This window comes from Hydrogenophaga sp. 2FB, assembly GCF_005503365.1.
In the GTDB taxonomy this organism is placed as follows: domain Bacteria; phylum Pseudomonadota; class Gammaproteobacteria; order Burkholderiales; family Burkholderiaceae_C; genus Hydrogenophaga.
Genome location: NZ_SCML01000024.1, coordinates 1 through 54,949, shown reverse-complemented (window position 1 = coordinate 54,949; position 54,949 = coordinate 1). Strand labels below are relative to the sequence as shown.

Annotated in this window: 56 protein-coding genes (1 of these 56 cut by a window edge); 40 read left to right on the top strand and 16 right to left on the bottom strand. The window is 66.2% G+C overall.

Annotated elements, in window-relative coordinates:
* From FFS09_RS15510 to FFS09_RS15490, 5 genes are all read right to left on the bottom strand, one after another.
* Positions 1-767, bottom strand: the 5' portion of a protein-coding gene (locus tag FFS09_RS15510) for a Rieske 2Fe-2S domain-containing protein (protein ID WP_252374385.1). 430 nt of this gene lie to the left of the window's left edge; the window shows 767 of its 1,197 coding nt (coding positions 1-767); its start codon is at positions 765-767; the stop codon falls past the left edge of the window.
* Between the two features lie 110 nt (positions 768-877).
* On the bottom strand, positions 878-2,515 hold the full coding sequence (locus FFS09_RS15505) for an AMP-binding protein (RefSeq protein WP_137919796.1): 1,638 nt from the start codon (positions 2,513-2,515) through the stop codon (positions 878-880).
* A gap of 94 nt (positions 2,516-2,609) precedes the next feature.
* Positions 2,610-3,596 (bottom strand): NAD(P)H-quinone oxidoreductase, encoded by a 987-nt coding sequence (locus tag FFS09_RS15500; protein WP_212745110.1) that lies wholly within the window; start codon positions 3,594-3,596, stop codon positions 2,610-2,612.
* 83 nt (positions 3,597-3,679) lie between these two features.
* The gene (locus FFS09_RS15495; RefSeq protein ID WP_137919795.1) at positions 3,680-4,636 is read right to left on the bottom strand and encodes a Bug family tripartite tricarboxylate transporter substrate binding protein; all 957 of its coding nucleotides are present in this window, start codon (positions 4,634-4,636) and stop codon (positions 3,680-3,682) included.
* A 12-nt stretch (positions 4,637-4,648) separates the two neighbouring features.
* Positions 4,649-5,737 carry a TauD/TfdA family dioxygenase gene (locus FFS09_RS15490; RefSeq protein WP_252374384.1) on the bottom strand — a complete coding sequence of 363 codons (1,089 nt, stop codon included), beginning with the start codon at positions 5,735-5,737 and terminating at the stop codon, positions 4,649-4,651.
* A gap of 258 nt (positions 5,738-5,995) precedes the next feature.
* On the opposite strand from FFS09_RS15490, the gene FFS09_RS15485 reads away from it, so the two are divergent.
* The gene (locus tag FFS09_RS15485) at positions 5,996-6,751 is read left to right on the top strand and encodes a GntR family transcriptional regulator (RefSeq protein ID WP_137919794.1); all 756 of its coding nucleotides are present in this window, start codon (positions 5,996-5,998) and stop codon (positions 6,749-6,751) included.
* 49 nt (positions 6,752-6,800) lie between these two features.
* On the opposite strand, the gene FFS09_RS15480 is transcribed toward FFS09_RS15485, so the two are convergent.
* Positions 6,801-7,598: a GntR family transcriptional regulator gene (locus tag FFS09_RS15480; RefSeq protein WP_212745109.1), complete on the bottom strand. Its 798-nt coding sequence runs from the start codon at positions 7,596-7,598 to the stop codon at positions 6,801-6,803.
* 149 nt (positions 7,599-7,747) lie between these two features.
* Between FFS09_RS15480 and FFS09_RS15475 the strand changes: the two genes are divergently transcribed.
* From FFS09_RS15475 to FFS09_RS15465, 3 genes are read left to right on the top strand one after another with little or no spacing between them, the layout of a single operon-like run.
* Positions 7,748-8,590 carry a TauD/TfdA dioxygenase family protein gene (locus tag FFS09_RS15475; protein ID WP_137919792.1) on the top strand — a complete coding sequence of 281 codons (843 nt, stop codon included), beginning with the start codon at positions 7,748-7,750 and terminating at the stop codon, positions 8,588-8,590.
* Positions 8,590-9,672, top strand: coding sequence for a phosphotransferase (locus tag FFS09_RS15470; RefSeq protein WP_137919791.1), 1,083 nt, complete (start codon positions 8,590-8,592; stop codon positions 9,670-9,672). The genes FFS09_RS15475 and FFS09_RS15470 overlap by 1 nt, the downstream gene beginning before the upstream one ends.
* A 49-nt stretch (positions 9,673-9,721) precedes the next feature.
* Positions 9,722-10,423, top strand: coding sequence for a histidine phosphatase family protein (locus FFS09_RS15465; RefSeq protein ID WP_137919790.1), 702 nt, complete (start codon positions 9,722-9,724; stop codon positions 10,421-10,423).
* A 4-nt stretch (positions 10,424-10,427) separates the two neighbouring features.
* On the opposite strand, the gene FFS09_RS15460 is transcribed toward FFS09_RS15465, so the two are convergent.
* The gene (locus FFS09_RS15460; protein ID WP_137919789.1) at positions 10,428-11,252 is read right to left on the bottom strand and encodes a GntR family transcriptional regulator; all 825 of its coding nucleotides are present in this window, start codon (positions 11,250-11,252) and stop codon (positions 10,428-10,430) included.
* Positions 11,253-11,375: 123 nt separating this feature from the next.
* Between FFS09_RS15460 and FFS09_RS15455 the strand changes: the two genes are divergently transcribed.
* Complete coding sequence (locus tag FFS09_RS15455; RefSeq protein WP_137919788.1) at positions 11,376-12,179, top strand: TauD/TfdA dioxygenase family protein; 804 nt, start codon at positions 11,376-11,378, stop codon at positions 12,177-12,179.
* Positions 12,180-12,194: 15 nt separating this feature from the next.
* On the opposite strand, the gene FFS09_RS15450 is transcribed toward FFS09_RS15455, so the two are convergent.
* Entirely contained in the window at positions 12,195-13,118 is a 924-nt protein-coding gene (locus FFS09_RS15450) for a LysR substrate-binding domain-containing protein (protein ID WP_137919787.1), read from the bottom strand.
* A 132-nt stretch (positions 13,119-13,250) separates the two neighbouring features.
* On the opposite strand from FFS09_RS15450, the gene FFS09_RS15445 reads away from it, so the two are divergent.
* Both FFS09_RS15445 and FFS09_RS15440 read left to right on the top strand, forming a co-directional pair.
* Entirely contained in the window at positions 13,251-14,639 is a 1,389-nt protein-coding gene (locus FFS09_RS15445) for an MmgE/PrpD family protein (protein ID WP_137919786.1), read from the top strand.
* Between the two features lie 88 nt (positions 14,640-14,727).
* On the top strand, positions 14,728-15,720 hold the full coding sequence (locus FFS09_RS15440) for a tripartite tricarboxylate transporter substrate binding protein (protein ID WP_171020042.1): 993 nt from the start codon (positions 14,728-14,730) through the stop codon (positions 15,718-15,720).
* An 18-nt stretch (positions 15,721-15,738) separates the two neighbouring features.
* Here the strand turns inward: FFS09_RS15440 and FFS09_RS15435 are convergent, their stop codons facing one another.
* Positions 15,739-16,518 carry an SDR family NAD(P)-dependent oxidoreductase gene (locus FFS09_RS15435; protein WP_137919784.1) on the bottom strand — a complete coding sequence of 260 codons (780 nt, stop codon included), beginning with the start codon at positions 16,516-16,518 and terminating at the stop codon, positions 15,739-15,741.
* Between the two features lie 135 nt (positions 16,519-16,653).
* Here FFS09_RS15435 and FFS09_RS15430 point away from each other — a divergent pair, with 135 nt between their 5' ends.
* The 9 genes from FFS09_RS15430 (at position 16,654) to FFS09_RS15390 (ending at position 25,573) form a co-directional block, all read left to right on the top strand.
* Positions 16,654-17,589 (top strand): amidohydrolase family protein, encoded by a 936-nt coding sequence (locus tag FFS09_RS15430; protein WP_137919783.1) that lies wholly within the window; start codon positions 16,654-16,656, stop codon positions 17,587-17,589.
* A complete protein-coding gene (locus tag FFS09_RS15425; RefSeq protein WP_137919782.1) occupies positions 17,586-18,578 on the top strand; it encodes an NADP-dependent oxidoreductase in 993 nt (330 codons plus the stop codon). The genes FFS09_RS15430 and FFS09_RS15425 overlap by 4 nt, the downstream gene beginning before the upstream one ends.
* 2 nt (positions 18,579-18,580) lie before the next feature.
* A complete protein-coding gene (locus tag FFS09_RS15420; protein WP_252374383.1) occupies positions 18,581-19,588 on the top strand; it encodes an NADPH:quinone reductase in 1,008 nt (335 codons plus the stop codon).
* 11 nt (positions 19,589-19,599) lie between these two features.
* Entirely contained in the window at positions 19,600-20,733 is a 1,134-nt protein-coding gene (locus FFS09_RS15415; protein WP_137919781.1) for a Re/Si-specific NAD(P)(+) transhydrogenase subunit alpha, read from the top strand.
* Positions 20,730-21,092: an aspartate 1-decarboxylase gene (panD, locus tag FFS09_RS15410; protein ID WP_137919780.1), complete on the top strand. Its 363-nt coding sequence runs from the start codon at positions 20,730-20,732 to the stop codon at positions 21,090-21,092. The genes FFS09_RS15415 and panD overlap by 4 nt, the downstream gene beginning before the upstream one ends.
* Positions 21,093-21,107: 15 nt before the next feature.
* On the top strand, positions 21,108-21,434 hold the full coding sequence (locus FFS09_RS15405) for an NAD(P) transhydrogenase subunit alpha part 2 (protein ID WP_137919779.1): 327 nt from the start codon (positions 21,108-21,110) through the stop codon (positions 21,432-21,434).
* Positions 21,431-22,855, top strand: coding sequence for an NAD(P)(+) transhydrogenase (Re/Si-specific) subunit beta (locus tag FFS09_RS15400; protein ID WP_137919778.1), 1,425 nt, complete (start codon positions 21,431-21,433; stop codon positions 22,853-22,855). Before FFS09_RS15405 ends, FFS09_RS15400 begins: the two co-directional genes overlap by 4 nt.
* Positions 22,856-23,062: 207 nt before the next feature.
* A complete protein-coding gene (locus FFS09_RS15395; RefSeq protein WP_137919777.1) occupies positions 23,063-24,742 on the top strand; it encodes a long-chain-fatty-acid--CoA ligase in 1,680 nt (559 codons plus the stop codon).
* 138 nt (positions 24,743-24,880) lie between these two features.
* Positions 24,881-25,573 carry a 5'-methylthioadenosine/adenosylhomocysteine nucleosidase gene (locus FFS09_RS15390; protein ID WP_252374389.1) on the top strand — a complete coding sequence of 231 codons (693 nt, stop codon included), beginning with the start codon at positions 24,881-24,883 and terminating at the stop codon, positions 25,571-25,573.
* Between the two features lie 6 nt (positions 25,574-25,579).
* On the opposite strand, the gene corA is transcribed toward FFS09_RS15390, so the two are convergent.
* Together corA and FFS09_RS15380 are read right to left on the bottom strand one after the other, a co-directional pair.
* Positions 25,580-26,566, bottom strand: coding sequence for a magnesium/cobalt transporter CorA (gene corA, locus FFS09_RS15385; RefSeq protein ID WP_137919775.1), 987 nt, complete (start codon positions 26,564-26,566; stop codon positions 25,580-25,582).
* Positions 26,567-26,774: 208 nt separating this feature from the next.
* Positions 26,775-28,043, bottom strand: coding sequence for a patatin-like phospholipase family protein (locus FFS09_RS15380; protein WP_252374382.1), 1,269 nt, complete (start codon positions 28,041-28,043; stop codon positions 26,775-26,777).
* A 244-nt stretch (positions 28,044-28,287) separates the two neighbouring features.
* Between FFS09_RS15380 and hpf the strand changes: the two genes are divergently transcribed.
* From hpf to hprK, 3 genes are all read left to right on the top strand, one after another.
* Positions 28,288-28,617, top strand: a complete 330-nt coding sequence (gene hpf / locus FFS09_RS15375) for a ribosome hibernation-promoting factor, HPF/YfiA family (protein ID WP_137919774.1) — start codon at positions 28,288-28,290, stop codon at positions 28,615-28,617.
* 144 nt (positions 28,618-28,761) lie between these two features.
* Positions 28,762-29,232 carry a PTS sugar transporter subunit IIA gene (locus FFS09_RS15370; protein WP_137919773.1) on the top strand — a complete coding sequence of 157 codons (471 nt, stop codon included), beginning with the start codon at positions 28,762-28,764 and terminating at the stop codon, positions 29,230-29,232.
* Positions 29,229-30,179 (top strand): HPr(Ser) kinase/phosphatase, encoded by a 951-nt coding sequence (gene hprK / locus FFS09_RS15365; protein WP_137919772.1) that lies wholly within the window; start codon positions 29,229-29,231, stop codon positions 30,177-30,179. Before FFS09_RS15370 ends, hprK begins: the two co-directional genes overlap by 4 nt.
* Before the next feature lie 36 nt (positions 30,180-30,215).
* Here the strand turns inward: hprK and fur are convergent, their stop codons facing one another.
* A complete protein-coding gene (gene fur / locus FFS09_RS15360; RefSeq protein WP_137919771.1) occupies positions 30,216-30,659 on the bottom strand; it encodes a ferric iron uptake transcriptional regulator in 444 nt (147 codons plus the stop codon).
* A gap of 227 nt (positions 30,660-30,886) precedes the next feature.
* Here fur and FFS09_RS15355 point away from each other — a divergent pair, with 227 nt between their 5' ends.
* The 7 genes from FFS09_RS15355 to holA all read left to right on the top strand — a co-directional run bounded on the left by FFS09_RS15355 (position 30,887) and on the right by holA (position 38,040).
* On the top strand, positions 30,887-31,423 hold the full coding sequence (locus FFS09_RS15355) for an outer membrane protein assembly factor BamE (RefSeq protein ID WP_252374381.1): 537 nt from the start codon (positions 30,887-30,889) through the stop codon (positions 31,421-31,423).
* Positions 31,420-32,238, top strand: coding sequence for a 4-hydroxy-tetrahydrodipicolinate reductase (dapB, locus tag FFS09_RS15350; protein WP_137919769.1), 819 nt, complete (start codon positions 31,420-31,422; stop codon positions 32,236-32,238). Before FFS09_RS15355 ends, dapB begins: the two co-directional genes overlap by 4 nt.
* Positions 32,239-32,391: 153 nt before the next feature.
* Complete coding sequence (locus tag FFS09_RS15345; protein WP_137919768.1) at positions 32,392-33,069, top strand: MotA/TolQ/ExbB proton channel family protein; 678 nt, start codon at positions 32,392-32,394, stop codon at positions 33,067-33,069.
* Positions 33,070-33,148: 79 nt separating this feature from the next.
* On the top strand, positions 33,149-33,586 hold the full coding sequence (locus tag FFS09_RS15340; protein WP_137919767.1) for an ExbD/TolR family protein: 438 nt from the start codon (positions 33,149-33,151) through the stop codon (positions 33,584-33,586).
* Between the two features lie 112 nt (positions 33,587-33,698).
* Positions 33,699-36,413: a leucine--tRNA ligase gene (gene leuS / locus FFS09_RS15335; protein ID WP_137919766.1), complete on the top strand. Its 2,715-nt coding sequence runs from the start codon at positions 33,699-33,701 to the stop codon at positions 36,411-36,413.
* Positions 36,414-36,428: 15 nt separating this feature from the next.
* Complete coding sequence (locus FFS09_RS15330; RefSeq protein ID WP_137919765.1) at positions 36,429-36,974, top strand: LPS-assembly lipoprotein LptE; 546 nt, start codon at positions 36,429-36,431, stop codon at positions 36,972-36,974.
* Positions 36,975-36,987: 13 nt separating this feature from the next.
* Positions 36,988-38,040: a DNA polymerase III subunit delta gene (holA, locus tag FFS09_RS15325; protein WP_137919764.1), complete on the top strand. Its 1,053-nt coding sequence runs from the start codon at positions 36,988-36,990 to the stop codon at positions 38,038-38,040.
* Between the two features lie 302 nt (positions 38,041-38,342).
* On the opposite strand, the gene FFS09_RS15320 is transcribed toward holA, so the two are convergent.
* Positions 38,343-39,311, bottom strand: coding sequence for a helix-turn-helix domain-containing protein (locus FFS09_RS15320; RefSeq protein WP_137919763.1), 969 nt, complete (start codon positions 39,309-39,311; stop codon positions 38,343-38,345).
* A gap of 169 nt (positions 39,312-39,480) precedes the next feature.
* On the opposite strand from FFS09_RS15320, the gene FFS09_RS15315 reads away from it, so the two are divergent.
* The 6 genes from FFS09_RS15315 to FFS09_RS15290 are packed head-to-tail and all read left to right on the top strand — an operon-like array spanning position 39,481 to position 45,681.
* Positions 39,481-40,677: an amino acid ABC transporter substrate-binding protein gene (locus FFS09_RS15315; protein WP_137919762.1), complete on the top strand. Its 1,197-nt coding sequence runs from the start codon at positions 39,481-39,483 to the stop codon at positions 40,675-40,677.
* A 1-nt stretch (position 40,678) separates the two neighbouring features.
* Positions 40,679-41,581, top strand: coding sequence for a branched-chain amino acid ABC transporter permease (locus tag FFS09_RS15310; protein WP_137919761.1), 903 nt, complete (start codon positions 40,679-40,681; stop codon positions 41,579-41,581).
* Complete coding sequence (locus FFS09_RS15305; RefSeq protein ID WP_137919760.1) at positions 41,578-42,606, top strand: branched-chain amino acid ABC transporter permease; 1,029 nt, start codon at positions 41,578-41,580, stop codon at positions 42,604-42,606. Before FFS09_RS15310 ends, FFS09_RS15305 begins: the two co-directional genes overlap by 4 nt.
* A complete protein-coding gene (locus tag FFS09_RS15300) occupies positions 42,596-43,387 on the top strand; it encodes an ABC transporter ATP-binding protein (RefSeq protein WP_137919759.1) in 792 nt (263 codons plus the stop codon). Before FFS09_RS15305 ends, FFS09_RS15300 begins: the two co-directional genes overlap by 11 nt.
* Complete coding sequence (locus tag FFS09_RS15295; RefSeq protein ID WP_137919758.1) at positions 43,384-44,202, top strand: ABC transporter ATP-binding protein; 819 nt, start codon at positions 43,384-43,386, stop codon at positions 44,200-44,202. The genes FFS09_RS15300 and FFS09_RS15295 overlap by 4 nt, the downstream gene beginning before the upstream one ends.
* A gap of 24 nt (positions 44,203-44,226) precedes the next feature.
* On the top strand, positions 44,227-45,681 hold the full coding sequence (locus tag FFS09_RS15290; protein ID WP_137919757.1) for an aldehyde dehydrogenase: 1,455 nt from the start codon (positions 44,227-44,229) through the stop codon (positions 45,679-45,681).
* Positions 45,682-45,721: 40 nt separating this feature from the next.
* Here FFS09_RS15290 and FFS09_RS15285 read toward each other — a convergent pair whose 3' ends face one another.
* Positions 45,722-46,405 (bottom strand): winged helix-turn-helix transcriptional regulator, encoded by a 684-nt coding sequence (locus tag FFS09_RS15285; RefSeq protein WP_137919756.1) that lies wholly within the window; start codon positions 46,403-46,405, stop codon positions 45,722-45,724.
* A gap of 128 nt (positions 46,406-46,533) precedes the next feature.
* On the opposite strand from FFS09_RS15285, the gene FFS09_RS15280 reads away from it, so the two are divergent.
* From FFS09_RS15280 to katG, 3 genes are all read left to right on the top strand, one after another.
* Positions 46,534-47,424 carry a class I SAM-dependent methyltransferase gene (locus FFS09_RS15280; protein WP_137919755.1) on the top strand — a complete coding sequence of 297 codons (891 nt, stop codon included), beginning with the start codon at positions 46,534-46,536 and terminating at the stop codon, positions 47,422-47,424.
* A 67-nt stretch (positions 47,425-47,491) separates the two neighbouring features.
* A complete protein-coding gene (locus FFS09_RS15275) occupies positions 47,492-47,956 on the top strand; it encodes a CreA family protein (protein WP_137919754.1) in 465 nt (154 codons plus the stop codon).
* A 333-nt stretch (positions 47,957-48,289) separates the two neighbouring features.
* On the top strand, positions 48,290-50,464 hold the full coding sequence (katG, locus tag FFS09_RS15270; RefSeq protein WP_137919753.1) for a catalase/peroxidase HPI: 2,175 nt from the start codon (positions 48,290-48,292) through the stop codon (positions 50,462-50,464).
* 47 nt (positions 50,465-50,511) lie between these two features.
* On the opposite strand, the gene FFS09_RS15265 is transcribed toward katG, so the two are convergent.
* Complete coding sequence (locus tag FFS09_RS15265; RefSeq protein ID WP_137919752.1) at positions 50,512-51,174, bottom strand: glutathione S-transferase; 663 nt, start codon at positions 51,172-51,174, stop codon at positions 50,512-50,514.
* A gap of 49 nt (positions 51,175-51,223) precedes the next feature.
* Here FFS09_RS15265 and FFS09_RS15260 point away from each other — a divergent pair, with 49 nt between their 5' ends.
* The 5 genes from FFS09_RS15260 to FFS09_RS15240 all read left to right on the top strand — a co-directional run bounded on the left by FFS09_RS15260 (position 51,224) and on the right by FFS09_RS15240 (position 54,525).
* Complete coding sequence (locus FFS09_RS15260) at positions 51,224-51,700, top strand: hypothetical protein (protein ID WP_137919751.1); 477 nt, start codon at positions 51,224-51,226, stop codon at positions 51,698-51,700.
* Positions 51,697-52,017 (top strand): single stranded DNA-binding domain-containing protein, encoded by a 321-nt coding sequence (locus FFS09_RS15255; protein ID WP_137919750.1) that lies wholly within the window; start codon positions 51,697-51,699, stop codon positions 52,015-52,017. Before FFS09_RS15260 ends, FFS09_RS15255 begins: the two co-directional genes overlap by 4 nt.
* Before the next feature lie 53 nt (positions 52,018-52,070).
* Positions 52,071-53,351 carry a glutamate-5-semialdehyde dehydrogenase gene (locus FFS09_RS15250; RefSeq protein ID WP_137919749.1) on the top strand — a complete coding sequence of 427 codons (1,281 nt, stop codon included), beginning with the start codon at positions 52,071-52,073 and terminating at the stop codon, positions 53,349-53,351.
* Positions 53,352-53,402: 51 nt separating this feature from the next.
* Positions 53,403-53,678 (top strand): DUF2277 domain-containing protein, encoded by a 276-nt coding sequence (locus FFS09_RS15245; protein ID WP_137919748.1) that lies wholly within the window; start codon positions 53,403-53,405, stop codon positions 53,676-53,678.
* A gap of 76 nt (positions 53,679-53,754) precedes the next feature.
* Positions 53,755-54,525 (top strand): hypothetical protein, encoded by a 771-nt coding sequence (locus FFS09_RS15240; RefSeq protein ID WP_137919747.1) that lies wholly within the window; start codon positions 53,755-53,757, stop codon positions 54,523-54,525.
* A gap of 10 nt (positions 54,526-54,535) precedes the next feature.
* Here FFS09_RS15240 and FFS09_RS15235 read toward each other — a convergent pair whose 3' ends face one another.
* On the bottom strand, positions 54,536-54,823 hold the full coding sequence (locus FFS09_RS15235) for a hypothetical protein (RefSeq protein ID WP_137919746.1): 288 nt from the start codon (positions 54,821-54,823) through the stop codon (positions 54,536-54,538).
* Positions 54,824-54,949: the final 126 nt, after the last annotated feature.

The following is a 54,949-nucleotide window of genomic DNA, read 5'->3' as shown; positions in this document are numbered from 1 at the left end:
GCACCGGCCGTGAGCGGCGGGAGCGCCACGTGGTTGGCGTAGGGAAAGGTCCACTCGCTGATGCGGACATGCGAGGTCTCGCCTTCCGCGCGAATCGCGGTCTGGCGCACGCCGGCCAGCGTTTCCTCGTACCGCAGCTCCGGAACCGTGGTCGAGACCGCTTCGCCGAACACACCCACGATGCCGGTCTGGTGGGCGAAGCTCACATGCAAGGCATCGAGCGAGTTCTCCGCGTGCTGCAGCCAGTTGCAGGGCCAGACTTCATGGCGCTGGAACAGCATGACGTCCTTGCGCTCGAACACGGGCTTGCGCGGCAGATCGAAGACCGGTGGCTCGCCTTCCCCGAGGTAGGCGAAGATCAGACCGGCGTACTCGTGCACGGCGTAGGTGGTGACGCGAATGCCTGTCTCGCTGCCAGGCCGCTCCGCCGGCCGTTCCACGCATTGGCCGCTGGCATCGTATTTCCAGCCGTGGTACATGCAGCGCAGCGACTCGCCTTCGATCCAGCCGGTGTGCAGCTTCGTCAACCGGTGTGCGCATCGGTTGACCATCAGGTGCGGCGTGCCGCTCTCGCCCCGGTACAGCGCGAGGTCTTCGCCCAGCAGGCGCACTTCCTTGGAGGTGCCGGGCGCGATGGCGCTGGAGAGCTCGATGGGGTGCCAGAACTTGCGCAGCACTTTGCCCATCGGGGTGTGGGCCGACGTTTCGGCCAATGCCATCATCCGGTTGGCTACCCGCGCGGGGTCATGTTGGGTCACAGCATTCATGGTCAATCCTTCTTGTGGCACAGGGTGTCCAGGCGATTCACCTGGGCTTCGGAGTGACAGCCGCCATTTGGGCGACCGTCGATGAAAAAGGCGTTCACGCTGACGTCGGGTCAGGCGGCTGTCGGAACCGGGGCGGCGTGGAGAGCGCGCCGCAAGATCTTTCCGACGGTGGACTTCGGCAGTTCGGCAATGAACTCGACGTGCTTCGGCACTTTGTACGGCGCGAGGTTGTTCCTGCAATGCGCCACCACCTCTTCTTGCGTCAGGGTGCCGTCGGACGGGCGAACAATGAAGGCCTTGACCACTTCACCACTGCGCGCGTCCGGCATGCCCACCACCGCGCACTCCGCCACACCGGGCAGCCGGGCGATGACCTCTTCGATTTCGTTCGGATACACGTTGAAGCCCGACACGAGCACCATGTCTTTCTTCCGGTCCAGGAGCCGCACGAATCCCTGCGCATCCAGGGTGCCGATGTCGCCGGTGCGAAAGTAGCCGTCGGGCGTGAACGCGGTGGTGTTCGCTTCCGGCTGGTTCCAGTACCCCCGCATCACCTGCGGGCCCTTGACGCAGAGCTCGCCTTCCGAGCCGATCGGCAACGCGAGGCCTTGCTCGTCGGCAACGATGAGATTGGTGGAGGGGACTGGAAAGCCAATGGAGGCGGTGAACGCGGGGTTGGCCCACGAATTGATGGAGACCACCGGCGCGGTCTCGCTCAGCCCATAGCCTTCCAGAATGTGCCTGCCGCTACGGGCATGCCAGCCGTCCGAGACCGCACCCTGGATGGCACTGCCGCCACCGATGGCCAGCTTGATCCGGCGCAAGTCGATGTCGTCCAGCTGGGGCAGCGCGAGCAAGTTGCCGAACAAGGTGTTGACGCCGGTCACGACGGTGATCGCCTCGCCGGTGAAGGCGGCCACCAGTTGAGCGGGGTCGCGCGGATTGGCCACCAGCACGTTGCGTGCGCCGAAGGTGAGGAAGGTGAGGAAGTTCACCGTCAGCGCGAAGATGTGATACAGCGGCAGCGCCGTGACGATGGTCTCGCGGCCTTGCTCGACCGTGCCGCCCAGCATCGCGCGCATTTGCAGGACATTGGCGATCAGGTTGCCGTGCGTGAGCTCGGCGCCTTTGGAAACGCCGGTCGTGCCACCCGTGTATTGCAGCAGTGCCAGGTGGTCGCGGCTCAGCGTGGGTGCCTCGACGCGTGGCAGGGCAGCGCCCTGTTCCAGCGCCACCACAAATGGCGTCGCATGCAGGCCGGTCTCCAGGACCGGTGCGTCGCCACCGACGACCACCAGACGCTCGACGGACGTGCCATCGAGCGCGGCGCGTGCCACCGGCAGCGCCGTATGCGACACCACCAGCACGCGGGCGCCCGAATCCAGCAACTGGTGCCGCAGTTCCCGCGTGGTGTACATCGGATTGATGCCGACCTGCACGGCGCCCGCACCCAGGGTGCCGAGCAGCGTGATCGGGAAAGCCGATGCGTTCGGCAGCATGACCCCCACGCGATCACCCGGATGCACACCGGCGTCCATCAGCCAGGCGGTCCATGCACGCGAGCGCGTCAGCAGTTCGGCAAAGGTCAGGGATCCGTCGGTGGCGGCGATCGCGATGCGATCGGCGTGCGCGGCCGTCGTGCGTTCCACCAGCTCGATGACGTTGGTGTAGGCGCTGGTGTCAACCGTGGCCGGCGCACCGGGCGGGTAGCCCGCGAGCCACGGGCGGTCTGTGGAGGTGATGCGCATGTCGTCGTCCTCTTCTTCCATTGGATGGGGAGTGCGTCCACCAGCGACCACCAGCCGCAGGGTCCGCTTCAACGGTGGTTCAACATGGCGACGTTCAATCGCCCACACGGAGAACAATTTTTCCGACATGCGAACCGCTCTCCATCAGGCGATGCGCATCGGCAGCGCGCTCCAGTGGAAACACGGCATGCACGTTCGGAATGCAACGGCCGGCTGCCAGCGCGGGCCAGACCCGTGTCTTGAGATCGCTGGCAATAGAGGCCTTTTCCGCCGCACTGCGCGAGCGCATCGTCGAGCCTGTGATCGTCAGACGCTTCAATGCAATCGTCAGCAGGTTGACTTTCTCGGCGATCTCGCCGCCGAGGAATCCGATCAGGATCAAGCGGCCACCCTTGCCAAGCGCCGCGATGTTGCGCTCGTAGTAGGGGCCACCGACGATGTCCACCACCGCGTTGACGCCTGTACCGCCAGACCATTCCTTGACGACGTCGGCGAAGTCTTCGGTTCGAAAATCGATGGCCCGTTCTGCACCGTGGGCCTGCGCGGCTTTGCATTTGTCGGCGCCATCATCCGTGGCGAGCACGCGGATGCCGAACTCCCGGCAAAGCGCGACGGCGGTCGATCCAATCCCGCTCGTTCCGCCATGCACAAGGATGGACTCGCCGGAGGCGATGCCGCCCAGCTGAAACACGTTGGCCCAGACGGTGAAGTAGGTCTCCGGAATCGCCGCCGCACGCACCGGGTCGAGGCCGGCCGGCAGCGCCAAGGCCTGCGTGGCCGGCACGGCGCAGTACTCGGCGTAGCCGCCGCCTTCCGTCAGCGCGCAGATGGAATCGCCCAGGGAAAATCCGGACGCGCCGGCGCCGATCGCGACCACATCACCCGCGATTTCCAGGCCCGGTATCGGCGTGACGCCGGGTGGCATGGGGTACAGCCCCTGGCGCTGCAGCACATCGGGCCGGTTGATGCCGGCAGCTGCCACACGGATCAGGATCTCGCCGGGCCTCGGGTGTGGCACGGGCGCGCGCCGCGGGACAAGAACCTCCGGGCCGCCGGGCTCGCTGATCTCGATGTGAACCATGTCGTCGGGAATCAAGTGCTGCTTCTTTTGCATTTTTTTCTCTGGTGCATCTGTCATGGGGTGGGGAAGGTCATGCCTTCGACTCACTTCGCGTCCAGGAGCTTGAGGAACAACTCCGCTCTGCCCGTGTCCTCGCGAAGGAAAGATCCGAATGCCGCCGTGTCGAGGTAAGCGCTGGTGGCCCCCAGACTCTCGAACTTGGTTTTGACGTCCTCGTGGGCTGAGGCTGCCTTCACGGCGTCTGCCAGCCGCTCGACGGTTTCGGGTGCGGTGCCGGCCGGAACGTGGAACCCTACCCAGCTGTCGACACCGGCTTCGGCAAATCCGGACTCGGCCAAGGTCGGCACATCCGGCAGCGCATGCGAGCGGCGGACACCCGTTGTCGCGAGCACGCGCAGTTGACCGCCCCTGTGCAGGCTCAACGCGACGTTGAGCGGAATGACGCCCATGGCCAATTTGCCCGTGATCAGATCAGGAACGTAGGAGGTGCCGCCCTTGTACTGGACCGCCGTGAAGCTCACATTGCTGGCATGCTGCAGCAGCTTGGTGACCATGGTCTGGGGTGTGCCGAGGCCACCATCGACAACCGGCATGTCCGGCTTTTCCTTTGCGGCGGCGATGAAGTCCTTCATCGTCAGGCTCGGCGAAGAGGCGGGCACCGCCACAACATTGTGCGAGACAGCGAAGCGCGCCACAGCCGCGAAGTTGCGTGCGCTCCACGGGAGATTCTTCTCGACCACCGGATTGATGGTGAAGAATGACGCACTCGCCAGCAACGTCAACCCATCCGGCGGCGCCCGCATCACGACCGTGCTGCCGATGTTCGCGTTGGCGCCAGGGCGGTTCTCCACGATCACCGGTTGACCCAACGTCAGCGCCATTCGAGCGCCAACGATTCGGCTCATCACATCAATACCCCCTCCCGCGGCGTAGGGGACGATGATGCGGATGGGCTTGCTGGCGTCTACCGGTTGGGCGGAGGTGGCCAGGGCTGTCAGCGAGAAAGCCGCTGTCAGGAGGATGCGGGGCAGATAGATCATTCTGTTGTCTCCTTATGCGGGTTCGAGCGGTGCCGTGAGCGGTACGCCTGGCACGCGGATGCCATCCGGCCGACCGCGGGCCGTCAGGCCGTGGCGCTCGTTCATGAACGGCGGCACGCTGGGACCGTCGTCGCACGCGAGCCAGAGCCGCAGCAGATGGCGCCTGCGTTCGACTTCAGGCCAATCCTCGAACGACGTGCGCGAATGAAACACCGTGTAGTTGCTCACCAGCTGGACGTCGCCGGGTTGGAACGCCATGTCCAGATGCAGCTTGGGGTCCGCCGCCAGTGCGTCCAGGAAATCCATCGCTTCGATTTGCGCGGCGGTGAGTTGAGGGACGCCGGGGAGTGCCTGCGCCTTGATGACCGCACTGCGCACGTAGGTGGTGATCAACCGGCCTTCGTAGGGCGCAAAGATCGGCACGCAGTCGTACACCGTTTTGCCACTAGGCACTTCGCCCCAGCGGGTGTAGTGAAGGGGTTCGAGCAGCGTGAGGGCGAGATCGGGCCGGCGCCGGACCATTTCATTCCAGCACGTGGTCGAGCTCACCACCGATGACAGGCCGCCCGACCGTGACGTGCGCAGGCAGAGCAGGGCGACGATGTCGGAGGCATCGCAGTGGTAGTTGAGTCGCGCGCTGGTCTGGTATCCGCGAACTTCCGGGTCGACGTAGTTCAGACCGAGATTGGCGACGTGGCCCAGCACGTGCCCTTTGCCGTTTTGCGACACGGCCTCGCCGATGTGCAGGCCGATGCCCCAGTACGCAATCGCCGCCTCGCGCAGCGTGTAGCGCTCCACGGGCAGGCCGCGGATCAGGTGGAAGCCGCAGCCGTGCAGCACCTCGCGGCGGAAGTCGGCCAGCTTGTGAGACAGGGAGGGGAGCGCAAAGTCGTCGATGCCGATATCCAGGATATCGACCGCCGGGTCGATGCGTGCAACGGCGGCATCGATCTCGGCGATCTCGTCCGCCGACATCGTGTAGATCCAGTCCAAGCTCTTGGCCATGCTGGGCCCCGTCCAGGCTTGTGCGTTGTTGAAGAGCGGAAGCGTGTCCATGGTCCACATGGCGCCATCCGGTGTTGGGGTGTGTTGTCTCGTCACTTTGTGCTCCATGGGTGTCTTCAGGGCATTCCAGTATGGAAGGCGCAGATACCGAGGTCCAATTCAAAGTGGCGCATTCTTCATAACATCGCCGGTATGTGAAAACGGTCTTCGTCAGCCGGGTTTATCGCGGCTGCCACCTGTGTCGGTGCGTGGTCCGTGCGGGGCCACCCGCAAGTTTGATGTTGTCGACATGGAGAGAATTTGAACCTAGCATGCGCTGCAACGCTGAAAAAGCTTCGGGAGAAAGACCCACCCATGAACACATTCCACCTTGCCGATGTCCGGTCGCTGCTGGATGCGAGTGAGCCCGTGGTGGCGGCGGTCGAGCAGACGCTCGCGCGTGGTCACGGATGGTCGCGCACGGTCACGACGGTGACCGACAGGATCGCGATCACCATCGCCCGCGGCATCGTCTGCGGCCACCTGGCGCCCGGGAAACGCCTGCTCGAGAAGGATCTCTCAGAGGCCCTGGGCGTGAGCCGCGCGCCGATCCGCGAGGCGCTGCGCATCCTCGAGCGCGAGCGCCTGGTCGACTGCCAGGCGCGTCGCGGCTGCGTCGTGATCGAGCTGGATGAAAAAGAGGTGGTGGAGCTTTTTGCCGTGCGCAGTGCTTTGCACGAGATCCTCTTCACGCAGCTGATGGCCGAGCAACGAGGCCCACTGGCAAGCTTGATCGCGCAACGGCTCGGGCGACTCGATGAGGCGCTGCATGGCCCCACGGACCACTACACGGTATGCGGCTATTTGCTGCACATGTCGATCATTGACCTGAGCGGCAACCGGCTCGTGGCCGACCTGCTCCCCTCGATCGCGTTGCGCACACTGCGGCACCTGCGGCGCGGCCATGCCAGCCACCCGGCGTCGGTCGCACGCTCTATCCGCAACTGGCGGGCGATCCACCGCGCCGTACTGCTCGGCGACACGGCGCACGTACTGGCGCGGATACAGGAAAGGACGGAGGTGGCCATGGCCATGTCGCTCGACGCCGTGCGGCCACCGCGGCCGCGATGAGCAGTGCCCGATCCGTGACGCGCTGACCGGTGCGCCAGTGGGAGCGGGGTCAGCGATCGATGGGGTTCAACACCGAGACGCTGGGTCTGGCGGCCAACAACTGTGACCTCCGCACCGCGTTGAGCGATGCGGTCCTCGCATCGTCCGTGCGCTCCTGAATCAGCGACAGCACGCGCGCCGTGTCGCCGAGCATCACGGCGCGGTGGATCGCCCGCCAGCTGTGGAGGGAGCGCGCGACCGACGCCGGGTCGGTGGCATGGCCGCGCCGCAGGTGCCGCAGCGTGCGCAGCGCGATCGAGGTGAGCAGGTCGGCCACGAGTCGGTTGCCGCACAGGTTGACGATCGACAGGTTCAGCAGGTAGCTGCCCACTGCGTAGTGGTCGGACGGGCCGTGCTGCAACGTGTCGAGCTGCGCCAGCCGTTGCGCGATCGTGCTGGCGAGCTGTTCCCGTTGCTCGGCCATCAGTTGCGTGAAGAGGATCTCGTGCAGGGTGCTGCGCACGGTGAAGAGTTCCACCACCTCTTGTTCATCCGCCTCCACGACGACGCAGCCGCGGCGCGCCTGGAAGTCGACCAGGCGTTCGCGCTCGAGGATGCGCAAGGCCTCGCGGGTTGGTGCGCGGCTCACCCCCAGGGCGGCGGAGAGGTCCTTCTCGGGCAGGCGCTGGCCGGGCGTCAGGTGGTTGCAGACGATGGCACCGGCGATGGAGATCGCGATCCGTTCGGCCACCGGCGCGGCCGCGCGCGACCACCCGTGGCCGTGCGCGAGCGTCTGTTCGACCGCCACCACGAAGGGCTCGTCCGGGCCGAGCAGCGAGCGGACATCGGCAAGGTGGAACGGGTTCATGGGTCGGTCTTTCTCCCGAAACTTTTCGGCGGTGGTCTGCATGTTGAACTCAAATGTTTGTCATGTCGACAAAAATAAAATGTTCTGATATTCTCGCACCAACGGAACACCAACACCCTCTTTGTCGAGGGATCAACAGGAGACATGTGATGAAAGTCGAACAGCTGACGGCTTGTATCGGGGCCGAGATATCTGGCGTGAACCTGGGCGATGCGTCGCGCGATGCAGGCCTGTTCGCCGAAATGAAGGCGCTGCTGCTGAAGCACCGTGTCCTGTTCCTGCGGGACCAGGAGATCACACGCGCCGAACACGTGGCCTTCGCCCACCGCCTGGGTGATCTGGAGGACCACCCCGTGCTCAGCCGCGACCCGGAACACCCCGGCCTGGCGCGGATCTACCGCAGCGAAGAGAAGAACCCCTACGAAAACAACTGGCACACCGACGGCCTGTGGCGGCCGAACCCGCCGATGGGCGCTGTGCTGCGTTGCATCGAGTGCCCGCCGGTCGGTGGCGACACGATCTGGGTGAACATGGTCCAGGCCTTCACCATGCTGCCCGACGAGATGAAGAAGAAGATCGCGAACCTGCGCGCGATCTCGAGCATCGAGCACTCTTTCGGCTCCGTCATGGACGTGGAGGCCCGCCGCAAACTCGGTCGGGAGAACCCGCCCGTCGAACATCCGGTCGTGCGCACGCACCCCGAAACCGACGAGAAGATCCTGTACGTGGGCAGCTTCACGACCCACTTCGTCAACTTCCACACGCCCGAAAACGTGCGCTACGGCATCGACAAGAACCCGGGCGCGGGCCAGCTGCTGCAGTACCTGCAGAGCCAGGCCACGATCCCGGAATACCAGGTGCGCTTCAAGTGGCGCCCGAACAGCGTGGCGATCTGGGACAACCGCGCCACCCAGCACTACGCCGTGATGGACTACTGGCCGCAGCCGCGCAAGATGGAGCGGGCCGGCATCGTCGGTGACGTGCCGTACTGATGGACGCGTCCACACAAGAACGGCCAGCCGCAGCCCACCAGGACATCGACGCGGCGGCGCTCGAGCGCTACCTGGGTGAGCGGATGGCGGGGTTTCGGGGACCGCTGCGCGTGGAGCGCTTCAGCGGAGGCCAGTCCAATCCCACCTACCTGCTGGTGACCGATGGCGCCCGCTACGTCATGCGGACCAAGCCGGCGCCCGTTGCGTTGTTGCTGCCGTCCGCGCACGCCATCGAACGCGAGTTCCGCGTCATGCAGGCACTGGCCACCACCGATGTGCCCGTGGCCCGCGTGCACCTGCTGTGCGAGGACGAGTCGGTGATCGGCCGGGCGTTCTACATCATGGCGCACGTCGAAGGCCGTGTGTTGTGGGACCAGTCGCTGGCGGGAATGACGCCCGCCGAACGCACCGCGATCTACGACGAGATGCACCGGGTGATCGCCGCGCTGCACCGCGTTGATCCGGCGGCGATCGGCCTGGCCGACTACGGTCGCCCAGGCAACTACTTCGAGCGGCAGATCGCGCGCTGGACGCGCCAGTACCAGGCCAGCGCGATGGAGCCGATCCGCGAGATGGACGGGCTGATCGCCTGGCTGCCGGGGAACATCCCCGAGGGCGCGCGCGACCAGGCCCGGCCCGCGATCGTGCATGGTGACTACCGCCTCGACAACCTGATGTTCCACCCCACCGAACCGCGCGTTCTGGCGGTGCTCGACTGGGAGCTGTCCACGCTGGGCCATCCGCTGGCCGACTTCAGCTACCTCTGCATGTACGGGCACATTCAGCACGCGACCGAGCGCGGCATCGGCGGGCTGGACCTGGCGGCGCTGGGCATTCCCGACGAAGCCGACTGCCTGCGCCGCTACTGCGAACGCACGGGTCGCGCGGACGTGCAGGCCATCAGCGGCGACTGGAATTTCTACCTCGCCTACAACCTGTTCCGCCTGGCCGCGATCCTGCAAGGCGTGGCCCGCCGCGCCGTCGACGGCGTGGCGGCCAACGCCCAGGCGCGCGAAGCCGGTGCGCTGGCGCGGCCGCTGGCCGAGCTGGCCTGGACGTTTGCGTCGCGCCACCGCACATGACCCGACCCCTTCAGGAGACCCTTATGCACCACGACAACCGGAGATATCCATGACCCGACGGCGAATCGTGTTGATGCGCCACGGCGCGGTGGACTACTTCCGCGCCGATGGCACACCGGTGGAGAGCCACGGCGTGCCGCTCAACGCGCAGGGTCGCCTGCAGGCCGATGCGGCCGGCGCCGCGTTCGCGAAAGAGGGCGTGGTCATCGACCGTGTCGTGGTGAGCGGCCTGCCGCGCACGGTGGAGACGGCGCAGCGCGTGCTGGCCGCGGCCGGGCAGGGCGGTGTGCCGATGGACGTGGTGCCCGCTCTGGCGGAAATCAAGGGTGGCGCGCTGGCCGACATCACGGACGACCGGATCGAGGCCGTCTTCACCCAGCCCTTCACGACGACCCAGGACGTGGAGGCCCAGCGCTTCCTCGACGGGGAGTCGATCGGCGAGATGCTGGACCGCGTGCTGCCGGCCTTCGACGCGCTGCTGGCCCGCGACGACTGGGACTGCCTGTTGCTCGTGCTGCACGGCGGGGTGAACCGCGCGCTGCTGTCGCGTGCCCTGGCGGGCGGGCGCGCCTTCTTCGGTCGGCTGGAGCAGTCAACCGCGTGCATCAACATCGTGGACGTGGGCCCCAAGGACATGATCGTTCGGGCCACCAACCTGGCCCCGACGCAATGGTTGCACGCCCAGGAGCGGCACACGTCGATGGAGCGCCTCTTCGCGCAGTACGCGCGCACGCGCGAGCTGGCGGTCTAGCGAGTTAGCGCTTGCGGCCCTTGCTGGCCGCGGGCTGCGACTGCCGGATCGCCATGACGGTCAGGTCGAGAACGGCGCCGATCCGCTTGGTGGACATCTCGATGCTGAGCGCCACGTCCCGCTTCAACACCGCGGCGTGCAGCGCACGCCAGCGTTTGACCGAGCGCGGCACCAGCTCGGGCGAGGTCGCCAGGCCCAGGCGGACGTAGCGCAGGGTGCGCAGCGAGATCGCCTTGAGCTGATCGACCACGAGGTGGTTGCTGCACAGGTCGGCGACGGCCAGGTTGAACAGAAAACTCTGCACGGCGTAGGCCTCGGGCGTTTCGGTGGAGGCCTGCACGAGCAGCGGCAGGAACTGTTCGAACACGGCATCGAGGTCCTTGGGCCGGTCCGTGATCACCTGTTCCAGGAGGATGGCATACAGGGCCGTGCGCACCTCGAAGATGTCCTGAAGATCGCGCTCGTCGGGCGCCGTCACCGTGGCGCCGCGCCGCGCGCTCAGTTCCACCAGCCGATCGCGCTCAAGAATGCGGATCGCCTCGCGCACCGGGCTGCGGCTCACGTGAAGCACGTCGCTGATGTCGGTTTCGAACAGCCGCTGGCCCGGCTGGAGCAGATCCAGCGCGATCAGGCCGGCCAGGCGGGCGGCAATCTGTTCGGCAATCGGGGGTGATGCGTGCGCGCCGTCGCCCCGCAGCAGGGCCTGCTCGACGGCCATCATCAGGCCGTTCTTGGGCATCAGCAAGGCCGACAGCGCATGCGAACGGCTCTCGGCCGTCTCATCGGGTTGCGGCTTGGCGGCGGGCGAGGAAGGAGTTTTGGCGGGCATGCGGCTCGCATTATCGCAGTGCCCGATGGCCCGGATTTCCAGCGATGACGCGGTTTATAAATTAATGTCGACAATGATAAAATAAACGGATATCCTTCGCACGCATACATGAAGGAGACCAACATGAGCTTGCGTATCACGCCCCTCACGGGAAACGTCGGTGCCTCGGTCGAAGGCATCAACCTCAACGAACCCATTTCACCCGAGGTGTTCAGTGAACTGAGCGCCGCGTTCCTGAAGTACTGCACCCTGGTGTTCCGGGACCAGTTCATCGGTCCCGCCGCGCAGGTCGCCTTCGCGCGCCACTGGGGCGAACCGGTGGTCACTGCAGGGCTCAGCAAGCTGCAGATGGCCGAGCACCCGGAGGTCATCCAGATCACGAAGATCCCGAAGGCGACCTCGTCCACCGAAGCCTGGCACTACGACAGCCCCTTCACCGCCGTGCCGCCCAAGCTGTCGATCCTCTCGGCGCAGGTGGTGCCGAACGGCGGCGACACGATGTGGACCAACCAGTACGTGGCGTACGACCGCCTTTCCGAAGGCATGAAACGCATGCTCGCCGGCGTGCGGGTGCGCTTCCGTGGCGTGCGCCTGGCGCGCATGCAGGGCATTCCGGACAAGGACATCGCCTGCGCCGTCCACCCGCTCGTGCGCACCCACCCCGAAACCGGTGGCAAGGTGCTCTACATCGCGCAAAGCGACAACATCGAGAGCTTTGACGGCATGACGCCGGAGGAGACCCGGCCTTTGCTGGACTACCTGTACGCGCACTGCACCCAGCCCGACAACATCTACCGCCACATGTGGCGCGCGGGCGATGTGGTGATGTGGGACAACCGCTGCACCATGCACTACGCGGTGCACGACTACGGCGAACAGGAGCGCGTGCTCAACCGCGTCACGCTCAAGGGCGAAGTGCCGGTCTGAAAACCGCCGGGTCCTTCACGCCGTCCCGGCTGCGACCGCGTCCCTGACGACCTGTTCGGTGAGATGGGGTGCGATCAATTGAATGAAGTCGTAGGTGAAGTTGCGCAGGTAGCTGTGGGCGCGTACCGCCAGACCGGTGGTGGAAGAAGGGAAAAGGTGGCTGGCATCGCGCGCCCGTAGCCCCTTGTCGTCGCGGGACGAGAAAGCCAGCGTGGTGACGATGGCAATGCCCATGCCCAGCTTGACGTAGGTCTTGCTCACATCGGCGTCCAGCGCGCCAAATACCACGTGGGGCTCTATGCCGGCCTTGCGGAATTCACCCAGCACCGCGCCATTGCCGCTGTGACCGTGGGTGATGAGCGGGTAGCGCGCCACGGCTTCCAGCGTCAACTTCTTCAGACGCAACACGGGATGCCCGGTCGGCGCGACCAGGCTGCGCCCCAGGTTGAAGCAGGGCAAGACCACCAGATCGGAAAACCGCTTGCCCGAATCGGTGCCGATCCCGATGTCGGCGCCCCCTGCATCGACCATCTCTCGGACACCCATCGGGCTTTCTTGCCGCAACTCCAGCCGCACCTGCGGGTGCAGTTTGGAGAACCGGGTGATCACGTCGGGCAGCACATAACGCGCATGGGTGTGGGTCGTGGCCACCGCCAGCGTGCCGCCCGAGGACTGCGAAAAGGCATCGCCCAGACGACGCAGCCGCTCCGCGTCGGCCAGCATGCGCTGCGCGATGGCCACCACTTCGCGACCGGGCTCGGTCACGCTGACGATGCGGTTGCGCTGCCGATTGAAGACCTCAAAGCCCAGTTCCGCCTCCAGCAGCTGGATCTGGCGGCTCATGCCCGGCTGTGACGTGTGCAGCATTTCTGCCGCGGCCGTGATGCGATTCCCGTTGCGGTAGGTCTCCAGGACGTATTGCAGCTGTCTGATCTTCATCGTCGTCTTTCTCCATCACCAACAGGTCTGACGCCATGCCGCACAGGTCTTTTACGTTTCAGTGGCCCGCACCTAGAGTTCGATCGCAAGGGGCCGGTGGCGGTCCCCGACTTTCAAACAAGGAGACTCTTAGTGCAAGCGAAAAGTATCACCGAGCAGTTGGCTCACCATATCCACGGCGCCATGGCGGGACCCGCTCCGGCACCCGAGGTCGTTCACGCGGTGGAACGCCTGCTGCTGGACAGCCTGGCCTGTGCACTGGGCGCCCACCGGTCGCCCGCGGTGCAGGCCGGTCGGCGCTGGGCCAGCAAGATCGCCGGTTCGCCTGCCTGCACGATCCTGGGCAGCGGGGCGAAGTCTTCGGTGCTGGGTGCGGCCATGGTGAACTGCATGATGGTGCGGGACCTCGACATGAGCGACACCTACTTCTCCGTCAATCCCGCTCATTCCAGTGACAACATCGGTACGTGCCTGGCCGTGGCGGAAGCGGAGAACAGCGCTCCGATGGACGTGATCAAGTCCATCCTGATCGCTTTTGAAGTCCAGATGCGGTGCTGCGAATTCACCAGCAGCTCCTTCTTCAAGACCCTGGGGTGGGACCAGACAACGCTGGTCACCATCGCCAGCGCGGCCGCAGCCGGCGCGCTGTTGCATCTGGACGAGGCACAGTTGGCACAGGCCTTGGCCATCGCGGGCTGCTATCCCACGATTGGCGAAGTGCGCGTGGGGCAGATGTCCATGCTCAAGGGGGCCAGCGCGGGGCTTGCCGCGTCCCGCGGCATCGAGGCGGCCTACCTGGCCCAGGCCGGGATGACGGGTCCGCGTGAGGTCTTCGAAGGAAAACGGGGTCTGTCCCGGCAGGTCTTCGGGCCTTGCGACTGGAGCGTGCTGACGGCGCCTTTCGATCGCTGGCGCCTGCCAATCACCTGCCTCAAGCGCTACCCGGCGGCCTACATCATCCACAGTTCCATCGATGCCACCTTGTCGCTGGTCAAGGAATTCGCCATCGATCCCGCGCACGTGCGCCGCGTGCAGGTGGACGCTTTCGAATGGCTGATGGAGGACATGGTGCATGGCATGGGCGGGACCTCGCGCTACGAGATCGACGAGCGCGAGACGGCCGACCACAGCTTGCCGTATGCCGTGGCGGTTTCCCTGGTCGACGGCACCTACGAGATCGGCCAGTTGATGGCCAAACGCTGGGATGCGCCCGAGGTGCAGGCCATGATGGCCAAGGTCGAATGCGTGCACGACAAGGCGATGGACGCCCGCTTTCCGCCGGACAGGCCCACCCGCGTCACGATCGAGCTGCAGGACGGCCGCAGTCTGGTGCGGGAGTTCGCCTATCCCAAGGGCGACTACCGCGACCCCTTCAGTGACGAAGACATCACGCAGAAGTTCATGACGCTTTCGGCCGGCGTTCTGAACGAGGCCCAGCAACGCAAGGCCATTGCCGCCGCGCTCGGGTTCTCCCGGTCCAGCCTGGGCGAATTGCTGGCCGCCTGCGTGGCGCGCGACTGACAACGGCCCCACCGCCGCGTCCTGCAAGACCGGTGGCGCGATGCCGCCGGCGCGGGCGCAAGCCCACATCAACAGAACGGAGACAGACATGAACCATCGTTTCGAGACCCGGCGCGGCCTGCTGGCCGGGGGTGCCGCCTTGGCCACCGCGTCGTGGCTTCCCCTTGAGGCGCTTGCTCAGCAGGCCAGCTTCCCGAACCGACCTCTGCGCCTGGTCTCCGGCTTTGCGCCTGGGGGCGCCACGGATGTGGTGGCTCGGGTGATTGCACAGAGCCTCACGGATGCCTTCGGGCAGTCCGTCGTGGTGGAGAACCGCCCCGGCGCGGCCGGCAACATCGCCGCGGAGTATGTGGCGCGCTCGGCCCCGGACGGGCACGTGCTGTACCTCAACAATGCCACCATCGCGATGCCGTCGATGTTCCCCAAGCTGACCTTCGACGTGAAGAAGGATCTGGCGCCGGTGGTGCTCATCGCGTATGGCCCCTCGATCCTGGCGGTGAACCCCAAGCTGCCCGTGCGCTCGGTGCGCGAACTGATCGACTATGCGCGGCGCAATCCCGGCAAGCTCGACTATGCCTCCGGCGGCATTGGCAACATCACGCACATGGCGATGGAGCTGTTCCTGTCCATGGCAAAGGTGCAGATCAAACATGTGCCCTACAAAGGCGGCGCGCCCTCCACCACCGCGGTCGTCGGCGGCGAAGTGCCCATCCTCATGTCGGCCATTACCTCCACGCTGGGTCATATCAAGCAAGGGACGCTGGTGCCGCTGGCGGTCACCGGCAGCGAGCGCACCAAAGCGCTGCCGGACGTGCCCACCATCGCCGAGGCAGGCCTGCCGGGCTACCAGGCCAGTTCCTGGTACGGGGCGCTGGCGCCAGCCGGGACGCCCCAGCCCATCATCGACAAGCTCAACAAGGCCATCGTCGAGGGCATGCAACGCGCCGAACAGCGCGAGCGCCTGATCGCACAGGGCATGGACCCGGCCGGAGGCCCACCGGAGGCTTACACACGCCTGATCCACAGCGAGATCGACAAGTGGGCGGCGATCATCGCCAGTGCCGGCATCACGGCAGAGTGAATCCGCCGCCGTTGTTGTCTATTGCGCCGTCCACCCCCCATCGACGAAGATGGTGCTGCCCGTCACCAGCGAGGCCGCTGGCGAAGCGGCGAACAGCACCGCGGCCGCCACCTCGTCGGGCTGTCCGACGCGGCCGATGGGAATGCGCGAGACCACGCGCTCGGCGAAGTCGGGGCTGGCCATGCGGTCGGCGATCATGGGCGTCTCGATGATCGTGGGCGCGATCGACACCACGCGAATCCCCAGCGGGGTGAGTTCCAGCGCCGTGGCCTTGGTCAGGCCCTCCAGCGCATGCTTGGCCATGACGTAGACGCTGCGCAGCGTCTGCCCCACGTGGCCCATCTGTGACGTCATGTTGATGATCGCGCCGCCGCGCGCGGCACGGTCCGGGTGTTCGAGCATCTTGCGAGCCGCCGCCTGCGCGACCAGGAACATCGCCCGCACATTCAGGTTGAGCAGAAAGTCCAGCCGTTCCTCGCTCACGTCGAGGAACGGCTCGGGGGTGTTGGTGCCGGCGTTGTTCACCAGCACATCGAGCACCGGCATGCTGGCCACCACCAGGCGCACCGCCGCCGAGTCCGTCACGTCGCAGGCCACGGCGTGAGCGCTGCCACCCTCGGCGCGGATGCGGGCGGCCACCTCGTCGATCTCGTCAACGCTGCGCGCCATCAGCCACACGTCGGCACCGGCGCGCGCCAGCGCCACGGCGCAACTGCTGCCGATGCCACGGCCGGCACCGGTGACGAGTGCGGTTCGGCCTTCGAGCGAGAAAGGATCTGCAAAGCGGGAGGAGGTCATGGGAGGGCGGTTGTCCGGGTGGTGGAGGAAAGTTCAATTTATCACGCGACATGTTGCATGTCGACATTAATCGTGTATAGTGACTTCACACGACGTGATTTCCACCCCCAACCCAGCTCTTCAGGAGACAACCCCATGAGCGACTTCCAAGCCCGCTTCGACCGCCTGGCCGGCAAGATCATCGACTTCCGCCTGCGCCCACCCACTGGCCCGTACCGCACCTTCTTCACGCCCAACGTGGTGGGCAACGTCAACCGCATCATGGGTCACGCCGTGCCCCGCTCGTACGCCATCTCCACCGAGCCATGGCCGCATTCGGAAGACCGCGCGCTGGACGCGCTGGTCTCCGAGATGGACTCCGTGGGCGTGCGCCTGGGTTTGATGAACGGTCGCCACAACGTCAACCGGCCCGTGCCGGTGCACATCGAAGACACCGACCTGCAGGCGCTGACCGCGCGGACCAACCGCCGCCTGCTGGGCCTGGCCGGCATCGACTTCGACAAGCCGATGAAGGAGATCCTGGCCGGTATCGAGGTCGCGGTGAAGGAAATGGGCCTGGTGGGCGTGTGCCTGGAGCCGGGCCTGGCGCGCACACCGATGTACGCCGACGACGAAAAACTGTTCCCGCTGTACGAGCGCGTGGCCGAGCTGAACATCCCGCTGTTGTTCATGACCGGCCCGCTGGCCGGCCCCGACATCAGCCACACCGACCCGGTGCGCTTCGACCGCGTGGCGCGTCGCTACTCGACCATGCCGGTGATCCTGGGCCATGGCTGCTACCCATATGTGAACGAAGCCGTGGCGCTGGCGTTCAAGAGCGACGTGACCGGTCTGATGAACGTGTTCGTCTCGCCCGACGTGTACGCCTTCGCCCCTGGCGGCCAGGCCTATGTGGACGGCATCAACTGGTTGCCCAAGCGCTTCATCTACGCATCGGCGTATTCCTTCTTCGGCGTGGACGACTCGGTGCGCGACACGCTGAACCTGCCGATCAAGGACGAAGCCCTGGACGACTACATGTACCGCAACGCCGAAGCCATTCTTCGCAAAGTCCCGGGAGCACTCGCATGAACACGCAGATCCGCATGAAGCGCCATCCCAAGGGGATGGTCACGCCCGAGGACTTCGAGATCACGAAGTCCGATCTGCCCGAACTCAAGGAAGGCGAGGCGCTGGTGCGCAACCAGTACCTGTCGCTCGACCCGTACATGCGTCCCCGCATGGACCCGATCCGCTCGTACGCCGAGCCGCTCAAGCCCGGCGAACTGATGCCCGGCGGCACGGTGGGTGAGGTGATCGAGAGCCGTGAGCCCGCGCTGCCCAAGGGCACGCTGGTGGCCGCCGGCCTGGGTTGGCAGCACTATGGCGTCATCAACAAGACGACGGCGCGCGTGCTCGACCCCGCCATGGGTTCGACCTCGGCCGCGCTCGGCGTGCTGGGCATGACCGGCGTGACGGCGCACTACGGCCTGCTGGAACTGGCCAAGCCGAAGGCGGGCGAAACCGTGGTGGTGACCGCCGCTTCGGGTGCCGTGGGCGGCGTGGTCGGCCAGATCGCCAAGCTCAAGGGTTGCCGCGTCGTCGGCATTGCGGGCGGCGCCGAGAAGTGCCGCTACGTCGTCGAGGAACTGGGCTTCGATGTATGTGTGGACTACCGCGCACCCGACTTCGAAGAACAACTGGCCGCGGCCACGCCCAACTACGTGGACGTGCTGTTCGAAAACGTCGGCGGTCCCATCCTGGATGCGGTGCTGCAGCGCATTGCCGACCATGCGCGCATCGCGCTGTGCGGCAACGTCAGCCAGTACAACGCCAAGGAGCCCTACGGCGTCAAGGGTCTGCGCCAGTTGCTGATGCACCGCGTGACGGTCTACGCCTTCGTGATCGCCGACCACCGCGAGTACTGGCCCAAGGCCCTCGGCGAGCTGTCGGTCTGGCTGAAGGAAGGCAAGATCAAGTTCAAGGAAGACGTCGCCGACGACCTCCTCAACGCGCCGGATGCGTTCATCCGGATGTTGACGGGCAAGAACTTCGGCAAGCAACTCGTCAAGGTGGGCTGAACATGATGAAGGCGGTCTGGTACGAAAAGCAGGGTTCGGCGCAAGAGGTTCTCATCTACGGTGAGATCCCGACGCCCACACCCGGGCCGGGTGAAGTCCGCGTGCGCTTGAGCGCATCGGCGGTGAACCCGGCGGATGCGAACCGGCGTGCCGGCCGCCTTCATGCGATGGAGTTCGCGCAGATCATTCCCAACAGCGACGGCGCCGGTGTGATCGACGCGGTCGGCGAGGGTGTGAGCGCGCAACGTGTGGGCGAACGCGTGTGGGTCTACTTCGGCCAACGCGGCCGGGCCTTTGGCACCGCCGCGCAGTACATCTGCCTGCCCGAGGAGCTGGCGTGCCAACTCCCGGACCACATCAGCGACGAGGAGGGCGCCTGCCTGGGCATTCCCGGCATGACGGCTTACCTCGCCTTGTTTGACGAAAACCCCATCCAGGGGCGCGTGGTGCTGGTCACCGGCGGCGCGGGTGCGGTGGGTCACTACGCGGTGCAGCTCGCCAAGTGGGGCGGCGCCAAAGTCATCGCCACCGTGAGCAGCTCCGAGAAGGCCGAGCACGCGCGCCGCGCCGGTGCCGATGCCGTGGTGATCTACACCGCCGCCGATGCCCTGCAGCAGGTGCGCGACGCGGCCGGTCCGCAGGGCGTGCACCGCATTGTCGATGTCGACGCGGTGGCCAACAGCGATCTGGTGATGAACGTCGCCAGCGAGGGCGCGACCTGGGTGTCGTACGCGATCGGCCCGAATGCCGTGACGGCGCTGCCCTTGTCGAGCGTCATCCGCAAGAACCTGCGCTTGCGCGGCCTGTACCTGTCCGGCCTGTCCGCGGGCGTGCGGCGCGAGGCGCAGCTCGGGGTCCAGCGCTGGACCCGGGAGACGCCGAATGCGATCCACAGCGTGGACCAGCGTTTCCCGCTGCAAGACACGGCGAAGGCCCACCTGGCTGTCGAAGCGAAGAAAAAGATGGGCACCGTGGTGGTGCTCTGCGACGCGTCCGCCACACCGAACTGAACGAGGCTTGCATGAAGATTGGAGTTCCCGCCGAAACGGCAGCGGGTGAGACCCGTGTGGCCGTGACCCCGGAAACGGCGAAGAAATACGTGGCGCAAGGCCACACCGTGCGCGTGCAGTCGGGCGCCGGCGTTGCCGCCAGCGCGACCGACGCGGCCTACACGGCCGTCGGTGCAGAAATCACCGACGCCCCCGGCGCGCTCGGTTGCGACCTGGTGCTCAAGGTGCGCACGCCCAGCGACAGCGAGCTCGCGCAGATGAAGTCGGGCGCGACCGTGGTCGGCATGCTCAACCCCTTCGACGCTTCGGGCCTGCAGCGCATGGCCAGCGCGGGGCTCACCGCCTTCGCACTCGAAGCCGCACCGCGCACCACGCGCGCGCAGAGCATGGATGTGCTCTCGTCGCAAGCCAACATCGCCGGCTACAAGGCCGTGATGCTGGCCGCGCACCACTACCAGCGCTTCTTCCCCATGCTGATGACGGCGGCGGGCACGGTCAAGGCCGCGCGTGTCGTGATCCTGGGCGTCGGCGTGGCCGGCCTGCAGGCGATTGCCACGGCCAAGCGCCTGGGCGCGGTGATCGAAGCGTCCGACGTGCGCCCGAGCGTGAAGGAACAGATCGAGTCCTTGGGCGGCAAGTTCATCGACGTGCCGTACGAGACCGCCGAAGAGAAAGAAGCGGCCGAAGGCGTGGGTGGTTATGCCCGCCCGATGCCCCCGAGCTGGCTGGAACGCCAGAAGGTCGAGGTGGCCAAGCGCGTGGCCCAGGCCGATGTGGTGATCTCCACCGCGCTGATCCCCGGGCGTGCCGCGCCGGTGCTGATCACCGAAGACATGGTCAAGGCCATGAAGCCCGGCAGCGTGATCGTGGACATTGCCGCCGGCAAGGGCGCGGACGGCGTGGGGGGCAACTGCCCGCTGTCCGAGGCCGACAAGACCGTGGTCAAACACGGCGTGACCATCGTGGGTGAAACCAACCTGGCGGCCATGGTGGGCGCCGATGCGTCCGCGCTGTACGCGCGCAACGTGCTGGACTTCCTCAAGCTGGTGCTGCCCAAAGACGCCACGGCGGTGCAGGTTCCCATGGACGACGACATCGTCGCTGCCTGCCTGATGACCCACAACGGTGAAGTGAAACGCAAATGAACCGAGTAATGCTGCGCGCGAAACTGCATCGCGCAACCGTGACCGAAGCCGACCTGCACTACGAAGGTTCCTGCGGGATCGACGAAGACCTGCTCGACGCCGCCGACATGCGCGAGTTCGAGAAGATCGAGCTCTACAACGTCAACAACGGCGAGCGCTTCTCCACCTACATCATCAAGGCCGCTCGCGGCTCGGGCGCGATCTCGCTCAATGGCGCGGCCGCGCGCAAGGCGCATGTGGGCGATCTGCTGATCATCTGCACCTACGCACCGGTCGCTGACGACATGGTGCCCCACTGGAAGCCCAGCGTGGTGCTGCTCGGTGAGGGCAACCGCATCTCCGAAATCAAGAAAATCTGACGCGAGGACATTGCCATGGAAGCCGTATCCCCCACCATCCTCAACCTCATCATCTTCGTGCTGGCCATCTACGTGGGCTACCACGTGGTGTGGAACGTCACGCCCGCGCTGCACACGCCGCTGATGGCCGTGACCAACGCGATCTCCGCCATCGTGATCGTCGGTGCCATGCTGGCCGCCGCGCTGACCGAGACGAACCTGGGCAAGACCATGGGCGTGCTGGCCGTGGCGCTGGCCGCGGTCAACGTCTTCGGTGGCTTCCTCGTCACCCGGCGCATGCTGGAAATGTTCAAGAAGAAAGAACGCAAGGCACCCGCAGCGATTGAAGGGGCCGCGAAATGAGCATGAACCTCGTCACGCTGCTGTACCTCGTCGCCAGCGTCTGCTTCATCCAGGCCTTGAAGGGCCTGTCGCACCCGACCACTTCGATCCGGGGCAACGTCTTCGGCATGACGGGCATGGCCATCGCCGTGCTCACCACCGCCGCGCTCATCATCGAGCTCTCCGGCGGCAAGGCCGAAGGTATGGCCTGGGTGCTGGGTGGCCTGGTCGTGGGTGGCGCCATCGGCGCCCTCATGGCCAACCGGGTCGAGATGACCAAGATGCCCGAACTGGTTGCCTTCATGCACAGCATGATCGGCCTGGCCGCGGTCTGTATCGCCGTGGCCGTGGTGGCCGAACCCTGGGCGTTCGGCATCGTTGCCAACGGTGCCCCGATCCCGGGCGGCAACCGCATCGAACTCGCGCTGGGCGCCTTCATCGGCGCGGTCACCTTTTCCGGCTCGGTCATCGCCTTCGGCAAGCTCTCGGGCAAGTACAAGTTCCGCCTGTTCCAGGGCGCACCGGTGCAGTTCCCCGGCCAGCACAAGCTCAACCTGCTGCTGGGCCTGGCCGTGGTGTTCTTCTGCTTCGGCTTCTGGCATTCGCAGAGCTGGATGGACATCGTGCTGGTGATCGCGCTGGGCTTCATCCTGGGCGTGCTGATCATCATCCCGATCGGTGGCGCGGACATGCCGGTGGTGGTCTCCATGCTCAACAGCTACTCGGGCTGGGCGGCGGCCGGCATCGGCTTCTCGCTCAACAACTCGATGCTGATCATTGCCGGCTCGCTGGTGGGCTCTTCGGGCGCGATCCTGAGCTACATCATGTGCAAGGCCATGAACCGCTCGTTCTTCAACGTGATCCTGGGTGGCTTCGGCGGTGAGACCGCGACCGCCGGCGGTGCCAAGGCCGAAGCACGCCCGGTCAAGAGCGGCAGCGCCGACGACGCGGCCTTCGTGCTGGGCAACGCCGAGACCGTGGTGATCGTGCCGGGCTACGGCCTGGCGGTCGCCCGTGCGCAGCACGCGGTGAAAGAGCTGGCCCACAAGCTGACCGAGAAGGGCATCACGGTGAAGTACGCGATCCATCCGGTGGCCGGGCGCATGCCGGGGCACATGAACGTGCTGCTGGCCGAGGCCGAGGTGCCGTACGACCAGGTGTTCGAAATGGAAGACATCAACGGTGAGTTCGGCCAGGCCGACGTGGCGATCATCCTGGGCGCCAACGACGTGGTGAACCCCGCCGCCTTGCAAAAGGGCAGCACGATCTACGGCATGCCGATCCTGGAGGCCTACAAGGCCAAGACCGTGATCGTGAACAAGCGCTCCATGGCCGCGGGTTACGCCGGCCTGGACAACGAGCTGTTCTACATGAACAAGACCATGATGGTCTTCGGTGACGCCAAGAAGGTCGTCGAGGACATGACCAAGGCCATCGAGTAAGGCCCGGCCTCGTCTCCGCAGTGTTTCTCCCGAAGGGCCCGTGGCAACACCGGCCCTTCGGTTTTTGTAGCGCCTCCCTGGCCTGTCACCTGCTATACATGGGCACCGCCTGTCAGAACCGCGTAAGGGAAAAACACGAGGTCTGGCGTAAAACTTTCCACAGACAATGCGCGATTGGGTGCATTGACAAGAACGAGGAGCTTCCGAATGACCGAATCCACGGCCCATCGCCCCTGGCTGGGCGCCTACCCCGCCGGCGTGCCTGCCGACATCGACGTGGCGCAGTACCCGTCGCTGGTGCATTTGATGGAGGAGAGCTTCCAGAAGCACGCCGGCCGCACCGCCTACAGCTTCATGGGCAAGGACGTGAGTTTCGCGCAGACCGACAGCCTGTCGCAGGCCCTGGCGGCCTACCTGCAGGGCCTGGGGCTGGTCAAGGGCGACCGCGTGGCCATCATGATGCCCAACGTGCCCCAGTACCCGGTGGCGGTGGCGGGCATCCTGCGCGCCGGCTTCGTGGTGGTCAACGTCAACCCGCTGTACACGCCGCGCGAGCTCGAGCACCAGCTCAAGGACTCGGGTGCCAAGGCCATCGTGATCATCGAGAACTTCGCGCATACGCTGGAGCAGTGCGTCGCCAACACGCCGGTCAAGCACGTGGTGCTCGCGGCCATGGGCGACCAGCTCGGTTTGCTCAAGGGCGCGCTGGTGAACTACGTGGTGCGCAACGTCAAGAAGATGGTGCCGGCCTTCAACCTGCCGCAAGCGGTGCGTTTCAACGACGCGATTGCCAAGGGCTCGCGTGGCACCTTCAAGCGCCCCGAGATCAAGCCCGACGACATGGCGCTGCTGCAGTACACCGGCGGCACCACCGGCGTGAGCAAGGGCGCGGTGCTGCAACACCGCAACGTGATCGCCAACGTGCTGCAGTCCGAGGCCTGGAACGACCCGGTGATGAAGAATGTGCCCGCCGGTCAGCAGCCCACCAGCGTGTGCGCCCTGCCGCTGTACCACATCTTCGCGTTCACGGTGAACATGATGCTGTCGATGCGCACGGGCGGGAAGACCATCCTCATCCCGAATCCACGCGACCTCGCCGCGGTGCTCAAGGAACTTTCCAAGCACAACTTCCACAGTTTCCCGGCCGTCAACACGCTGTTCAACGGCCTGGCCAACCACCCCGATTTCAACACCGTCGACTGGAGCCACCTCAAGGTCTCGGTGGGCGGTGGCATGGCGGTGCAAAGCGCGGTCGCCAAGCTGTGGCTGGAGAAAACCGGTTGCCCGATCTGCGAAGGTTATGGCCTGAGCGAGACCAGTCCGTCGGCCAGCTGCAACCCGACCACCAACAAGGAATACACCGGCACCATCGGCGTTCCCTTGCCCAACACCTTCATGAAGTGCCTGGACGACGACGGCAACGAGGTGCCGATGGGGCAGCCGGGAGAGATCGCCATCAAGGGCCCGCAGGTGATGGCGGGTTACTGGCAGCGCCCCGATGAAACCGCCAAGGTCATGACGCCCGACGGTTACTTCAAGTCCGGCGACATCGGCGTGATGGACGCGCGCGGCTACTTCAAGATCGTGGACCGCAAGAAGGACATGGTGCTGGTCAGCGGCTTCAACGTGTACCCCAACGAGGTGGAAGACGTGGTGGCCCAGCTGGCTGGCGTGCTGGAATGCGCGGTGGTGGGTGTGCCCGACGACAAATCGGGCGAGGCGGTCAAGCTGGTGATCGTGAAGAAGGACGAGAGCCTGACCGAGGCTCAGGTGCGCGCCTATTGCAAAGAGAACCTCACCGGCTATAAGCAGCCCAAGGTGGTGGAGTTCCGCACCGAACTGCCCAAGACACCGGTGGGCAAGATCCTGCGGCGCGAGTTGCGCTGAAAACCCTGCGCGACAATGCGAGGCGGCTTCGGCCGCCTTTTCTTTTTGTGATCCTCTTTTGATGTCTGGAGGCGCACCGTGACCACCATCGCCATCGTCAGTGCCTTGCACGAAGAACTGGCCGCCGTGCTGGACCTCATGCCCGACGAGCAGCAACAAACCGTGGGTGGGCGCGTCTTCTGGCGTGGGCATCTGCATGGGCAGGAGGTGGTTGCCGTGCTCTCGGGCATCGGCAAGGTGGCCGCCGCCACCACGGCCACCGCGCTGATCGAGCGCTTCGGTGCGCGGCGCATCGTGTTCACCGGCGTGGCCGGTGGCCTGGCGCCGGGTGTGCGGGTGGGCGATGTGGTGGTGGCGCAGCGCTTTCTGCAGCACGACATGGACGCCTCGCCCCTGTTCCCCCGCCATGAGGTGCCGGGCTATGGCCGTTCGGATTTTGATGCCGATGAGGCGCTCACCGTGGCACTGCGGCAGGCCAGCGAGCAGGTGCTGCGCGCACTGCCGTCGCAACTCGACGAGGGCGTGCGGTCCGAGTTCCATCTGCAGGCGCCGCGCTGCCACCAGGGCCTGTTGATCAGCGGTGACCGTTTCGTCTCGACCACGGCGGAAAGCGAGGCGCTGCGCCAAGCCCTGCCCGATGCGCTGGCCGTGGAAATGGAGGGTGCCGCGTTCGCGCAGGTGTGCCACGACTACGGCGTGCCGCTGGCCGTGGTGCGCACCATCTCCGACCGGGCCGACGACACGGCCCACGTGGATTTCCCGCGTTTCCTGCGCGAGGTCGCGAGCCGCTACAGCAGCGCGATCATCAACGCACTGCTGGCGCAGCGCTGAGCGGGCCTACCGCAACCAGCCGCGTTTGCGGAAGTACAGCATCGGCAGCACCGCCGACAGCACCATCAGCGCGAGCGCCAGCGGGTAACCGTAGTGCCACTTCAACTCCGGCATGAAGTCGAAGTTCATGCCGTAGCTGCTGGCCACCAGGGTGGGCGGCAGCAAGGAAACGCTGGCCACCGAGAAGATCTTGATGATCTTGTTCTGGTTGATGTTGATGAAACCGACCGTCGCGTCCATCAGGAAGTTGATCTTGTCGAACAGGAACGCGGTGTGGCTGTCGAGCGAATCCAGGTCGCGCAGAATCTGGCGCGCGTCCTCGAACTGCTCGGCACTCAGCAGGCGGCTGCGCATCATGAAACTCACCGCGCGGCGCGTGTCCATCACGTTGCGCCGGATGCGGCCCGACATGTCTTCGTGGCGCGCAATGGCCGACAGTGCCTCGCTCAGCAGGTTGTCCGAGGCATTGCTGTTGAGCACCTGCTTGCTCACGGTCTCGATCTCGTCGTAGATGTCTTCGAGCGTGTCGGCGCAGTACTCCGCGTCGGCGTCGAACAACATCAGCAGCACGTCCTTGGCGTTCTCGATCAGCCCTGGCATGCGGCGTGCTCGCATGCGCAGCAGGCGAAACACCGGCACGTCCTCGTCGTGGATGGAGAACAACACGCCCTGGCTCTTGAGCGTTTCGTTGTGTTCGTTAAGGATAAAGGCCACACGCACCGCGCGCGGGTCTTCGTCGTCGTCGATCAGGAAGTCGCTGCGCACATGCAGTTCGCCGTTGTCTTCCTCGAAGAAGCGGGCCGATTCCTCGATGTCCTCGTCCATCGCGTCTTCGGGAATCGAGAGGCCGAAGTGCTGCTTGACCCAGCGCCGTTCTTCGGGCGTGGGGTCCTCCAGGTCAACCCAGATCGGCTTGAAGCGGGCCAGCTCTTCGAGCGACTCGATCTCTTCCTGGAAGAGGCGGCCATTGGCCAGGGTGAATACGTTGAGCATGCGGTGCTCCCTGCGATGTCATGCGGTCTTGCAAGGGTCGAGGCCGGCGCGGCAGGCCTCGGAGGCGGTTGGGGTGCTGCTTTCAGCCCACCGCTTGCCCTGTCCAGGCCGCTGCAGGCAGCGCTCAGACGGTTGCGGGAGAGGCTGAAAGCACACAACTGGGAGGTGTGCTTTCCATGAGTTTTTCCGGGTGTGAAACAGGCTCGGATTATGGCACCGGGGTGCTGGGGGCATGGGCCTCGGTTGCGCCAAAAAAGCGCATCAATTCGTCCTTTCGCCGCCAGGCGTCGTGTTCACCCAACTCGATCAGGGCGTTGACGAAGCCCGGTTCGAACAGCAGGTAGCTCGCGAGCGCCGCCCCGCTGCCCGCCGCGCCGCGCCGCGTGTCCAGCGCGCCCAGGCCGGTGAGGGTGTTGCGTGTGGCCGCGGGCAACTCCTTGATGTGTTTGCTCGCGAGTTCATCGAGCGAGAAGCTGGGCTGGATGGCGAGCACGTTCACCGGCCGATACGGCAGCGCGGCCGCGAGCGCGGGCGGCAGGCGCGCCAGTGTCTGGCTCACGCGTTGCGCCTGTTCCACATCGGCCTGCAGCGTGTCGTGAAACACGCTGGCCAGCGCATGGCCGGCGATGGTGCCGGCCGTGGGTTCGCTGGCGCCGCGTGTGGCCATGCCGGAGCGCTGGGGCTGGCCCACACCGACCACCAGGATGCGCCGCGCGCCGAAATGGATGGCCGGCGAGAGCGGCGAGAGTTGCCGCATCGAGCCGTCGCCAAAGTACTCCTTGCGCCCGTCCACCCAGAGCGGCACCGCCGGGAACAGGAAGGGAATCGCACTCGACGCCATCAGGTGTTCGATGGTGATGGGCTGGAACTCCGAGCGCCGACCTGGTCGGTGCCAGGGCTGCACCGGGTTGTCGGAGCGGGTCTGGCAGAAGGTCCAGTGCTCGCCGCTGGTGTAGCTCGATGTGGTCACGCCCAGCACATGGATCAGCCGCTGCTCCAGCGCGCGCTCCAGGTCGTCCAGATCGATCACGTGGTGCAGTGTGTCCACCAGGGGCAGCGTGTCGAGCAGGGCGCGGTGCTTGCGCACCTGCCGCGCCAGCGTGAGACCCGCGACCACGCGGTTGGCGCGCACCCAGCCGGGCGCCTCGAGCCGGTAGACACGTTCAGAGCGCAGGCTGCTCCAGAAGGCGGCCAGTTCCGTGAGCGCGGCCAGGCCCTGTGCGGCAATGCTGCCCAGGTACGTGGCATTGAGCGCGCCGGCAGACGTGCCGAACAGCCATTGAAAGGGAAAGGGCTGCACCGCGGTGGCGCCAGGGGCTGATTGCGTTGCCAACATTGCTCCGACCGCCTTGAGCACCCCCACCTGGTAGGCGGTGCGTGCGCCGCCGCCCATGAGCACGAGGGCGCAGGCATCGGCGCCGTACTCCGGCATGTCGGGCGCCAGGGTGTTGTGGGAGATCAGCGTGTCAAGGGACAAAACGGATGCCTTTCAGAGCGCGTGCCTGGCGTGCGCAGCTGCTCAAAATCATGACACATCCCCTACGCAGTATCCGACGGGCGGATGCAATCAATCGGCCAGTTCGTGAATTCACCCTTTGTTGCGCCCGGCAGGCTTGCGCCGGTGGGCTTTCATGGGCATAGTGGCCTCAAGACATCCCGTGCCGCCGGAGGTTTTGGCCCCCGGTGGCTTGTGTCAACCTGGAGCAAATGGAGGCTTCTTTATGAACCTGACGATCAGCGGTCACCACCTTGAGGTCACACCCGCCTTGCGCGGCTACGTCACCAACAAACTGGAACGCATCTCCCGACACTTCGACCAGGTGGTCGATATCAAGGTGCTGCTGACGGTGGACAACCTGAAGGAAAAAGACCTGCGACAAAAGGCCGAGTGCAACGTCCATGTGAAGGGACGTGATCTGTTTGCCGAGAGCGTGCACGCTGATTTGTACGCCGCGGTGGACGAACTGGCCGACAAGCTGGACCGCCAGGTGCTGCGCCACAAGGACAAAACGCAGGATCACCACCACGACACGGTCAAACGTTTGATGTAACCGGATGCCACGATCCCTTGATCCGAGGGACGTGACAAATGTTGCGCTGCAGCAAGCCGCTTGACAAGTCAAGCGGCTTTTTTGTGACCGCAGTCTAGCCAAGGGAAAGCAACTCGGCATAATTTGCGGTCCGAAGGGGCCCCCATGAACCGACTTTCCGCCATATTGCCCGCCGCGCAGGTGCTCGTCAGTGTTGACGCCACCAGCAAAAAACGCGCGTTTGAAGAGGCTGGCCTGCTCTTCGAAACCCTGCACGGGCTCAACCGTGCGCTCATCACCGACAGCCTTTTCGCCCGTGAGCGTCTGGGCTCCACCGGTCTTGGCCACGGCGTGGCCATTCCGCACGGTCGTATCAAAGGCCTCAAGCAGCCACTCGCCGCCGTCTTTCAGCTCGCCAGCCCGATCGGGTTCGATGCGCCTGACGAGCAACCGGTGCAGCTCATGATTTTCCTGCTGGTGCCTGAGGCGGCCACGCAGAAGCATCTGGAAATCCTGTCCGAGATCGCCGAGCTGCTCAGCGACAGCGCCTTGCGCGAGCAGATGAAGACGTCCAGCGATGCTGCCGCACTGCACCTGCTCATCACCTCCTGGCAATCGGCCCACGCGGCCGCATGAAACCCACCGTCGTCAGCGCCGATGTTCTGTTCGAGGACCATCGGGACGCCCTGAAGTGGCAGTGGATCGCGGGTCTCGGGGCGTCCGAGCGCCGGTTTGACGAAATCGCCGTTCGCGCCGCGCGATCGGGCGCCGACCTCGTCGGTTACCTCAACTACATCCATCCCTACCGCGTGCAGGTGTTCGGCGAGCGCGAAGTCGCCTACCTCACGAGCCCGAGCGAGGACGACAACCGCCGCCGCGTGGCGCGCATCGTCACGCTGGAGCCGCCGGTGCTGGTGGTGGCGGATGGGCAGACCGCGCCCGACGCGCTCACGGCAATGTGCGAGCGCGCGCAGATACCGATGTTTGCCACGCACGAGTCGGCCGCGTTTGTCATCGATGTGCTGCGCGCCTATCTCTCGCGCCACTTCGCCGATCGCTCATCCATGCACGGCGTGTTTATGGACATCCTGGGCATGGGCGTGCTCATCACCGGGGAGTCCGGTCTGGGCAAGAGCGAGCTGGGGCTGGAACTGATCTCGCGGGGTCACGGTCTGGTGGCCGACGACGCGGTGGACCTCTACCGCATCAACCAGACCAGCATCGAGGGCCGCTGCCCCGAGTTGTTGCAGAACCTGCTCGAAGTGCGCGGCATCGGTCTGCTCGACATCAAGGCGATCTTTGGCGAGACGGCGGTGCGCCGCAAGATGCGGGTTTCGCTCATCGTGCACCTGGTGCGCCGCGAAACCATGGAGCGCGACTACGAGCGCATGCCGTACGAGCCGCTGTACCAGGACGTGCTGGGCGTGCCGGTGCGCAAGGCGGTGATCCAGGTGGTGGCCGGTCGAAACATCGCCGTGCTGGTGGAAGCTGCGGTGCGCAATACCATCCTGCAGCTGCGTGGCATCGACACGTATCAAGAGTTCGTTTCTCGCCACCGCGCCGCGATGTCGCGCGACGAGTAAAAGGGCGTTACCCCCGCGCCGCGTGCAGCGTCGGCGTTACGTCACCCGGTGCGTATTGCCCTTGTGCGGGCAATCGGTCTTCGAGCAATTGGCATAGAGCGACAAGGCGTGCTCTTGCAGCACGAAGCCACGCGTCTTGGCCACCATCTGCTGGCGCTTCTCGATCTCGGCATCGAAGAATTCCTCCACGCGGCCGCAGTCCAGGCACACCAGGTGATCGTGGTGCTGGCCTTCGTTGAGTTCGAACACCGATTTGCCCGATTCGAAATTGCTGCGCGTGAGCAGGCCGGCCTGCTCGAACTGCATCAGCACGCGGTACACCGTGGCCAGGCCGATGTCGGAGCGGTCTTCGAGCAGCACGCGAAACACGTCTTCGGCCGTCATGTGCCGCTGCTTGGCGTTCTGGAACACCTCCAGAATTTTCAGCCGGGGCAGGGTGGCCTTGAGTCCGGTGCTCTTGAGTTCATCAATATTGGTCATGGCGGCCAGTCGTCACAGGGGGTTGAAACAGGTGCCAGGAGGTGTCCTCGGGCATCGCCGACTCCTGGGGTGGGGCGCTCGCCGGCGCTAATACCCCGGGGCTACAATGACCGGATCATATCGCCAGCGTCCGCTGCCCGTGGCATTGTCCCCAGGGCTGTATACGGCGCGATTCGCATTCACGGTTCGTCCCCATGCACCACACCTCATTCCACCGAACCTCTCCCTTGAAGCAAGCCACGCTTCGCCCGGCCATCGCCGTGTGCGCGCTGGTGGCTGTCGTGGCGTTGTCTGCCTGCTCGACCAACCGGGGCATCGCCGGGCTGGTGACACCCTACAAGATCGACATCGTGCAGGGCAACGTCGTCACGCGCGAGCAGGCACAGGTGCTCAAGGCGGGCATGACGCGCAGCGAAGTGCGCGACGTGCTCGGCTCGCCGCTGCTCAGCAGCGTGTTCCATGCCGACCGCTGGGACTACGTGTTCACCTTCAAGCGCCAGGGCCAGGAGCCGCAGCAGCGCAAGGTGGCCCTGTTCTTCAAGAACGATGTGCTGGAACGTTTCGACGCCGACGAGCTGCCCAGCGAAACCGAATTCGTCGCCTCGCTCGACACGCGCCGCAAGTTTGGCAAGGTCCCGCCCCTGCAGGCCACCGAGGAACAGCTCAAGACGTTCCAGGAAAAAAATGCCGGCGCTCCGACCCCGCCCACGCCACCCACGGCCGAACCCGGCACGAGCTACCCGCCGCTGGAGAACCCGCGTTGAGCGCCGCGGCAAGCGGTGCGCTGCGCGTGTGCGTGGCGGGCGCCAGCGGGCGCATGGGACAGATGCTGGTGGAGGCCGTGCGGGCCAGCGGTGACTGCACGCTGTCGGGCGCGCTGGACGTGGCGGGCAGCCCGGCCATTGGCCAGGATGCAGCGGGTTTCGGGCAGGCCACTGGTGTGGCCATTACGGCCGACCTCACGGCCGGTCTGTCGGGCAGCCAGTTCCTGATCGACTTCACCCGCCCCGAGGGCACGATGGTGCACTTGCGTGAATGCGCGAAGCACGGCGTGGCCGTGGTCATCGGCACGACCGGGTTTTCCGAGGCGCAGAAGGCCGAGATCGCGCGGATCGCGAAGCAGATTCCGATCATGATGGCGCCCAACATGAGCGTGGGTGTCAACGTCACGCTCAAGCTGCTGGAGATGGCGGCCAAGGCCATGTCCACCGGTTACGACATCGAGATCATCGAAGCCCACCACCGCCACAAGGTGGACGCGCCCAGTGGCACCGCGCTCAAGATGGGCGAGGTGATCGCCGACGCGCTGGGCCGCGACCTCAAGGAATGCGCGGTCTACGCGCGCGAAGGCGTGACCGGCGAGCGCGACCCGTCCTCCATCGGTTTCGCCACCATCCGCGGTGGCGACATCGTGGGCGACCACACCGTGCTGTTTGCCGGCACCGGCGAGCGCATCGAGATCACGCACAAGTCCAGCAGCCGCGTCACATACGCGCAAGGCAGCCTGCGCGCGGTGCGTTTCCTGGCGGGCAAGCCGGCGGGCCTCTACGACATGTTCGACGTGCTCGGCCTGAAGTGATGAGGCGCCCCCCGCGCCGCTGCGCGGCTCCCCCCTCTCTCGCCTTCGGCGGGAGGAGGGCGACACCTGGGGCCGGCGGAGCCGGACCCTCGGTGTCCCTGGATGGGTCCACCTCGCTCCGGACGCAAGTCTGCACTCGCAGGGCCTGCTGACATGGGTGATAGCGTGGGGCAAGGTCTCTTTTACACGCTGTCCCAGGCCGATGCGCTCGGCCGCGCCGTGGCGATGCTGCTGCTGGCCATGTCGGTCGCGAGCTGGGTGGTCATTTTCTGGAAGGGGTGGTTGCTGCGACGCGCCAGCGCCGACCTGCGGTTGAGTACCGCCGCCTTCTGGCAAGCCAGCGACCTGGACGATGCCCAGCGACGCCTGCAAACCTTTGACCCGCAGCAGATCGTGTTGCCGCTGCTGCAGGCCGCGCGCGCCCTTGACGGCGCTGCGCCCCACACCTTGGCCGCCGCCGGTGACCGCGCGCAGCAACTCACACGCGTGCTGCGCGACGCCCTGCACCGCGTGTTGCACCGCCTGCAATACGGCCAGGTGCTGCTGGCCACGGTGGGCTCCACCGCGCCCTTCGTCGGCCTGCTCGGCACGGTCTGGGGCATCTACCACGCGCTCACCGGCATCGGGCTGGACGGCCCGTTCCGCATCGAACAGGTGTCCGGCCCGGTGGGTGAGGCGCTCGTGATGACCGCAGCCGGCCTGGCCGTCGCGATTCCCGCGGTGCTGGCCTACAACGTGCTGGGCCGCCAGATCGCGCGCATCGAGGCCGACCTGGAAGGCTTCGCGCGGGATCTGCGCGAGTTGTTGGCGCACCCCGGGAAGGCGGCATGAGACCTGCCGCCGGGCCGCCCCAAGGCAGGTCAGCCCCCTCGGGGGGCAGCGACCCGCACCAGCGGCGGAGCGTGGGGGCATGAGCTTCGGCCGGCTCGAGCGCCCCACGGGGGATCGGCCCATGAGCGACATCAACGTCACGCCCCTGGTGGACGTGATGCTGGTGCTGCTGGTGATCTTCATCATCGCCGCGCCTTTCATGGCCAGCCGGCTCGCGCTGGAGTTGCCGCGCGCCGAGGTCCCCGTGACCGCGCCGGCCGCAGCCGATGCCTTTGTCTCCCTCGCGCTGGACGCCCAGGGCCAGTTGCACTGGAACGACGAGCCCTTGGCCGAAGACGCGTTGCGCCTGCGCCTGCAGGAAACCGCCCGACGCAACCCCGCCACCGAGCTGCAGCTGCGCGCCGACACCGCCGCACCCTATGGCCGCGTGGTGCAGCTGATCGGCATGGCGCAGACCGCCGGCCTCTCGCGCATCGGCTTCGTGGCCGACACCCCGCCGCCCGCCGCCGCGCGCTGAATGCCGGGGCGCGGGGCTGCGACTCGGTCCAAGGCCTAAAATCCCGCATCTCTTTGCGCCACTGCGCGCGGCCCTGTCCACCCCGTTCCCGGCCCGATCCGGCCCCTGGTTCATGCTCCAAGACAAATACGCACACAAGGAAGTCGAGCGCGCCGCGCACGCCCACTGGAATGCCAACGACGCCTACCGCGTGACCGAGGACGCGAGCAAGCCCAAGTTCTACGCCTGCTCGATGCTGCCCTACCCCAGCGGCAAGCTGCACATGGGCCATGTGCGCAACTACACCATCAACGACATGCTCACGCGCTACCTGCGCATGAACGGCCACAACGTGCTCATGCCCATGGGCTGGGACGCCTTCGGCCTGCCGGCCGAAAACGCGGCGCTCAAGAACGGCGTGCCGCCCGCGAAGTGGACCTACGAAAACATCGCGTACATGAAGCAGCAGATGCAGGCCATGGGCCTGGCCATCGACTGGTCGCGTGAAGTGGCCACCTGCGACCCGAGCTACTACCAGTGGAACCAGTGGCTGTTCCTCAAGATGCTGGAGAAGGGCATCGCCTACCGCAAGACCCAGGTCGTCAACTGGGATCCGGTGGACCAGACCGTGCTGGCCAACGAACAGGTGATCGACGGCAAGGGCTGGCGCACCGGTGCGGTGGTGGAAAAGCGCGAAATCCCGGGCTACTACCTCAACATCACCGCGTACGCGGAAGAGTTGCTCGACCACGTGCAGATCGGCAACCCCAAGGCGACCCTCAACGGCTGGCCCGACAAGGTCCGTCTGATGCAGGAGAACTGGATCGGCAAGAGCGAGGGTGTGCGCTTCGCCTTCCCGCACACTATCAAGGATGATGCTGGTCAGTTGATCGGCGACGGCAAGATGTACGTGTTCACCACGCGCGCCGACACCATCATGGGCGTGACCTTCTGCGCCGTCGCCCCCGAGCACCCGCTGGCCACGCACGCGGCCGCGAACGACAAGGCCCTGGCCGCGTTCATCGAAGAGTGCAAGACCGGCGGCACCACCGAAGCCGAACTCGCCACGCAAGAGAAGAAGGGCATGGCCACGGGCCTGACCGTCACGCACCCGCTCACGGGCGCATTGGTGGACGTGTGGGTCGGCAACTACGTGCTCATGGGCTATGGCGAGGGCGCGGTCATGGGTGTGCCGGCGCACGACGAACGCGATTTCGCGTTCGCGAACAAGTACGGCCTGAAGATCGTTCCCGTCATCGGCGTGGAGGGTGAAACCTTCAGCACCGAGACCTGGGCCGACTGGTACGGCGACAAGCAACGCGGCGTGTGCGTGAACTCCGGCGTGCTCGATGGCCTGGCCTACAAGGCAGCGGTCGACAAGGTTGCCCAGTTGTTCGCCGACCAAGGCCTGGGCGAGAAGAAAACCACCTTCCGCCTGCGCGACTGGGGCGTGAGCCGCCAGCGCTACTGGGGCACGCCGATCCCGATCATCCACTGCGCCGAACACGGCGCGGTGCCTGTGCCCGAGAAAGACCTGCCGGTGGTGCTGCCGCAAGACTGCATTCCCGACGGTTCGGGCAACCCGCTGCACAAGCACGAAGGCTTCCACGCGGGCGTGGTCTGCCCGGTGTGCGGCCAACCCGCGCGGCGCGAAACCGACACCATGGACACCTTCGTGGATTCGTCCTGGTACTTCATGCGCTACTGCGACCCGACCAACACCGAGAAGATGGTGGCCGAGGGCACCGACTACTGGATGCGGGACCAGAAGCTGGCCGTCGGCGGCAGTGGCATGGATCAGTACATCGGCGGCATCGAACACGCCATCCTGCACCTGCTGTACGCGCGCTTCTGGACCAAGGTGATGCGCGACCTCGGCCTGGTGAAAGTGGACGAGCCCTTCACCCACCTGCTCACGCAGGGCATGGTGCTCAACCACATCTACAGCCGCCGCACCGCCAAGGGTGGCAAGGACTACTTCTGGCCGCACGACGTGGAGCATGTGCTCGACGAAGGCGGCAAGATCGTCGGCGCCAAGCTGAAGAACCCGGCCACCAGCGGCGACGGCATGCTGCCCGTGGGCACGCCGATCGACTACGAGGGCGTGGGCACCATGTCCAAGTCCAAGAACAACGGCGTCGACCCGCAGGACCTGATCGAAAAATACGGCGCCGACACGGCCCGCCTGTACACCATGTTCACCGCGCCACCCGAGGCCACGCTGGAGTGGAACGACGCGGCGGTGGAAGGCAGCTACCGCTTCCTGCGCCGCGTGTGGGCCTTCGGCTTCAAGCTCGCGCCGCTGGGCCCACTGGGTGCCCTTGCGGCCGGTGTGGGTGGCCAGTCCCTCTCGAAAGCGGCCAAGGCGCTGCGCCTGGAAATCCACACGGTGCTCAAGCAGGTGGACTACGACTACCAGCGCATGCAATACAACACGGTGGTGTCGGGCGCGATGAAGATGCTCAATGCCCTGGAAGACTTCAAGGCCGATGGCAGCGCCGCCGACAACGCCGCGCTGGCCGAAAGCTTCGGCATCCTGCTGCGCTGCATTTACCCGGCCACGCCGCACGCGGCGCATGCGCTGTGGAGCGACCTGGGCTACGCCGGTGAGCTGCTCGACGCACCCTGGCCCAAGGCCGACGAGGCCGCGTTGAAGCGCGACGAGTTGGAGCTCGTGCTGCAGATCAACGGCAAGCACCGTGGCAGCGTCACCGTGGCGGCCAACGCCGACAAGGCAACCATCGAAGCGGCGGCGCTGGCCAGCGAGGCCTTCGTCAAGCAGGCCGCGGGCGCCGCACCCAAAAAGGTGGTGGTGGTCCCGGGCCGCCTGGTCAACATCGTCGTCTGATCGAGGACCCAAGGCATGACACCCATCGTCTCCCCGCCGAGTTCCCTGGTGGCGCGCCGCCGCGCGCTGCAACACCTCGCGGCCGGTGCTGCTGCCGTGTTGGGCGTGTCGGGCTGCGGCTTTGCGTTGCGCAAGGCACCCACCTTTGCCTTCCAGACGGTGCGCATCGCCGGCAGCGAGAACACGCCCATCGCGCGTGAGTTGCGCACGGCCTTGGTCACCAACGGCCTCACGGTGCTCACCACCGCCACGCCCGCCAGCGCGCCCGCACAGGTGGTGCTCACGGTGACGGTCGACCAGCGCGAGCGTATTGCGGTGGGGCAGACGGCTGCGGGCCAGGTGCGCGAACTGCAATTGCGCACACGCTTCACCTTCCGGCTGCGCACGGCGAACGAGAAGGAGCTGATCGAAGACACCGAACTGCTGCTCGAACGCGACATGACCTTCAGCGAAACCGCGGTGCTCTCGAAGGCCGCCGAAGAAGAGCTGCTGTACCGCGACATGGCGTCCGACGTCGTGCAGCAGGTGGTGCGCCGCATGGCCGCCGTGAAATCGCTCTGAAGCGCCGCGACCCATGCAGATTGCCGCACCGCAACTCACCGCCCAGCTGCAGCGCGGCCTGAAGAGCCTGTACACCTTGCACGGCGACGAGCCCTTGCTGGTGCAGGAGGCGGCCGATGCGATCCGCGCGGTGGCGCGCGAGCAGGGTTATACCGAGCGCACGGTGCACACCGTGGCGGGCGCCCATTTCGACTGGGGCGAGGTGCTGGCCAGCGGCGGTTCGATGAGCCTGTTCGCCGACAAACAACTGATCGAGATCCGCATCCCGTCCGGCAAGCCCGGCAAGGACGGTTCGCAAGCGCTGCAGCAGATCGCCGAAGCCGCGCAGGGCAACGACAGCACGCTCACGCTGGTGCTGCTGCCGCGTCTGGACATGGCCACGCAGAAGGGCGCGTGGTTCGCTGCGCTGGAGAGTTTTGGCGCGACCATCAAGCTCGATCCGGTGGACCGCAAGGCCTTGCCGCAGTGGATCGCGCAGCGCCTGCAGCAGCAAGGCCAGCGCGTGGTGTCGGGCGAAGAGGGGCAGCGCACGCTGCAGTTCTTTGCCGACCGCGTCGAAGGCAACCTGCTGGCCGCGCACCAGGAAATCCAGAAGCTCGCGCTGTTGCACCCGGCGGGCGAGCTGGGTTTTGAGCAGGTGGAGTCGGCGGTGTTGAACGTGGCGCGTTACGACGCCTTCAAGCTCGCCGAAGCGGTCCTGGGTGGTCAGGTGCAACGCGTGCAGCGCATGCTCGATGGCCTGCAGGCCGAGGGCGAAGCGCCGGTGCTGGTGCATTGGGCGTTGTCGGAAGACATCCGCACGCTGCACCGCATCCGTGTGGCGATGGACGCGGGCCGTCCTCTGCCCATGGCTTTGCGCGAGAACCGTGTGTGGGGCGTGAAGGAAAAGCTCATGGAGCGCGCGCTGCCCTTGTTGAACATCGCCACCTTGTCGAAGTGGCTGGACGATGCGCACACGGTGGATGGCATCGTCAAGGGTCTCAAGGTGCCCACCTGGCCTGCCGATCCTTGGCAGGCGCTGCAGCAGATGGCGATGAAGGTTTCTTTGGCCTGTTCGGTTCGTTAGTCGGCGTTGCGCGTTTCGCGCCACCTTGGTTGGAAGGCCGGATGGTTCGGGACACCGTGCGCAGGCCCCCGTCGCAGGCGTCTGCCCGGGAGCGCCTGCATCACTGCGTCAACAAGACCACTTCGCGCGAACTCTGTGGCGACCGCGAAATGGGCCCGCGCCCGGCTTACCCGCACCACCCGACCCAGTGAGGTGTTGGTGAGCAAGGCCTGGTGAACCGACACCCTTTCGGGCCGGAGAACGCGGGCACCGCCATCGGCCTGTCGCGAGGTCGATGCGAGAAACGCAACGAGAGAGAAAAATCAGGCCACCGAACGAGACCGCAAAGAAGACTCGCGGAAATCGCTGGGCGACTGCCCCGTGTGCTCACGAAACACGCGGCTGAAGTGCGCCCCGTTGTTGAAGCCCCAGGTGAACGCGATCTCGGTGATCGTGCGCTGCGCGCGCGCAGGGTCGGCCAGCTCGCGCATGCAGGCCTGGATGCGCTGGCGCTGGATGTAATGCGCCGGGGTGTCTTCTTCGGCGCTGAACGCGTTGTGCAAATGGCGCTTGCTGCAGTTGAGCGCTTGCGCGATCTGGTCGAGCGAGAGGGACGGGTCGCGCAGATGCTGGCCGATGTGCTCGCGGATGCGGTCGCGAAACGCCTCGAGTTGCGTGACGCTGCTCTCGCGCCCTGCGAGCTCCTGCAGTGACAGACGCACCAGCTCCACGATCAACTCACCCGCACCGCGCGCCGCGTTCTCGCTCATGCCCGGCAGCTCCTGGTACGTCGTGCGCATCGTCTCCAACGCCACCCGCGCAATGCCGCTCACACCACCCACGTGCCGCGCCATCAACGGCTCCAGCCGCAGGCCGCGCTCGGTGAGTTGTTCCTTGGGCAGCATCACGATCAGGTGCTCCACCCGCTCGGGGTTGGCGATCTCGTAGCTGCCGGTGGTGTCGTAGATCGCCCAACCGCCCGGCCGCACCCAGGCTTCGCGGTTGTGCTGCTGCACGCCCGCGCTGCCACGCCAGGGCGCGACGATCTTCAGGTACGCACGCTCGCTGCCGCGCGCCAGTTGCGGGCTGCGCAGCACGCGGTGGCGGTTCGCCTCCAGCTTGGTCAGCACCACGTCGCCCGCGTGTGAAGCCTGCATGTGGCCGTCGAAGCCGGTGTCGCCGTACAGGTCGGACTCCAGGCCACCGAAGTGCGTCCATACCCAGTCGCGCCAGATCGCCGCGCGCTCGCCGGGCGCGACGATGTCGGTGCTCATGATGGACGGGGACGGCATGGGGAGAAATTATTGACCTGCGTTTCGCCGTGTGCCGCCCGCGGTGTTGAGGGTTAACCCGGATCGGCGTGCGCGTTTCGACAAGCAGCGAGTGCATCGCCAGCATAGCGCCGCCGCAGGGATGTGCCTACGATGCAAGTTCGGTCAACCACAACGCCAGGAGACACACATGGCCCATCCCAATAGACGTCTGGTCATCCAAAGCGCCGCTGCCACGGTGGGCGCCATGTCCTTCGCGCCGCAGCTGCTCGCGCAGTCCGCGCCGGTGCGCATCGGCTATTCGATGTCGCGCACCGGCCCATGGACGGGGGGCGCGCAGGTCAGCCAGGAGCCCAACTACCTCATGTGGGCCGAGCAGCAGAACGCCGCCGGCGGCCTCGACGTGAAAGGCGTGCGCCGCAAGATCGAACTCATCAGCAGCGACGACCGCAGCGACATGGAAACCGTGGTGCGCACCTACGAAAAACTCATGGGCAGCGACAAGGTCGACCTCGTGTTGCCACCCTGGGGCAGCAACGCCAACTTCGCCGTGGCACCGCTGGCCAACCGCCTGGGCTACCCCTTCCTCGCGCCCACCGCGCTCTCGCGCCGCCTGGCCGAGATGAAGCTGCCTTACTTCTTCCTGCTGCTGCAACAACCCAAGCCCATGTGCGACGCACTGGTCGAGATGTTCAAGGCCAACGGCGTGAAGACCGTCGCCGTGGTCTACGTGGACGACCTCTTCGGGCTGGAGAACTACTCGGCGCTCAAGGTCGCGCTGCAGGGCACCGGCATCACCCTCGTGCAGGAGACCAGCTACCCCGGTGGCGTGAAAGACCTGGGCCCGACGCTGCGCAGCATCAAGGACAAGAACCCCGACGCCTTCGTCGGCTTCACCTACCCGCCCGACACCATCCTCGCCAGCCGCCAGAGCAAGGAAATCGGCTTCAACCCGAAGTTCTTCTACGCCTCGGTGGGCACCGCCTTCCCGCTCTACAAGAACGTGATGACGCCCGCCGGCGCCGAGGGCGTGCTCGGCATGGGCTCGTGGAACAGCAAGACCAGCCCGGGCGCCAAGGCCTACTTCGACGCCCACGTGGCGAGCCAGAAGAAGGAGCCCGATCGCTGGGCCAGCGGCGCTTGCTGGGCCGGGTTGGAGATCCTCACCAACGCGTGCAAGCAGGTCGGCCTGGACCGCAAGGCGATCCGCGACTACGTGGCCAACACCACGCACAAGACCATCATCGGCGACATCCGGTTCAGCGGCAGCGAGAACGTGGGCACACCCGGCACCGTGGGGCAGTGGCAGAACGGCGAGTTCGAGGTGGTGTGGCCGCAGAAGCTCGCGACGGCGAAACTGAATCCCAACAAGCCTGCGTGGAAGTGAATTGTCTTTCTCTGCCTGGCTAGAACTCATCGCCTCCGGTCTCATCACCGGGGGCATCTACGCGCTCGTCGCGCTCGGGCTGAACCTGCAGTACGGGCTGATGCGCATCCTCAACATCGCGCACGGCGAGTTCCTGATGGTCGGTGCCTTCCTCACCTGGATGGTGCAGACCTCGTTCGGCCTCTCGCCGCTGTGGATGATCCCGATCGCCTTCGGGCTGCTGTTCGCCGTCGGCGTCGCGGTGCACTGGCTGTGTTTCCGCCGCCTCACCGCCACCTCGCCCAACCTCGACATCTTCGAGGCGCGTGGCCTCATGGTCGCCTTCGGCCTGATGTTCCTGGTGCAGAACTTCATCTCGTATGTGTGGGGCGGTGACCTGCGCGGTTACGACTACCTCACGCAACCGCTCGCGATCCCCCTGCCAGGTGGCAGCGCGCAGTTCGCGGTCAACAAGCTGCTGGTGTTCGCGCTCGCGCTGCTGTTCTCTGGCGCGCTCATCGTGTTGCTGCGCACCACGCTGCTCGGCAAGGGCGTGCGCGCGCTGATGCAATCGCCCACCGGCGCGCAGCTCATGGGCATCAACACCCGGCGCCTGCACCCGCTCATGTTCGGCATCGGCCTGGGCCTTTCGGGCGTGGCCGGTTGCCTGCTGTCCATGGCCTACACCATCAGCCCGTCCATGGGCGAGCCCTACACCGTCACCGCGCTCATCGTCATCACGCTCGGCGGCTTCGGCAGCATGGGCGGCGCGCTCGCGGGTGGCCTGCTGCTTGGAGTGATCGAGGCGCTCGGCATGCACTTCACCAACCCCTCGCTCAAGGCGCTGCTGAGCTACGTCGTGTTCATCGGCGTGTTGCTGCTCCGGCCCGAAGGACTCTTCGCTCGAAAGAGTCGCAAAGCATGAATTCCAGGCAGTTCCTCATCCGCGACCTGCTGGTCCTCTTTGGCCTGGCCGGCTGGGCCGTGGCCTTGCCCGCCTTTGCCAGTGACTTCATCGTCTCCATGGCGCTCACCTGCCTGATGTACATCGCGCTCTCGTCGAGCTGGGCGCTGTTCTGCGGCACCACGCGTTACCTCTCGCTCGCCACCTCGGCCTTCTTCGGCATTGGCGCGTATGCGGGCGCGATCCTGCTCGAGCAGGTGCCGTGGGCGCAGGCCATCGCGCTGGGTGCGCTCATCGCCGCCGCCGTGGCGGTGGTCATGGGCGCGGCGGTGCTGCACCTGCGGGGCACCTACTTCGCGGTGCTCACCTTCGGCATGACCGAGCTCATCCGCCACGCCATCAGCTACTTCGAAAAAAGCGTCACCGGCACCGTGGGCCGCGTGCTCATGGTCGTGCCCGAGCGCGACACGATCTACTTCACCGTTCTCATCCTCGCGGTGCTCACCGTGGCGGCATCCATCGGCATCCGCCGCACGCGCTTCGGCCTGGCCATGCTCGGCATCGGCGCGGACGAACAGCGCGCACAGACGCTGGGCGTGAACACGCGCATCGTCAAGATCGCCGGCTTCGCGCTCACCGCCGCGGTGGCCGGTGCGGTCGGCGCCGCGATGTCGGTGCGATGGACCTACATCGACCCGCACACCGTGTTCAACCCCTTCATCGGTTTCCAGACCGTGCTGATCGCGCTCATTGGCGGCGCGGCCACGCTGTGGGGCCCGCTCATCGCGGCCATCGTGTTCAGCGTGCTCGCGGAAACCTTGCGATTGCAGGTGCCGCAGGTCTACATGATGACGCTCGGGCTGCTGTTGATTGTTTCGGTGCTGTACCTGCCGGGCGGCCTGGCCTCGCTGCGCGTCGACACCTTCCGGGGTTGGCGCGACAGCTTCAAGGCCTGGTGGACGGAAACCCGCGATGACCTGAGCGGCGAGACGAAGCGCCGCAAGCAGCGCGAGAAAGACCAGCGGGAGCGCAGCCATGTCTACTGAAGCGCTTCTGGATGCGCGCGAGGTCACCGTGCGTTTCGGTGGTCTCACGGCGGTCGACGCGGTCAGCGCGCGCTTCATGCCCGGCGAGCTGGTCGGCATCATTGGCCCCAACGGCGCGGGCAAGACGACCTTCTTCAACGCCATCTCGGGCGTGACCAGGCCCACCAGCGGCGCGCTGTCGGTGCAGGGGCGCGAACTCGGCGGCAAGGGCCCACACCGTTTCGCCGCGCACGGCCTGGCGCGCACCTTCCAGACGCCGCGCGTCTTCGGCGACATGCCCGTGCGCGACAACATCGCCTTCGGCCTGAAGTTCGCGGGACGCCGCCGGCGCAAGTACCTCTTGTGGGGCGAAGAGGCCTCGGTGCCCTGGGTGCTGCGCACACCGGACAGCATCCTCGCGCTCATTGGCCTGTCCGCCCAGGCCGATCTGCCGGCCGCCGCCATCACGCCCTCGCAGCAGCGCCTGCTGGAAATCGGCATGGCGCTGGGCACACGGCCGCGCATGTTGTTGCTGGATGAAGTGGCCGCGGGCCTTACCGAGAACGAGGTGGAAGAGATGGCGCGCCTGATCCGCCGCCTGCGCGATGAACTCGATCTCACCGTGGTCTGGATCGAACACGCCGTCACCACGCTGCTGCGCCATGTGGAGCGCGTGATCGTGCTGCACCAGGGCAAGAAGATTGCGGACGGCACCCCGCGCGAGGTGGTGCGCAACGCCGAGGTGATCGAGGCTTACCTGGGCGACGAAATGAACGAAGCAGAAGAAGGGGCCGCCGCATGATGTGGTACCGCCCTCAAGCCTTCGAACTCAGTGGCGGTGCGCGCGCGCGCCTGAAGGTCGATGGCCTGTCCGCCGGTTATGGCGCCTTCCTCGTGCTGCGCGATCTCAAGCTCGACATCCAGCCCGGCCTCACCGTTGTGCTCGGCCCCAACGGCGCGGGCAAGACCACGCTGCTCAAGGCGCTCAACGGCCTCATCCCGCGCAAGGGCACGGTGTTGCTCGATGGCCAGGAGCTGGCCGAGAAAACGCACGAGATCGTGGAAGCCGGTGTGGCGCTGGTGCCCGAAGGCCGGCAGCTGTTCCCGCAAATGACGGTGGCGGAAAACCTCGAACTCGGGGGCTGGCTCGTGCCCAAGGCCGAGCGCGCGCGCCGGCTCGAACAGGCCTTTGCCGATTTCCCCAAACTCAAGGAACGCGCCACGCAACTCGCGGGCACCATGAGCGGCGGCGAGCAACAGATGGTGGCCGTGGCGCGCGCCATGATGTGCGCGCCGCGCCTGCTGATGCTCGACGAACCCTCGCTCGGTCTTGCGCCCAGGATGGTCGATGAACTGCTCGCCATCGTGCGCCGCATCGCCGACGCGGGCACCACCGTGCTCATGGTCGAGCAGAACGTGAAGAAGGCACTGGCCGTGGCCGACCGGGGCTATGTGCTCGAACGCGGCACGCTGGTCGCCAGTGGGCCGGCGAAGCTGCTCGCGCGCTCCACCGTTATCCGCGAAGCCTACCTCGGTGCCGACAAAGACCCCGCCACCGGTACCACCAGCGCGTCCGACGCCGTGCAGCGCCGCAAGGCCATGGCCGCCACCGTCTGAACACCCCTCAAGGAGAAACACACCATGTCCGACCTGTCCATGCTCATCAACGGCCTCAAGGTCACCGCCGAAAAAGGCGCGACCTTCGAACGCCGCAACCCGCTCGACGGCAGCGTCGCCACGCGCGCGCCCGCCGCTTCACCGGCCGATGCGGTGATGGCCGTCGAAGCCGCCGCCGAGGCCTTCAAGACCTGGAGCGAAACGGGGCCCAACGAACGCCGCGCGCTGCTGCTCAAGGCCGCCGACGCGCTCGAAGCCAAGTTGCCGAAGTTCGTCGAAGCCGTGGCCGCCGAGACCGGCGCCACCGGCATGTGGGCCGGCTTCAACACCATGCTCGCCGCCAGCATGATCCGCGAGGCCGCATCGCTCACCACGCAGGTGGCGGGCGAAGTGATCCCGTCCGATGTGCCCGGCTCGCTCGCCATGGGCGTGCGCCAACCCGCGGGTGTGGTGCTGGGCATCGCGCCATGGAATGCGCCCATCATCCTGGGCGTGCGCGCGATCTGCGTGCCGCTGGCCTGCGGCAACACGGTGGTCTTCAAGGGCAGCGAGAACTGCCCGCGCACGCACCAGCTCATCGTCGAAGCGTTCCAGGACGCGGGCTTCCCGCCCGGCGTGGTGAACTACATCACCAATGCCCCGGCCGATGCCGGCGCGGTGGTCGAAGCCATGGTGGCGCACCCGGCGGTGCGCCGCGTGAACTTCACCGGCTCCACCAAGGTCGGCAAGATCATCGCGATGACCTGCGCGAAATACTTGAAGCCCGTGGTGCTCGAACTCGGCGGCAAGGCGCCCATGGTCATCCTGGACGACGCCAACATCGACGACGCGGTCAACGGCGCGGCCTTCGGCGCTTTCGCCAACAGCGGCCAGATCTGCATGAGCACCGAGCGCCTCATCGTGGACCAGAAGATCGCCGACGAATTCGTCAAGAAGTTCAGTGACAAAGCCAAGGCCCTGCCGCTGGGCGATCCGCGCAAGCCCGAGCCGGTGGTGCTCGGCTCCGTCATCGGCCAGGGCACGGTGGACCACTGCAACGCGCTGATCGATGACGCGCTCGCCAAAGGTGCGAAGCTGCTGTGCGGCGGCAAGGCCGATAGCACGCTCATGCCCGCCACCGTGCTCGACCATGTCACGCCCGCCATGCGCATCTACCACGAAGAAACCTTCGGCCCGGTGAAATGCGTGGTGCGCGTCAAAGGTGTGGAAGAGGCGATCGCCTGCGCCAACGACAACGAATACGGCCTGTCATCGGCGGTGTTCGGCGGCGACATCGCACGCGCCTTCAACGTGGCCCGCAAGATCGACAGCGGCATCTGCCACGTCAATGGCCCCACGGTGCACGACGAGGCGCAGATGCCGTTTGGTGGCGTGAAGGGCTCGGGCATCGGACGCTTCGGCGGCAAGGCCGGCATCAACGAGTTCACCGAACTGCGCTGGATCACGCTGCAGACGACGCCGCGGCACTATCCGTTCTGAGCGCAGTCGGTTAGGACTGCAGCGACCGACCCCGAGCGGCTCACCGCTGCGCCATGCGCGTCGGCGCAAACATGCTGCGCCCCAGCCACCGCCAGAGCCGTTGGCCGTTGCGGCCCGCGCCCTGCACCGTCAGATTGCCGGCCTGGACCATCTGGTCCGGGTCGCTGTCGCCGGTCCAGATTTCGGTAAGTGCGCGCACGGTTGATTCGACCAGCACGCTGACGTCGTGGCCCGGATCGTCACGGCACAGGTCCGCTTCGTGGTGGTCCACCACCAGCCACCATTGCCGCTCGGCCACAGGCGCATCGCTGAAGCGGAAATGAACGACGGTGCGCTCGCCATCGGGGAACTCGTCCAGGCGCGCGAAGCGGCGGATGTCCCACATCAGAAAGCCCGCGTCGAGCTGCTCGCGCCGCAGACGGCTGCCGATCCAGCGCGCACCCCAGTGGCCGATGCCGACGACGATCGGTCGCAGTTCTTCGCCCGCGGGCGTCAGGTGGTATTCCCAGGTTTTGTCGACGCGGCGCCGCTCGACGACACCGATCTCTTCGAGTTTGCGCAAGCGCTGCGTCAACAGCGTGGCCGACATGCGCGGCACGCCGCGGTGGATGTCGTTGAAGCGGTGGCTGCCGCAGAGCAACTCGCGCACCACCAGCGGCGTCCACAGCGCGCCCAGCACCTCCGCCCCACGGGCGACGGTACAGAACTGCATGTAGTCGATCATGCGGGCCAGTCTAGCGGCGTGCGGGTCCGCTGCCTACTCCAGATTCTGGACTTGAAGGTGCATGGCATGCGGCTTAACTTGAAGCCCGGTCGTGCACATCGCGCGACCTGTCCCCAAGGAGCACTGCCATGACCGAGACCCTCGTTTCCCGTCCCGCCTCTCCGGCCGTTTTTGACGCCGAGAAATTCCGCCAGACCACGCGTGCGCAATGGGAAAACGCCGCCGATGCCTGGAACCGATGGGGCCCCTTGCTGGCCCGCTGGCTGGGGCCCGCGACCGAAGCCATGCTGGACATGGCGGCCGTCGGTCCCGGCGCGCGCGTGCTCGATGTGGCGGCCGGCGCGGGCGATCAAACCCTGCTCGCGGCGCACCGCGTGGGCGCGCGCGGCCACGTGCTGGCCACCGACATCTCGCCCACGATTCTTCGATACGCGGCATCGGCGGCCGAACAGGCCGGCCTGTCGAACGTGGAGACCCGTGAGCTCGATGGCGAGCGCCACGACCTGTTGCCTGCCGCTTCCTTTGACGCCGCGGTGTCGCGGGTCGGCCTGATCTACTTTCCCGACCAGCAGCGCGCGCTCACCGGCATCCGCCATGCCCTGCGACCGGGTGGGCGTTTCGCCGCCGTGGTGTATTCGACGGCCGAGCGCAATCCCTTCTTCGCCTTGCCGGTCGGCATCATCCGGCGCCGCGCGCAGTTGCCACCGCCCTTGCCCGGGCAACCCGGGCCGTTCTCGCTGGGCGGCGAAGGCGTGCTGGCGAAGGCGCTGGAGCAAGCCGGTTTTCGCGACGTGGAGGTGCGCAAGGTCGACTCCCCGGTGCGTCTGCCGACGGCCGCCGAGTGCGTGCGTTTCGAACGCGAGTCGTTCGGCGCGCTGCACCAGATGATGGCCAGCTTGAGCGACGGCGAACGCGCCGACACGTGGCGAGAAATCGAGGAAGCCTTGCTCCGCTTCGACACCCCGGCGGAAGGTTTTGTGGGCCCGTGCGAAATGCTGGTGGGGGCGGGCACGCGCTGAGGATTTGGCGACGATTCAAGCGGCCTGCTACCGTGTGGCCTTTGCAACCCCCCCGCAAAGGCCCACCATGCGCCGCTTCCTCCTCCCGTTCCTGTGGCTGCTCGCCACCACTGCCCAGGCCGAAGAAATCGGCTCGGTCGACACGGTCTTCAAGTTCATCGGCCCGGACCACAAGATCGTGGTCGAGGCCTACGACGACCCGGGGGTGGCGGGCGTCACCTGCTACATGTCGCGCGCCAAGACCGGCGGCCTCAAGGGTGCGTTCGGTCTGGCGGAGGACAAGTCCGAAGCCTCCATCGCCTGCCGCCAGGTGGGTCCCATCACCATCGCCAAACCCATCAAGGCGCAGGAAGAAATCTTCAGCGAGCGCACCAGCCTCATCTTCAAGCGGCTGCGCATCGTGCGCATGGTCGATGCCCAACGCAACTCGCTCGTGTACCTCACGTACTCCGACCGCGTGATCGAAGGCTCGCCGCAAAACTCGGTGGCCGTGGTGTCGGTGGACCGCGCCACGCCGATACCTTTGCGCTGATCGTTGTGACTTCGGGTAAGTACGCATGAATATCCATCCATGGATAGACATTGCCTATCCCGAGGATGCCGACAATCAAATGGCCGTTGATCGGGCGGCTACCTAAGCTGTGGGCTTCGGTATTGCAGCGGAGTCCTCCATGGCCACCAGCCCCACCCCCGTGCAGCAACAGCCACCTCCACCCTCGTGGCTCGAAGCGCTCGCTGCCATGGCGTTGGCGCATTGATCGGAGAGGACGCCGTCACGATCCGGTGATAGAAAGATGGCGGCCCGCCGCGCGTCCGGCGCGCGGATGGTCGTTGCGCATTCAACCCACTACATACAGGAGAAACCATGTCCACGGTAGAAGCCAAACCAGCAGCCACGTCAGAGGCCAAGTGCCCCTTTCACCACGGTTCCGGCGTCGGGACCACCAACAAGGACTGGTGGCCGAACCAGTTGCGCATGGATGTGTTGAACCAGCATTCGGGCAGGTCCAACCCGCTGGGTGAAAAGTTCAACTACGCGGAAGAATTCAAGAAGCTGGACTACACGGCGCTGAAGGCCGACTTGAAGCAGCTGATGACCGACAGCCAGGAATGGTGGCCCGCCGACTTCGGCCACTACGGCCCGCAAATGATCCGCATGGCGTGGCACGCGACCGGCACCTACCGCACCACCGACGGCCGTGGCGGCGGTGGCCGTGGCCAGCAGCGTTTCGCGCCGCTCAACTCCTGGCCCGACAACGTCAACATCGACAAATCGCGCCGCCTGCTCTGGCCGATCAAGCAGAAATACGGCCAACAGATTTCCTGGGCCGATCTGATGGTCCTCGCGGGCAACGTGGCGCTGGAATCCATGGGCTTTCGCACCTTCGGTTTTGGCGGTGGCCGCGAAGACGTGTGGGAACCGGACATGGACGTGAGCTGGGGCGCCGAGACCAAATGGCTCGGCGATGACCAGCGCTTCGAAGGCGACCGCGTGCTGCTCAAGAGCCTGGGCGCGACCCACATGGGCCTGATCTACGTGAACCCGGAAGGCCCGAACGCCAGCGGCGACTACATGGCCGCGGCCAAGGACATCCGCGCCACCTTCTACCGCATGGCCATGAACGACGAAGAAATCGTCGCGCTGATCGCGGGCGGCCACACCTTCGGCAAGGCCCACGGCGCGGCGCCCGAGTCGCACAAAGGGCCGGAGCCCGAAGGCGGTTCGATCGAGGCCCAAGGCCTGGGCTGGACCAGCAACTTCGGCAGCGGCTTTGGCAAGGACACCGTCTCCAGCGGTCTGGAAGTGACCTGGACCACGACCCCGGCGCAGTGGGGCAACAACTTCTTCGAGAACCTGTTCAATTTCGAGTGGGAGCAGGAGAAGAGCCCCGCTGGCGCCAAGCAGTGGGTGGCCAAGAACGCGCCGGAGATCATTCCCGATGCGCACGTGCCGGGTCTCAAGCACAAGCCCAAGATGCTCACCACCGACCTGACGCTGCGCTTCGACCCCGAGTTCGGCAAGATCTCCAAGCGCTTCCTCGACGATCCGCAAGCCTTTGCGGAAGCCTTCGCCCGCGCCTGGTTCAAGCTGACCCACCGCGACATGGGGCCGAAGGCGCGCTACCTCGGCCCGGAAGTGCCGAAGGAAGACCTGATCTGGCAAGACCCGCTGCCGGCCGCCACGCACAAGCCGACGGCGGCCGACATCGCCGACCTCAAGAGCAAGATTGCCGCCTCGGGTCTGTCGGTGGGCGACCTGGTCTCGGTGGCCTGGGCGTCCGCGTCGACCTTCCGTGGTGGCGACAAGCGCGGTGGCGCCAACGGCGCGCGCTTGGCGCTGGCGCCGCAGAAGGACTGGGCGGTCAACCAGCGCGCGGTGAAGGCATTGCCCAAGCTGGTCGAGATCCAGAAAGCGTCGGGCAAGGCTTCGCTGGCGGATGTGATCGTGCTGGCCGGTGTGGTCGGTGTCGAGCAAGGCGCCAAGGCCGCGGGCGTGTCGGTGGACGTTCCGTTCGCGCCAGGCCGTGTCGACGCGCGGCAGGACCAGACCGACGTCGAGTCCTTCGAGGTGATGGAGCCCGAGGCCGATGGTTTCCGCAACTACAAGAAGGGCAAGAGCGCCGCGTCGACCGAAGCCCTGCTGGTCGACAAGGCCCAACTGCTGACCCTGACCGCGCCCGAGATGACCGCACTCGTCGGCGGTCTGCGCGTGCTCGGCGCGAACTTCGATGGCAGCCCGCACGGCGTGTTCACCGACAAGGTCGGCGCGCTCAGCAACGACTTCTTCGTCAACCTGCTCAACATGAACACGGTGTGGACGGCGAAGGATGCCGAGGACGAGTTGTTCGAAGGCAAGGACCGCAAGAGCGGCCAGCTGAAGTACACAGCGACCCGCAACGACCTGCTGTTCGGCTCCAACTCGGTGCTGCGCGCCTATGCCGAGGTGTATGGCAGCGCGGGCAGCAAGGAGAAGTTCGTCAGGGACTTCGTGGCCGCATGGACCAAGGTGATGAACGCCGACCGTTTCGATCTGGCGTGACCCTTTTCGCTTGGTGACAAAGGCCACCTTCGGGTGGCCTTTGTCGTTCAGGCCGTGGGCGGAAACGAACGCGGAAACCGGAGCACCTGGTCGCTGGGCAGCTTCACCATGGCGGACTCGAACAGCGGGTGCGACAACCAGCCCGCCCACCAGGCCTTGAGCGCGGGCAAGGGCAGTTGCGCGAACCACGCCGGCTCGACCGCCGCGAACTGGCGAACGAAGGGAAAGATGCCGATGTCGGTGGCGCAGGGAGCGTCGCCGCCCAACTGGCCGGCGCGCTGAAGCCGCGCATCGAGTGGCGCCAGCAGCACCGCGACGGCCTGCTCGCGGTGCTGCGCCCGGTCCGCGCCCTCGAAGCGCTCGGGGTACTTGTAGCGGTCGAGGTGGTGCTTGAACGGGCCGTCGCACGCCGACAGCAGTTCTCCGTTCACGGCGTTTTGCGCGCGCCCCCACCAGCCGGCCGGATCGCCGTGCGCGGTGAACGCCCATTGCACGATGTCCAGGCTTTGCTCCAGCACGCCGCCGTCGGGCAGGGCGAGCACGGGCACCGTTCCCCTGGGCGACAGGGCGAGCATCGCGGCCGGTTTCTGTCGCAACACGATCTCGTGCACATCGAAGGCCACGTCCGCCACCAGCAGGGCCATGCGCGCCCGCATGGCGTAGGGGCAGCGCCGGTAGTTGTAGAGCAGGGGAAAGGATGCGGGGGTCATTGCATGGGATTAAAGCCCAAGGCCATTTTCTGCCTGTACCCTTGGCCCCATGACCGATACCCAAGAACCCATTCACGAACCCCGCCTCTGGAGCGACGAACACTGGACCGCCCGCGTCATCAAGAACGAAGACGACGACGGTTGGGCTGTCGCGATGCACCTCGATGGCCAGACCGAGCCGGCACTGGTCGGCCCCTGGACCATGGGCCGCGACAAGAAGAACCCCAAGCCGCTGGACACCGCGGCCTTCAACACCCTGGTGAAAACCGCCAAGGAAGTCATTCGCCGTTCCGAGCAGCAGCGGCACGCCGAGTTGAACAAGAACGTCAGCGTGACGGTGGACGGGCAGCGCATCCGCGTCGCCCTGGCCATCGTCCCCGACGAAGAAGGCGCCTCCGCCACGCTGAGCGCGAGCGACGAATTCGACGCCGAACTGGCCCGCGTACCGGTGCCACCCACCTTCCGGTTGAACGTGGACAGCGCGCAGGCCTGGATCGCGTCCGGTTTCGAGAAGCCCTCACGATGATCGATGGACTGGTCGCCGGCCGCCTCATGGGCGACGCCTCCCGGCGCGTGGACAAGGCCGGACGCGGCTACATCGTGGCCCGCGTGCTGGCCCGCAATCGGGCGGACGAGGAATTCATCGTCAACGTCATCGCCTTCGACGACGCGCCCTGCGCGGCGCTGCTGGCGCTGCGCGATGGCGAATCGCTCACGCTCTCGGGCGGGCTCACGCCCAAGGTCTGGACGGACAAGCAGGGCATCGTGCGCCCCAGCCTGGACATGGTGGCCACCCACGTGCTGACGGCGCACCAGGCCGGCGGCGCGCAGGCGGGCGCTTGACGCGCTTGTCCCTGCACACCCCAGGCGCACCCGCCTCTGCGAAAATCCCGGGCATGAACGCGACCAACACCACCGAACTCATGAACACCCTGGGGCTGCAGGCCAAGGCGGCCTCGGCGCTCATGGCCAAGGCCGGCGCGGCCACCAAGCTCGCCGCGCTGCGCGGGCTGGCCGCGCAGCTGCGCGAGAACGTGCAGGCGCTGCAGGTGGAGAACGCGAAAGACCTGGAGCGCGCGCGCGCCAACGGCCTCTCGGAGCCCATGGTGGACCGGCTCAAGCTCACGCCCAAGGTGATCGAAACCTGTGCGCAAGGCTGCGAGCAGCTCGCCGCCATGGCCGACATCATTGGCGAGATCACGGGCATGAAGCAGATGCCCAGCGGCATCCGCGTGGGCCAGATGCGCGTGCCCATCGGCGTGTTCGGCATGGTCTACGAGAGCCGGCCCAACGTGACGATCGAAGCCGCGTCGCTCTCCATCAAGAGCGGCAACGCGGCCATCCTGCGTGGCGGCTCCGAGGCCATCGAATCCAACCGCGCGCTGGCCGCGCTGGTGCAGCGCGCGCTGACCGACGCGGGTCTGCCCGCCGACGCGGTGCAGCTCGTGCCTACCACCGACCGCGCCGCCGTGGGCCTGCTCATCACCATGCCGCAGTACGTGGACGTGATCATCCCGCGCGGCGGCAAGGGCCTGATCGAGCGCATCAGCGCCGAGGCCAAGGTGCCCGTCATCAAGCACCTGGACGGCAACTGCCACACCTACGTCGACGACCCGTGCGACGTCGCCATGGCGGTGAAGGTGGCCGACAACGCCAAGACCCAGAAGTACAGCCCCTGCAACGCCACCGAAAGCCTGCTGGTGGCGCGCGGCGTGGCGGCCGAGTTCCTGCCAAAGATCGGCGCCATCTACGCCGCCAAGGGCGTGGAGATGCGCGGCTGCGCGGAAAGCCAGGCCATTCTGAAGACGGTGGCGGGCGCGAAGCTGACGCAGGCCACCGAAGCCGACTGGTCCGAGGAGTACCTGGCGCCGGTCATCAGCGTGAAGCTGGTCGACGGCGTGGACGAAGCCATCGCCCACATCAACCGCTACAGCAGCCACCACACCGACGCCATCCTTACCACCGACCACATGCACGCCCAGCGCTTTCTGCGCGAGGTGGACTCGGCCAGCGTCATGGTGAATGCGAGCACGCGCTTCGCAGACGGTTTCGAGTACGGCCTGGGCGCCGAAATCGGCATCAGCACCGACAAGTTCCACGCCCGTGGACCGGTGGGCGTCGAGGGTCTGACCTCGCTCAAGTACGTGGTTCTGGGCGAGGGCGAAGTGCGCGGCTGATGGCCGCCCAGGCGGCGCGTTGCCCGCCGTACCGATGACGAGGGGAACACCATGTGCCGCAACATCAAGACCCTGTTCAACTTCGAGCCCCCGGCCACCGAGCTGGAGATCCGCGATGCCTCGCTGCAGTTCGTGCGCAAGCTCAGCGGCTTCAACGTGCCGTCACAGGCGAACGCGGCGGCGTTTGACAAAGCGGTGGAGCAGGTGGCGGCCAACGCGCGCGAACTCATCGCTTCACTGCACACCAATGCCGCGCCCCGCAACCGCGAGGTGGAGGCGGCCAAGGCCAAAGCACGGTCGGCGGAGCGATTCGGATCTGGGGGTTGAGCGGAGGGCGCCGCGGGATGGGCGGCACGAGCGGGTCGGCAAAATACGCCGTTTTAACTACCTGAATCGGCCCGCCATGAAGCTTTTGTCCTCTGCCAGCGTCCTGTTGCTTGCCGTCGGCTTGACGGGTTGCGCGTCTGCGCCGCAGTCCATGGCCCCTCATGCTGCCACTGGCATCCAGCGGCTGGCGGTCGTTTCGGTAACGGGGGGCGAGTTCATTCGCCAATACGTGGGTGTCACCCAGTTCGGCAATGAGCGCGAGAAAAAGTCCATCGTTTCCTGGAACCTCGACAAGGCCTACGAGGCGCAAATGGGCGAGGCCGCCGAGCAGGTGTTGGGGGCCACGGTGGTACCGGTGGTGTACCCGGCCGCCGACTTCAAGGGCGTGGACGACATCCGGGGCCCGGTGGACATCGCGTCGTATTGGGGACCGCATTGGGATGCGATCGAGGCGCCGGTGCGCGGCCTGTGTGCCGCCAACCGGCTGGACAGTGTGCTGGTCGCCGTGCGGCAGAAAACGCCTGACGTGTTTGGCGATACCAATCGCTTCGTCTATGGCGCGGGCATCCACACCACTGCTTGGGGTGCGTCGCAGCTCCACCTGCTGTCGTCGCTGTCTCTGGTGGATTGCAAGTCGGGCAAGACGCTGGCAAGGCAGTGGTTGACCCAAAGCCCCACGGGGGAACTCCGGGATCGACTGGTCACAGCGCCATTGCCCACGGAAGTGTCGCGCACCCCCATTCCCGAATGGACGCCTGAGATCGAAAGCCGTTTGCGGCAGGCGCTGGTGGATCTTCCGAAAACCGCCTGGGTGAGCACCTTGCGCTCGATGGTGCCGCAGAAATAACCCGCCGGCGTCAGCGCCGCTCCGGCCACCCGGTGCCGCCTTCGCCCTCGAACACCGCGCGCAGCAGGTTGCCGGCCTGTGAGGCCAGGGTCAGCAGGCCACAGATGAGCAGCCAGGGGCTGGCCTTGGAGGCCTGCATGCCGCTGTCCCACCAGTAAGCAAAGCCGCCAGCCAGGGTGAACAGCGCGCCCAGCAGCAGGAACACCACCATCCACACCACCCGAACGGCATCGCTGTCGGATGGGCGCAGCACGGTGAACCAGGCGGCGAGAGCGGTGATGAATGCCACAAACGTCATGTCAACGTCCTTCCTGCGGGGATTGTGGCGCGGTGCGCCACCGGGCGCATCTTGAAAACCCCGTCATGTGCCCCCATTACACTGGCTGCCTCCCCGCCGCCAACACCCTTACGCTTATACACATCT

What these genes read in the sequence shown, in the direction of transcription:
- FFS09_RS15290 (WP_137919757.1), top strand. Translation starts at nt 44,227, where the DNA reads ATGTCCGACCTGTCCATGCTCATCAACGGCCTCAAGGTCACCGCCGAA.
- FFS09_RS15295 (WP_137919758.1), top strand. Translation starts at nt 43,384, where the DNA reads ATGATGTGGTACCGCCCTCAAGCCTTCGAACTCAGTGGCGGTGCGCGC.
- FFS09_RS15245 (WP_137919748.1), top strand. Translation starts at nt 53,403, where the DNA reads ATGTGCCGCAACATCAAGACCCTGTTCAACTTCGAGCCCCCGGCCACC.
- corA (WP_137919775.1), bottom strand. Translation starts at nt 26,566, where the DNA reads ATGCTCAACGTATTCACCCTGGCCAATGGCCGCCTCTTCCAGGAAGAG.
- panD (WP_137919780.1), top strand. Translation starts at nt 20,730, where the DNA reads ATGAACCGAGTAATGCTGCGCGCGAAACTGCATCGCGCAACCGTGACC.
- FFS09_RS15430 (WP_137919783.1), top strand. Translation starts at nt 16,654, where the DNA reads ATGAGCGACTTCCAAGCCCGCTTCGACCGCCTGGCCGGCAAGATCATC.
- FFS09_RS15280 (WP_137919755.1), top strand. Translation starts at nt 46,534, where the DNA reads ATGACCGAGACCCTCGTTTCCCGTCCCGCCTCTCCGGCCGTTTTTGAC.
- FFS09_RS15250 (WP_137919749.1), top strand. Translation starts at nt 52,071, where the DNA reads ATGAACGCGACCAACACCACCGAACTCATGAACACCCTGGGGCTGCAG.
- FFS09_RS15425 (WP_137919782.1), top strand. Translation starts at nt 17,586, where the DNA reads ATGAACACGCAGATCCGCATGAAGCGCCATCCCAAGGGGATGGTCACG.
- FFS09_RS15485 (WP_137919794.1), top strand. Translation starts at nt 5,996, where the DNA reads ATGAACACATTCCACCTTGCCGATGTCCGGTCGCTGCTGGATGCGAGT.
- FFS09_RS15255 (WP_137919750.1), top strand. Translation starts at nt 51,697, where the DNA reads ATGATCGATGGACTGGTCGCCGGCCGCCTCATGGGCGACGCCTCCCGG.
- FFS09_RS15395 (WP_137919777.1), top strand. Translation starts at nt 23,063, where the DNA reads ATGACCGAATCCACGGCCCATCGCCCCTGGCTGGGCGCCTACCCCGCC.
- FFS09_RS15260 (WP_137919751.1), top strand. Translation starts at nt 51,224, where the DNA reads ATGACCGATACCCAAGAACCCATTCACGAACCCCGCCTCTGGAGCGAC.
- FFS09_RS15475 (WP_137919792.1), top strand. Translation starts at nt 7,748, where the DNA reads ATGAAAGTCGAACAGCTGACGGCTTGTATCGGGGCCGAGATATCTGGC.
- FFS09_RS15440 (WP_171020042.1), top strand. Translation starts at nt 14,728, where the DNA reads ATGAACCATCGTTTCGAGACCCGGCGCGGCCTGCTGGCCGGGGGTGCC.
- FFS09_RS15320 (WP_137919763.1), bottom strand. Translation starts at nt 39,311, where the DNA reads ATGCCGTCCCCGTCCATCATGAGCACCGACATCGTCGCGCCCGGCGAG.
- FFS09_RS15275 (WP_137919754.1), top strand. Translation starts at nt 47,492, where the DNA reads ATGCGCCGCTTCCTCCTCCCGTTCCTGTGGCTGCTCGCCACCACTGCC.
- FFS09_RS15400 (WP_137919778.1), top strand. Translation starts at nt 21,431, where the DNA reads ATGAGCATGAACCTCGTCACGCTGCTGTACCTCGTCGCCAGCGTCTGC.
- FFS09_RS15390 (WP_252374389.1), top strand. Translation starts at nt 24,881, where the DNA reads ATGCCCGACGAGCAGCAACAAACCGTGGGTGGGCGCGTCTTCTGGCGT.
- FFS09_RS15345 (WP_137919768.1), top strand. Translation starts at nt 32,392, where the DNA reads ATGGGTGATAGCGTGGGGCAAGGTCTCTTTTACACGCTGTCCCAGGCC.
- FFS09_RS15330 (WP_137919765.1), top strand. Translation starts at nt 36,429, where the DNA reads ATGACACCCATCGTCTCCCCGCCGAGTTCCCTGGTGGCGCGCCGCCGC.
- FFS09_RS15370 (WP_137919773.1), top strand. Translation starts at nt 28,762, where the DNA reads ATGAACCGACTTTCCGCCATATTGCCCGCCGCGCAGGTGCTCGTCAGT.
- FFS09_RS15415 (WP_137919781.1), top strand. Translation starts at nt 19,600, where the DNA reads ATGAAGATTGGAGTTCCCGCCGAAACGGCAGCGGGTGAGACCCGTGTG.
- FFS09_RS15265 (WP_137919752.1), bottom strand. Translation starts at nt 51,174, where the DNA reads ATGACCCCCGCATCCTTTCCCCTGCTCTACAACTACCGGCGCTGCCCC.
- FFS09_RS15240 (WP_137919747.1), top strand. Translation starts at nt 53,755, where the DNA reads ATGAAGCTTTTGTCCTCTGCCAGCGTCCTGTTGCTTGCCGTCGGCTTG.
- FFS09_RS15315 (WP_137919762.1), top strand. Translation starts at nt 39,481, where the DNA reads ATGGCCCATCCCAATAGACGTCTGGTCATCCAAAGCGCCGCTGCCACG.
- FFS09_RS15480 (WP_212745109.1), bottom strand. Translation starts at nt 7,598, where the DNA reads ATGAACCCGTTCCACCTTGCCGATGTCCGCTCGCTGCTCGGCCCGGAC.
- FFS09_RS15435 (WP_137919784.1), bottom strand. Translation starts at nt 16,518, where the DNA reads ATGACCTCCTCCCGCTTTGCAGATCCTTTCTCGCTCGAAGGCCGAACC.
- FFS09_RS15235 (WP_137919746.1), bottom strand. Translation starts at nt 54,823, where the DNA reads ATGACGTTTGTGGCATTCATCACCGCTCTCGCCGCCTGGTTCACCGTG.
- FFS09_RS15300 (WP_137919759.1), top strand. Translation starts at nt 42,596, where the DNA reads ATGTCTACTGAAGCGCTTCTGGATGCGCGCGAGGTCACCGTGCGTTTC.
- FFS09_RS15420 (WP_252374383.1), top strand. Translation starts at nt 18,581, where the DNA reads ATGATGAAGGCGGTCTGGTACGAAAAGCAGGGTTCGGCGCAAGAGGTT.
- FFS09_RS15470 (WP_137919791.1), top strand. Translation starts at nt 8,590, where the DNA reads ATGGACGCGTCCACACAAGAACGGCCAGCCGCAGCCCACCAGGACATC.
- leuS (WP_137919766.1), top strand. Translation starts at nt 33,699, where the DNA reads ATGCTCCAAGACAAATACGCACACAAGGAAGTCGAGCGCGCCGCGCAC.
- FFS09_RS15455 (WP_137919788.1), top strand. Translation starts at nt 11,376, where the DNA reads ATGAGCTTGCGTATCACGCCCCTCACGGGAAACGTCGGTGCCTCGGTC.
- FFS09_RS15495 (WP_137919795.1), bottom strand. Translation starts at nt 4,636, where the DNA reads ATGATCTATCTGCCCCGCATCCTCCTGACAGCGGCTTTCTCGCTGACA.
- FFS09_RS15405 (WP_137919779.1), top strand. Translation starts at nt 21,108, where the DNA reads ATGGAAGCCGTATCCCCCACCATCCTCAACCTCATCATCTTCGTGCTG.
- FFS09_RS15460 (WP_137919789.1), bottom strand. Translation starts at nt 11,252, where the DNA reads ATGCCCGCCAAAACTCCTTCCTCGCCCGCCGCCAAGCCGCAACCCGAT.
- FFS09_RS15500 (WP_212745110.1), bottom strand. Translation starts at nt 3,596, where the DNA reads ATGGTTCACATCGAGATCAGCGAGCCCGGCGGCCCGGAGGTTCTTGTC.
- fur (WP_137919771.1), bottom strand. Translation starts at nt 30,659, where the DNA reads ATGACCAATATTGATGAACTCAAGAGCACCGGACTCAAGGCCACCCTG.
- FFS09_RS15505 (WP_137919796.1), bottom strand. Translation starts at nt 2,515, where the DNA reads ATGCGCATCACCTCCACAGACCGCCCGTGGCTCGCGGGCTACCCGCCC.
- FFS09_RS15285 (WP_137919756.1), bottom strand. Translation starts at nt 46,405, where the DNA reads ATGATCGACTACATGCAGTTCTGTACCGTCGCCCGTGGGGCGGAGGTG.
- katG (WP_137919753.1), top strand. Translation starts at nt 48,290, where the DNA reads ATGTCCACGGTAGAAGCCAAACCAGCAGCCACGTCAGAGGCCAAGTGC.
- FFS09_RS15450 (WP_137919787.1), bottom strand. Translation starts at nt 13,118, where the DNA reads ATGAAGATCAGACAGCTGCAATACGTCCTGGAGACCTACCGCAACGGG.
- FFS09_RS15305 (WP_137919760.1), top strand. Translation starts at nt 41,578, where the DNA reads ATGAATTCCAGGCAGTTCCTCATCCGCGACCTGCTGGTCCTCTTTGGC.
- hprK (WP_137919772.1), top strand. Translation starts at nt 29,229, where the DNA reads ATGAAACCCACCGTCGTCAGCGCCGATGTTCTGTTCGAGGACCATCGG.
- FFS09_RS15340 (WP_137919767.1), top strand. Translation starts at nt 33,149, where the DNA reads ATGAGCTTCGGCCGGCTCGAGCGCCCCACGGGGGATCGGCCCATGAGC.
- hpf (WP_137919774.1), top strand. Translation starts at nt 28,288, where the DNA reads ATGAACCTGACGATCAGCGGTCACCACCTTGAGGTCACACCCGCCTTG.
- holA (WP_137919764.1), top strand. Translation starts at nt 36,988, where the DNA reads ATGCAGATTGCCGCACCGCAACTCACCGCCCAGCTGCAGCGCGGCCTG.
- FFS09_RS15465 (WP_137919790.1), top strand. Translation starts at nt 9,722, where the DNA reads ATGACCCGACGGCGAATCGTGTTGATGCGCCACGGCGCGGTGGACTAC.